Annotated in this window: 55 protein-coding genes, 2 pseudogenes, 1 riboswitch and 3 other annotated features (1 of these 61 running past the window's edge); of the genes and pseudogenes, 5 read left to right on the top strand and 52 right to left on the bottom strand. The window is 54.2% G+C overall.

The genetic code is table 11. The features are described 5' to 3' along the window. The 14 genes and pseudogenes from T260_RS134765 to zapA all read right to left on the bottom strand — a co-directional run. Positions 1–580 carry the 5' portion of a sulfonate ABC transporter substrate-binding protein gene (locus T260_RS134765; RefSeq protein ID WP_014196483.1) on the bottom strand. Its footprint begins 419 nt before the window's first position, so only the first 580 of its 999 coding nucleotides appear in the window; it begins with the start codon at positions 578–580; the stop codon falls past the left edge of the window. A gap of 247 nt (positions 581–827) precedes the next feature. Continuing rightward, a complete protein-coding gene (trxA, locus tag T260_RS134770; protein WP_014196485.1) occupies positions 828–1,142 on the bottom strand; it encodes a thioredoxin in 315 nt (104 codons plus the stop codon). Between the two features lie 151 nt (positions 1,143–1,293). Next, positions 1,294–2,271, bottom strand: coding sequence for an electron transfer flavoprotein subunit alpha/FixB family protein (locus T260_RS134775; RefSeq protein WP_011232160.1), 978 nt, complete (start codon positions 2,269–2,271; stop codon positions 1,294–1,296). A gap of 65 nt (positions 2,272–2,336) precedes the next feature. Continuing rightward, a complete protein-coding gene (locus T260_RS134780; RefSeq protein WP_013144555.1) occupies positions 2,337–3,113 on the bottom strand; it encodes an electron transfer flavoprotein subunit beta/FixA family protein in 777 nt (258 codons plus the stop codon). Between the two features lie 65 nt (positions 3,114–3,178). Next, positions 3,179–3,952 carry an enoyl-CoA hydratase gene (locus T260_RS134785; RefSeq protein ID WP_011232162.1) on the bottom strand — a complete coding sequence of 258 codons (774 nt, stop codon included), beginning with the start codon at positions 3,950–3,952 and terminating at the stop codon, positions 3,179–3,181. 25 nt (positions 3,953–3,977) lie between these two features. Further along, positions 3,978–4,175 (bottom strand): annotated as a pseudogene (locus T260_RS1000000140945) (TetR/AcrR family transcriptional regulator C-terminal domain-containing protein); the annotation flags it as partial. Positions 4,176–4,178: 3 nt separating this feature from the next. Continuing rightward, positions 4,179–4,730 (bottom strand): annotated as a pseudogene (gene fadR / locus T260_RS0119675) (fatty acid metabolism transcriptional regulator FadR); the annotation flags it as partial. A 59-nt stretch (positions 4,731–4,789) separates the two neighbouring features. Continuing rightward, positions 4,790–6,490 (bottom strand): long-chain-fatty-acid--CoA ligase, encoded by a 1,701-nt coding sequence (locus T260_RS134790; protein ID WP_011232164.1) that lies wholly within the window; start codon positions 6,488–6,490, stop codon positions 4,790–4,792. Between the two features lie 82 nt (positions 6,491–6,572). Continuing rightward, entirely contained in the window at positions 6,573–6,737 is a 165-nt protein-coding gene (locus T260_RS1000000139915; protein WP_023633482.1) for a hypothetical protein, read from the bottom strand. Positions 6,738–6,750: 13 nt separating this feature from the next. Then, entirely contained in the window at positions 6,751–7,158 is a 408-nt protein-coding gene (locus tag T260_RS134795; protein ID WP_015375560.1) for a DUF350 domain-containing protein, read from the bottom strand. Positions 7,159–7,172: 14 nt separating this feature from the next. Continuing rightward, positions 7,173–9,527 carry an endonuclease MutS2 gene (locus T260_RS134800; RefSeq protein ID WP_023633480.1) on the bottom strand — a complete coding sequence of 785 codons (2,355 nt, stop codon included), beginning with the start codon at positions 9,525–9,527 and terminating at the stop codon, positions 7,173–7,175. A 20-nt stretch (positions 9,528–9,547) separates the two neighbouring features. Then, positions 9,548–11,272 carry a DNA polymerase/3'-5' exonuclease PolX gene (gene polX, locus T260_RS134805; RefSeq protein ID WP_011232168.1) on the bottom strand — a complete coding sequence of 575 codons (1,725 nt, stop codon included), beginning with the start codon at positions 11,270–11,272 and terminating at the stop codon, positions 9,548–9,550. 90 nt (positions 11,273–11,362) lie between these two features. Then, positions 11,363–11,902, bottom strand: a complete 540-nt coding sequence (locus T260_RS134810; RefSeq protein WP_011232169.1) for a CvpA family protein — start codon at positions 11,900–11,902, stop codon at positions 11,363–11,365. Continuing rightward, positions 11,895–12,170, bottom strand: coding sequence for a cell division protein ZapA (gene zapA / locus T260_RS134815; protein ID WP_011232170.1), 276 nt, complete (start codon positions 12,168–12,170; stop codon positions 11,895–11,897). The genes T260_RS134810 and zapA overlap by 8 nt, the downstream gene beginning before the upstream one ends. 111 nt (positions 12,171–12,281) lie before the next feature. Here zapA and rnhC point away from each other — a divergent pair, with 111 nt between their 5' ends. Beyond that, positions 12,282–13,217 carry a ribonuclease HIII gene (rnhC, locus tag T260_RS134820; protein WP_023633478.1) on the top strand — a complete coding sequence of 312 codons (936 nt, stop codon included), beginning with the start codon at positions 12,282–12,284 and terminating at the stop codon, positions 13,215–13,217. Between the two features lie 619 nt (positions 13,218–13,836). Here rnhC and T260_RS134825 read toward each other — a convergent pair. The 3 genes from T260_RS134825 to T260_RS134835 all read right to left on the bottom strand — a co-directional run bounded on the left by T260_RS134825 (position 13,837) and on the right by T260_RS134835 (position 18,361). Beyond that, positions 13,837–14,502: a type 1 glutamine amidotransferase domain-containing protein gene (locus T260_RS134825; RefSeq protein WP_023633477.1), complete on the bottom strand. Its 666-nt coding sequence runs from the start codon at positions 14,500–14,502 to the stop codon at positions 13,837–13,839. Positions 14,503–14,747: 245 nt separating this feature from the next. Beyond that, positions 14,748–17,912 (bottom strand): MMPL family transporter, encoded by a 3,165-nt coding sequence (locus tag T260_RS134830; RefSeq protein ID WP_023633476.1) that lies wholly within the window; start codon positions 17,910–17,912, stop codon positions 14,748–14,750. Beyond that, on the bottom strand, positions 17,909–18,361 hold the full coding sequence (locus T260_RS134835; protein WP_011232174.1) for a MarR family winged helix-turn-helix transcriptional regulator: 453 nt from the start codon (positions 18,359–18,361) through the stop codon (positions 17,909–17,911). The genes T260_RS134830 and T260_RS134835 overlap by 4 nt, the downstream gene beginning before the upstream one ends. Before the next feature lie 277 nt (positions 18,362–18,638). On the opposite strand from T260_RS134835, the gene T260_RS134840 reads away from it, so the two are divergent. Beyond that, positions 18,639–19,919, top strand: a complete 1,281-nt coding sequence (locus tag T260_RS134840; protein WP_014196496.1) for an alkaline phosphatase — start codon at positions 18,639–18,641, stop codon at positions 19,917–19,919. Positions 19,920–20,230: 311 nt separating this feature from the next. Here the strand turns inward: T260_RS134840 and crcB are convergent, their stop codons facing one another. From crcB to modA, 3 genes are all read right to left on the bottom strand, one after another. Beyond that, entirely contained in the window at positions 20,231–20,581 is a 351-nt protein-coding gene (crcB, locus tag T260_RS134845; protein WP_011232176.1) for a fluoride efflux transporter CrcB, read from the bottom strand. Then, a complete protein-coding gene (locus T260_RS134850) occupies positions 20,581–20,970 on the bottom strand; it encodes a fluoride efflux transporter FluC (RefSeq protein WP_014196497.1) in 390 nt (129 codons plus the stop codon). Before T260_RS134850 ends, crcB begins: the two co-directional genes overlap by 1 nt. A gap of 45 nt (positions 20,971–21,015) precedes the next feature. Further along, positions 21,016–21,078, bottom strand: a riboswitch (Fluoride riboswitch). Positions 21,079–21,126: 48 nt separating this feature from the next. Further along, a complete protein-coding gene (modA, locus tag T260_RS134855) occupies positions 21,127–21,918 on the bottom strand; it encodes a molybdate ABC transporter substrate-binding protein (RefSeq protein ID WP_023633475.1) in 792 nt (263 codons plus the stop codon). A gap of 136 nt (positions 21,919–22,054) precedes the next feature. On the opposite strand from modA, the gene T260_RS134860 reads away from it, so the two are divergent. Then, positions 22,055–22,978, top strand: coding sequence for a substrate-binding domain-containing protein (locus T260_RS134860; RefSeq protein ID WP_023633474.1), 924 nt, complete (start codon positions 22,055–22,057; stop codon positions 22,976–22,978). Between the two features lie 303 nt (positions 22,979–23,281). On the opposite strand, the gene pheT is transcribed toward T260_RS134860, so the two are convergent. From pheT to T260_RS134890, 6 genes are all read right to left on the bottom strand, one after another. After that, complete coding sequence (gene pheT, locus T260_RS134865) at positions 23,282–25,696, bottom strand: phenylalanine--tRNA ligase subunit beta (RefSeq protein ID WP_021322144.1); 2,415 nt, start codon at positions 25,694–25,696, stop codon at positions 23,282–23,284. Positions 25,697–25,717: 21 nt separating this feature from the next. After that, positions 25,718–26,752: a phenylalanine--tRNA ligase subunit alpha gene (pheS, locus tag T260_RS134870; RefSeq protein WP_011232181.1), complete on the bottom strand. Its 1,035-nt coding sequence runs from the start codon at positions 26,750–26,752 to the stop codon at positions 25,718–25,720. Between the two features lie 99 nt (positions 26,753–26,851). Next, positions 26,852–27,087, bottom strand: a binding site (T-box leader). Between the two features lie 55 nt (positions 27,088–27,142). Continuing rightward, entirely contained in the window at positions 27,143–27,514 is a 372-nt protein-coding gene (locus tag T260_RS134875; RefSeq protein WP_011232182.1) for a hypothetical protein, read from the bottom strand. 40 nt (positions 27,515–27,554) lie between these two features. After that, positions 27,555–28,310, bottom strand: a complete 756-nt coding sequence (locus T260_RS134880; RefSeq protein WP_021322141.1) for a TrmH family RNA methyltransferase — start codon at positions 28,308–28,310, stop codon at positions 27,555–27,557. After that, positions 28,307–28,831: a peptide-methionine (S)-S-oxide reductase MsrA gene (gene msrA, locus T260_RS134885; protein WP_013144533.1), complete on the bottom strand. Its 525-nt coding sequence runs from the start codon at positions 28,829–28,831 to the stop codon at positions 28,307–28,309. Before msrA ends, T260_RS134880 begins: the two co-directional genes overlap by 4 nt. 128 nt (positions 28,832–28,959) lie before the next feature. Next, positions 28,960–29,703, bottom strand: a complete 744-nt coding sequence (locus T260_RS134890) for an HI0074 family nucleotidyltransferase substrate-binding subunit (protein ID WP_031212285.1) — start codon at positions 29,701–29,703, stop codon at positions 28,960–28,962. 127 nt (positions 29,704–29,830) lie between these two features. On the opposite strand from T260_RS134890, the gene sspI reads away from it, so the two are divergent. After that, complete coding sequence (gene sspI, locus T260_RS134895) at positions 29,831–30,040, top strand: small acid-soluble spore protein SspI (protein WP_013524294.1); 210 nt, start codon at positions 29,831–29,833, stop codon at positions 30,038–30,040. A 28-nt stretch (positions 30,041–30,068) separates the two neighbouring features. Here the strand turns inward: sspI and T260_RS134900 are convergent, their stop codons facing one another. The 25 genes from T260_RS134900 to T260_RS135015 all read right to left on the bottom strand — a co-directional run bounded on the left by T260_RS134900 (position 30,069) and on the right by T260_RS135015 (position 54,652). Continuing rightward, positions 30,069–31,157, bottom strand: coding sequence for a M42 family metallopeptidase (locus T260_RS134900; RefSeq protein WP_011232187.1), 1,089 nt, complete (start codon positions 31,155–31,157; stop codon positions 30,069–30,071). 93 nt (positions 31,158–31,250) lie between these two features. After that, positions 31,251–31,736, bottom strand: coding sequence for a dUTP diphosphatase (locus T260_RS134905; RefSeq protein WP_011232188.1), 486 nt, complete (start codon positions 31,734–31,736; stop codon positions 31,251–31,253). Positions 31,737–31,751: 15 nt separating this feature from the next. Further along, positions 31,752–32,003 (bottom strand): DUF1294 domain-containing protein, encoded by a 252-nt coding sequence (locus tag T260_RS134910; protein WP_023633472.1) that lies wholly within the window; start codon positions 32,001–32,003, stop codon positions 31,752–31,754. 57 nt (positions 32,004–32,060) lie between these two features. After that, positions 32,061–32,420, bottom strand: coding sequence for a 50S ribosomal protein L20 (rplT, locus tag T260_RS134915; RefSeq protein ID WP_011232190.1), 360 nt, complete (start codon positions 32,418–32,420; stop codon positions 32,061–32,063). 25 nt (positions 32,421–32,445) lie between these two features. After that, positions 32,446–32,646 (bottom strand): 50S ribosomal protein L35, encoded by a 201-nt coding sequence (gene rpmI, locus T260_RS134920; RefSeq protein ID WP_011232191.1) that lies wholly within the window; start codon positions 32,644–32,646, stop codon positions 32,446–32,448. 13 nt (positions 32,647–32,659) lie between these two features. Next, positions 32,660–33,244, bottom strand: coding sequence for a translation initiation factor IF-3 (gene infC, locus T260_RS0119670; protein ID WP_075261478.1), 585 nt, complete (start codon positions 33,242–33,244; stop codon positions 32,660–32,662). Continuing rightward, positions 33,239–33,372 (bottom strand) — a sequence feature (ribosomal protein L20 leader region). (Overlaps the previous gene by 6 nt.) Positions 33,373–33,598: 226 nt before the next feature. Further along, positions 33,599–35,539, bottom strand: coding sequence for a threonine--tRNA ligase (gene thrS / locus T260_RS134925; RefSeq protein ID WP_023633471.1), 1,941 nt, complete (start codon positions 35,537–35,539; stop codon positions 33,599–33,601). A gap of 59 nt (positions 35,540–35,598) precedes the next feature. Then, positions 35,599–35,829: a binding site (T-box leader), on the bottom strand. 45 nt (positions 35,830–35,874) lie between these two features. Next, complete coding sequence (ytxC, locus tag T260_RS134930; RefSeq protein ID WP_014196512.1) at positions 35,875–36,750, bottom strand: putative sporulation protein YtxC; 876 nt, start codon at positions 36,748–36,750, stop codon at positions 35,875–35,877. Between the two features lie 333 nt (positions 36,751–37,083). Further along, positions 37,084–38,025 (bottom strand): primosomal protein DnaI, encoded by a 942-nt coding sequence (gene dnaI, locus T260_RS134935; RefSeq protein WP_013144524.1) that lies wholly within the window; start codon positions 38,023–38,025, stop codon positions 37,084–37,086. An 11-nt stretch (positions 38,026–38,036) separates the two neighbouring features. Continuing rightward, positions 38,037–39,422 carry a replication initiation and membrane attachment family protein gene (locus T260_RS134940; protein WP_025039135.1) on the bottom strand — a complete coding sequence of 462 codons (1,386 nt, stop codon included), beginning with the start codon at positions 39,420–39,422 and terminating at the stop codon, positions 38,037–38,039. A gap of 104 nt (positions 39,423–39,526) precedes the next feature. After that, positions 39,527–39,988, bottom strand: coding sequence for a transcriptional regulator NrdR (gene nrdR / locus T260_RS134945; protein ID WP_013144522.1), 462 nt, complete (start codon positions 39,986–39,988; stop codon positions 39,527–39,529). Positions 39,989–40,055: 67 nt separating this feature from the next. Then, on the bottom strand, positions 40,056–40,454 hold the full coding sequence (locus T260_RS134950) for an aminotransferase class IV (protein ID WP_014196515.1): 399 nt from the start codon (positions 40,452–40,454) through the stop codon (positions 40,056–40,058). A 123-nt stretch (positions 40,455–40,577) separates the two neighbouring features. Beyond that, positions 40,578–40,952 carry an adenosylmethionine decarboxylase gene (speD, locus tag T260_RS134955; protein ID WP_011232199.1) on the bottom strand — a complete coding sequence of 125 codons (375 nt, stop codon included), beginning with the start codon at positions 40,950–40,952 and terminating at the stop codon, positions 40,578–40,580. A gap of 314 nt (positions 40,953–41,266) precedes the next feature. Beyond that, complete coding sequence (locus T260_RS134960; RefSeq protein ID WP_021322135.1) at positions 41,267–42,295, bottom strand: glyceraldehyde-3-phosphate dehydrogenase; 1,029 nt, start codon at positions 42,293–42,295, stop codon at positions 41,267–41,269. A gap of 116 nt (positions 42,296–42,411) precedes the next feature. Continuing rightward, a complete protein-coding gene (gene coaE, locus T260_RS134965; RefSeq protein ID WP_014196518.1) occupies positions 42,412–43,017 on the bottom strand; it encodes a dephospho-CoA kinase in 606 nt (201 codons plus the stop codon). A 27-nt stretch (positions 43,018–43,044) separates the two neighbouring features. Next, positions 43,045–43,869 carry a DNA-formamidopyrimidine glycosylase gene (gene mutM, locus T260_RS134970; protein WP_031212282.1) on the bottom strand — a complete coding sequence of 275 codons (825 nt, stop codon included), beginning with the start codon at positions 43,867–43,869 and terminating at the stop codon, positions 43,045–43,047. Between the two features lie 465 nt (positions 43,870–44,334). Further along, positions 44,335–46,974, bottom strand: a complete 2,640-nt coding sequence (gene polA, locus T260_RS13750; RefSeq protein ID WP_023633469.1) for a DNA polymerase I — start codon at positions 46,972–46,974, stop codon at positions 44,335–44,337. Next, positions 46,889–47,113, bottom strand: a complete 225-nt coding sequence (locus tag T260_RS134975; protein ID WP_081712590.1) for a DNA polymerase I family protein — start codon at positions 47,111–47,113, stop codon at positions 46,889–46,891. The genes polA and T260_RS134975 overlap by 86 nt, the downstream gene beginning before the upstream one ends. Before the next feature lie 153 nt (positions 47,114–47,266). Beyond that, on the bottom strand, positions 47,267–49,015 hold the full coding sequence (gene pnpS, locus T260_RS134980) for a two-component system histidine kinase PnpS (RefSeq protein WP_014196522.1): 1,749 nt from the start codon (positions 49,013–49,015) through the stop codon (positions 47,267–47,269). After that, entirely contained in the window at positions 49,008–49,715 is a 708-nt protein-coding gene (locus T260_RS134985; RefSeq protein WP_014196523.1) for a response regulator transcription factor, read from the bottom strand. The genes pnpS and T260_RS134985 overlap by 8 nt, the downstream gene beginning before the upstream one ends. Before the next feature lie 208 nt (positions 49,716–49,923). Beyond that, positions 49,924–50,391, bottom strand: a complete 468-nt coding sequence (locus tag T260_RS134995; RefSeq protein WP_011232207.1) for a MaoC/PaaZ C-terminal domain-containing protein — start codon at positions 50,389–50,391, stop codon at positions 49,924–49,926. 84 nt (positions 50,392–50,475) lie between these two features. After that, a complete protein-coding gene (gene mdh, locus T260_RS135000) occupies positions 50,476–51,414 on the bottom strand; it encodes a malate dehydrogenase (protein ID WP_013524302.1) in 939 nt (312 codons plus the stop codon). Positions 51,415–51,440: 26 nt separating this feature from the next. Then, a complete protein-coding gene (gene icd / locus T260_RS135005; protein ID WP_011232209.1) occupies positions 51,441–52,712 on the bottom strand; it encodes an NADP-dependent isocitrate dehydrogenase in 1,272 nt (423 codons plus the stop codon). 72 nt (positions 52,713–52,784) lie between these two features. Next, positions 52,785–53,903, bottom strand: a complete 1,119-nt coding sequence (citZ, locus tag T260_RS135010; protein ID WP_015375586.1) for a citrate synthase — start codon at positions 53,901–53,903, stop codon at positions 52,785–52,787. Positions 53,904–54,196: 293 nt separating this feature from the next. Next, complete coding sequence (locus T260_RS135015) at positions 54,197–54,652, bottom strand: DUF441 domain-containing protein (protein WP_011232211.1); 456 nt, start codon at positions 54,650–54,652, stop codon at positions 54,197–54,199. 93 nt (positions 54,653–54,745) lie between these two features. Here T260_RS135015 and ytvI point away from each other — a divergent pair, with 93 nt between their 5' ends. Next, positions 54,746–55,864 (top strand): sporulation integral membrane protein YtvI, encoded by a 1,119-nt coding sequence (ytvI, locus tag T260_RS135020; protein ID WP_023633466.1) that lies wholly within the window; start codon positions 54,746–54,748, stop codon positions 55,862–55,864. Positions 55,865–56,006: 142 nt separating this feature from the next. On the opposite strand, the gene pyk is transcribed toward ytvI, so the two are convergent. Beyond that, positions 56,007–57,671: pyruvate kinase (gene pyk, locus T260_RS135025; protein ID WP_023633465.1), on the bottom strand; the 1,665-nt coding region annotated here is incomplete at its 5' end.

Below are 57,671 nucleotides of genomic sequence, written 5' to 3'. Positions count from 1 at the left end.
GCTCAAATGCAGCGCGAGCATCGGCTGGTGGCAAATAGACCGGCTGAATGTCAGAAAGTGTCAATCCCGCTTTTTTGAGCACCTGCACAAGCAAATAATGGACATTCGATCCTTTGTTTAACGCCACCTTTTTCCCTTTCAAATCCGCCACTGTCTGAATGGACGAGTCCTTTTTGACTAAAATGGCCTCGGACACAGGATTGGGAGGTGACGTCGCTACATACAAGAGCGGTGTACCAGCCGCTTGAGCAAATACCGGCGGCGCTTCACCGGTATGGCCAAAATCGAGGCTTCCGGCATTCATCGCTTCCAACAGTTGAGGACCTCCCGGAAATAACGCCCATTGTACGGTGTAGCCTAATTTTTTCAGCCGTTTTTCCAAGTCACCACGCGCTTTTAACATGTTGAGTGTCCCGTATTTTTGATAGCCGATGCGGATGACTTTGCTAGATGGCGGAGAGGATGACGATGATTTGGCGTTCGCAGGCTCGTTATGTATTCCGCATCCAGATGCCATCGCCAGCCATAAAGTGACTGCTAACATTCCGCCCAATGTTTTCCAGAATACTTTGTTTTTCATGATCGCTTTTTCCTCCTTTGCTCATTTCTTGCAATGCTTTCACACACGTACGTGATCGTCATTCTTGATCTCCTTCTTAATTATGACTAAATAGACAGGAAAAGTATGAATAATAGGTGTAAAACAAACTTAACCACTAGGAATTGTTGGTTATAAATATAAAGAATTATCTGCCATCTGTCAACCATTTTTCAACAAAAAATAAAAATCCAGAGGAAGAGGCCTCTGGATTTTTCCTATGCCATCACTACACATGTTTGCCGACAAGCTGAGCAAGCGCCTCTTTCGGCTGATAGCCGATCGCTTTATCGACAAGTTCGCCGTTTTTGAACACGAGCAGCGTCGGGATGCTCATGACGCCGAACTTCGACGCTGTTTCCTGGTTTTCATCGACATTCACTTTGACGATTTTCACTTTGTCGCCCATTTCGCGGTCAAGCTCTTCCAGCACCGGAGCGATCATGCGGCACGGTCCGCACCATGGCGCCCAAAAGTCAACGAGCGTGAGGCCGTCTTTCGTTTCTGCGGCGAACGTTTGGTCAGTGGCGTTGACAATCGCCATATGGATTCCCTCCCATCTTCTTGAATGCTGCAAGCAAAGTATACCATGGAATGCATGTCGGCGCGAATGTTTTGCTTCGTTTCTACTATTCGCTTTTGCCGCGGAATTTATCCATCAAAAAACGGACGGCTGCAGCCGCCCGCGTTGTTCATTACGAATGCACTTTCAGTTTTTTGAACTCTTCGGTGAGGAGCGGAACGACTTCGAACAAATCGCCGACAATGCCGTAGTCCGCGACTTTAAAGATGTTGGCTTCCGGGTCTTTGTTAATGGCGACGATGACTTTCGAGTTGGACATCCCCGCTAAATGCTGGATGGCGCCTGAGATGCCGCAAGCGATGTAAAGGTCCGGCGTGACGACTTTCCCCGTTTGCCCGATTTGCAGCGAGTAGTCGCAATAGCCGGCATCGCACGCCCCGCGCGAAGCGCCGACCGCGCCGCCCAACACTTCGGCGAGCTCTTTGAGCGGCTTGAAGCCTTCGGCGCTTTTGACGCCGCGGCCGCCGGCGACGATCACTTTCGCCTCGGTCAAGTCGACGCCTTCCGCCGTTTTGCGGACGACTTCTTTGACAATCGCGCGCAAGTCTTTAATCTCGACGGCCAGCGCTTCCACGCTGCCTGTGCGCGACTCGTCGCGCTCAAGAGGCGCGATGTTGTTCGGACGCACCGTCGCAAAGATGATGCCGCTTGTCACGATTTTCTTTTCAAACGCTTTGCCGGAGTAGATCGGACGGGTAAAGACGATGTTGCCGCCTGCCTCTTCGACGGCGACGACGTCGGAAACGAGGCCGGCGTCGAGCTTGATGGCCAATTTCGGCGACAAGTCTTTGCCGAGCGCCGTATGGCCGAAGACGATGCCTTCCGGCTGCTCTTTGTCAATCACGGCTTTTAACGCTTGCGAATAGCCATCTGATGTATAAAATTTCAAATTCGGATGTTCGATGACGACGACGCGGTCCGCACCGCGGTAAATGAGTTCGTTCGCATGCGCCTGCACTTGGTCGCCGACGAGCACCGAGACGACTTCCCCGCCTTCGGCGATCGTTTTGGCCGCTGCAATGGCTTCAAACGAAACGTTCCGCAGCGATCCATCCCGCACTTCTGCTAAGGTCAATACTTTACGTGCCATGTTTCAGTCCCCCTATCCTTTGATTCCCCGTTGTGCTTCATCCGAACGCCGACAGCGGTTTCCGCTTATACCACTTTCGCTTCGGAGCGGAGCAGCTGAACGAGTTCCTTCACTTGATCGGCGATCTCGCCTTGCAAAATTTTGCCCGCTTCGCGCTTCGGCGGCAAGAACACTTCGATCGTTTTCGTTTTTGCTTCGACATCCTCTTCATCAAGATCCAGGTCGTCAAGCTCCAACTCGTCAAGCGGCTTTTTCTTCGCCTTCATAATGCCCGGCAGCGACGGATAGCGCGGTTCATTCAGCCCTTGTTGAGCGGTGACAAGGAGCGGCAGCGACGTTTCGATGATTTCCTCATCCCCCTCGACGTCGCGCACAACGGTCACTTTGCCGCCGTCGGCAATGTCGAGCTTCGTGATCGTCGTCACATACGGAATGCCGAGCAATTCCGCAACGCGCGGGCCGACTTGCCCGGAACCGCCGTCAATGGCGACGTTGCCGGCTAAAATCAAGTCCGGGTTTTTGTCTTTTAAGTATTCAGCGAGCACTTTCGCCGTCGTATATTGGTCTTGTTCTTCGACATCATCGTCAATGTTGATGAGCACCGCTTTATCGCAGCCCATGGCGAGCGCCGTGCGCAGCTCTTTTTCCGCTTCCTCGCTGCCGACGGTGACGACCGTCACTTCGCCGCCGTGTTTGTCGCGCACTTGAATCGCTTCTTCAATGGCGTATTCGTCGTACGGGTTGATGATGAATTCTGCACCTTCCTCGTTAATCTTGCCATTGACGATGGAGATTTTTTCTTCAGTGTCAAACGTCCGTTTCATCAACACAAAAATGTTCATGTCGTTCCCCTCCTCGGTTTGGTCGAACATTGTTTCATGTTCCAACATTCAGATATTTACAGGGATCATTTCCCTTTAAAGACAGGCGGCCGTTTTTCCAAAAACGCCTGCACGCCTTCTTTTGCATCCTCGGATACAAACACGCGGCCAAACCATTCCGCTTCCTCGCGCACTGCCTCGGCAAACGATTTTTCCTTCGCGGCGTTGAGCAGTTCAATCGTCGCACGGACGGAAAGCGGACTTTTGGCGGCAATCTTTTTCGCCAACGCTTTTGCTTCATCAAGAAGCCGCTCTTCCGGCACCGCCTTGTTGGCAAGCCCCCATTCAACCGCTTCGAGTCCGGTGATCGGCTCGCTCGTCCACATCATTTCCGCCGCTTTGCCAAAGCCGACGTAGCGCACAAGCCGCTGCGTGCCAGCAAATCCAGGGATGATGCCAAGCTGCAGCTCCGGAAGGCCGAGTTTGGCGTTTTCCGCCACCACACGAATGTGGCAGCTCATAGCCAGCTCCAACCCACCGCCTAATGCGGCGCCGTGAATCGCCGCAATGACTGGTTTGGAAAAGCGTTCGATCCGCTCCATCACGAGTTGGCCGTTGCGCGACAAGCCGGATGCCTCCTCGACGGAAGCGATGGACGTGAATTCTTTAATATCGGCGCCGGCTGAGAAAAACCGCCCCTCGCCATGAAGCAACACGACGCGCACGTCCGGGTCGGTCTCGAGCTCGTCCAACACGGTTGAAAGCTCTTTCAAAACCGCTGATGAAAGGGCGTTCGCCGGCGGCCGCGAAAACGTCACGACGGCGACGAACTCCTCTTTCGCCAAACGAAAAAAGTCCATGAAGCCTCTCCCCTTTCTGCCTTTCCTAACGTCCGGCGGCGCACCCTTTGACGAGCAGTTCGTACACCGGATCGGCGAGGGCGGCCAAGTCATACTTTTGCTCGTTCATCACCCACGTCGTCACCGTTTCATCCAGGGTGCCAAAGATCATTTGCCGAGTGAGCCGGACGTCTAAATCTTGGCGAAACTCCCCTTTTTCCATCCCCTCCATGATGATNTTTTCGGCGTACTTTTGATCGGCGAGGGCGGCCAAGTCATACTTTTGCTCGTTCATCACCCACGTCGTCACCGTTTCATCCAGGGTGCCAAAGATCATTTGCCGAGTGAGCCGGACGTCTAAATCTTGGCGAAACTCCCCTTTTTCCATCCCCTCCATGATGATGCGGTCGATGAGCCGCAAATATCCTTTCAGCACCTCATTGATGCGATGGCGCAGCTCTTTGTTCGACTGGCGCAGCTCAAGCTGCGTCACGACCGCCATATGCGGATCAGCGGCGAGGGCGGAAAAATGAGTTTTCACCAATACATACAATTTCTCTAGGGGGCTTGAAATTCCTTCTGTCTCTTGTTCAATTTTCTCGATGAACGCCCCCATCTTTTCCTGAAAAAGCGAAATTAAAATATCCTCTTTGTTTTTAAAATAAAGGTAGATCGTGCCGTCGGCGACACCGGCCTGCTTGGCGATTTTCGACACCTGTGCTTGATGGTAGCCGTGCTCGGCGATGACGACGACGGCAGCGTCAATGATTTGCTTAAATTTCGGCTTTTCCCTCCGCAATATGGATTCTCCTTTTCTCACTTTCCATCCGCCAAATGAATGAACCATCATTCATATTTTCATTTTACGGGCAATTCTGCCGATTTGTCAAGCTTCTTTTTCTCCTCTTCCACCAACACGCGGCGCAAAATTTTGCCGACCGCCGTCTTCGGCAATTCGCTGCGGAACTCGTAGATGCGCGGCACTTTGTAAGCAGCCAGGCGCTGGCGCATAAACGCGTCAAGCTCCTGTTCGCTGCACATCTCCCCCGGCTTTAACACGACGAACGCTTTCACCGTCTCGCCGCGGTACGGATCCGGAACGCCGATCACGGCCGCTTCCTGCACTTTCGGGTGCTCGTACAGCGCTTCTTCGACTTCGCGCGGGTAAATGTTGTAACCGCCGGCGATAATGACATCTTTCTTGCGGTCGACGATATAAAAATACCCACGCTCATCCATATATCCAATGTCACCTGTATACAGCCATCCGTCGCGCAGCACTTGCTCGGTCTCTTCCGGACGATTCCAGTAGCCTTTCATCACTTGCGGCCCGCGCACGACGAGTTCTCCACGCTCTCCCGGCTTTGCTTCCTCACCCGTTTCCAAGGAAATGATTTTCGCGTCCGTATCCGGCCACGGAACGCCGATGCTTCCTTTCACCCGCTCCCCGTCCCAAAGGAAGTTGCTGTGGGTGACAGGGGACGCCTCGGTTAACCCATAGCCTTCAATCAACTTTCCGCCCGTCGCCCGTTCAAACTGCTCCTGCACCTCGACCGGCAGCGGAGCGGAGCCGCTGATGCAGACGTTGATCGAGGATAAATCATATTTCGGCAAATCCGGATGGTTCAACAAAGCGATGTACATCGTCGGCGCGCCTGGGAACATCGTCGGCCGGGTGCGCTCGATTGCTTTTAATGTTTGCTTGACATCAAAGCGCGGGAGCAGCACCATTTTACTCGCCATCATCACGGACAAATTCATCACCGTCGTCATGCCGTACACGTGGAAAAACGGAAGCACACCGAGCACCGTTTCTTTTCCTTTTTCGCATTTATACACCCAATGGGCGCACATGAGCGTATTGGCGATCAAGTTGCGATGCGTCAACATGGCCGCTTTCGGATGTCCCGTCGTGCCGCCTGTATATTGCAGCAGCGCCACATCTTCCACCGGATCGATGTCCACCCCGATCGGAGCGGTTTCCTTCTGACTGACGATCGTGCGGAACATATGAACGGTTTCGCTTTCCTCGATGCGGACGATGGGCATGTTTTGCTTCCGCTGCACAAGCGGATACAGCCATTTCTTCACCGTGGGCAAATAATCTTGCATTCTCGTGACAATCCAATGTTTGACCGGCGTCCTCCCTTTCACCTTTTCCGCCTTTGGATACAGAAGATCCATCGTCACGAGCACCGAGGCGCCGCTGTCGTTCAGCTGGTATTCAAGCTCATACTCGGTGTAAAGCGGGTTCGTCTGCACGACGATGCCGCCGGCTAGGAGCGTCCCGTAGTAGCTGATGACCGCCTGCGGGCAGTTCGGCAGCATAATCGCCACCCGATCCCCTTTTTTCAATCCGATCGTCCGCAAATAATGCGCGAATGTCAATGCTTGCTCGTACAGCTCGCGAAACGTCATCGTCTTTCCGAAAAAGTCGATCGCCTCATGGTCTCCGAATTGTTCCGCCGTCTCCCGCAAATAGTCGGAAAGCGTTTTCTTTGGATAGTCGAGCGTGTGCGGAATCTCCGGCGGGTAGTGAGCAAGCCACGGTTTTTCCATATGCAATCCCCCCTTGCTTCTATTTTATTTTACTTTTTCTAATTTTTCATCAAAAAAAAGAACGCCGGGCTTGAACCGAGCGTTACCAAAACCAGTACACCAAACCAACGAAGAAAAAGCACGCGCAGATGACAAACAAGATTTTCGCCAGCACATCGACCGATCGGTTGCGCACGGCCATATAGACGATGCTGGCGATCAAAAACAGCCCGACCGCAATCAACAACCATTTCACTACTGCGTTCATTCGTTGTTCCCCTTTACTGAATGCCTTCGCCGATGACAAACGACAAGCCGACGGAAATCACCATGGAAATCAAGCCGACGGCCCGGTTGTCATTGGCAATTTCGTCATCAATATTGAATTTCGGCGTCAAAAATTCGTAAATAAAGTACGCGGCGAGCAGAAGCAAAAACCCGTACAGCCCCCAGCCAATCATCGACGGCAGCGACTCATGGCGGGCGAGCGCATAGCGAAAAATGTTGGCGATGCCGAAAATTTTCCCGCCGGTTGCCATCGCCACCGCCACATTGCCTTTGCGAATCTCTTCCCAGTTTTTGTACTTCGTCACCAATTCAAATACGGCTAAAAAGACGACGATGCACAACACGGCGACGCTGAAATTGGCCGCCGTTTTCACCATGTCGTGCTCCCAAAACGACGCCATTGCCATCGCCCCCATCATTTCAGTTCAACGATCGTCACCCCGGTGCCGCCTTCATTCGCCTCTCCGAACCGGAAGCTTTTCACCGCCCGGTGTTGTTTTAAAAACTGCTGCACTCCTTGGCGGAGCGCGCCCGTCCCTTTGCCGTGGATGATCGAAACGCGCGCATATCCGGCGAGCACGGCATCATCCAAGTATTTCTCAAGGCGAATGAGAGCATCTTCGTACCGTTCGCCGCGCAAGTCAAGCTCGAGGCTAACATGGGCGTCCTTGCCTTTCACCGTCGCAATCGGCGTCACATCTTTCGCCGGCGCGCTGCCGATATACTCCAAATCACGCTCATGAATTTTCATTTTCAAAATGCCGAGCTGCACTTGCCATTCGTCGTCCGACACTTTTTCGATCAAGTAGCCTTTTTGGTTGAGGCTCGTCACCTTCACTTCATCACCCGGCTGGAACACATGGCGTGAAGCAGCCTTTTTCGCCTTTTTCCGCTTCTCCACTTTCGGCATAGCGGCAGCGAGCCGCTGTTTCGCCTCGACGAGCTCATGCTCTTTCACTTCCGCCTGCTTTTCTTTTTGCAAGCGGCGCAGCTCGTGGATGATCCGCTCGGCTTCGCGTTCCGCGGCGCGGATGATGTCGGCTGCTTTTTGCGTTGCTTCCGCCAGCCGCTCCGCTTTTTCTTCTTCGAGCTCTTCCCATTTTTGTTCCCATTCGGCGCGCAGCCGCTCAGCCTCCTCCAGCGCCGCGCGCGCCCGCGCTTCATCTTCCTCCGCTTGCTTTTTGCTTCGTTCAAGCGACGCGATCATGTTTTCGACGTTATGGCTTTCGGCGCTCACTTGCGCTTTCGCCCGCTCGATGATGCGTTCATCAAGCCCAAGGCGGCGCGAAATATCAAAGGCGTTGCTGCGGCCGGGGATGCCGATCAACAGTTTATACGTCGGGCGGAGCGTTTCGGTGTCAAACTCGACGCTGGCATTCACGACGCCGGGGCGGTTGTAGCCGTACGCTTTCAATTCGGGATAATGCGTCGTCGCCACCGTTCGCGCCCCGCGCCCGTGCACTTCATCCAAGATGGCGATGGCGAGCGCCGCCCCTTCCTGCGGGTCGGTGCCAGCCCCAAGCTCGTCAAACAGCACAAGGCTTTCACCATCGACATGGCGCAAAATGTCAACGATATTGACCATATGGGACGAGAACGTGCTCAAGCTTTGTTCGATCGACTGCTCATCGCCGATATCGGCGAAAACGGAACGGAACACCGCCGCTTCCGATCCGTCGGCCGCCGGGATGAACAGCCCCGCTTGCGCCATGAGCGTCAACAAGCCGATCGTTTTTAACGTCACCGTTTTTCCGCCGGTGTTCGGCCCGGTGATGACGATCGTCGTATAGTCGCCGCCCAATTCAATATCATTGGGCACCGCCTTTTCTTGATCCAGCAGCGGATGGCGTGCCTGCAAAAAACGAAGATAGCCTCGGCTATTGACCGCTGGCTTCGCGGCTTGCAACCGGCGGGCGTATTTCGCCTTGGCGAACGCAAAATCAAGCGCCGCGAGCGCTTCGACCGTCCGCGCAAGCGGCTCGGCCTGCTCAGCGACTTTTGCCGAAAGCTCGCGCAAAATGCGTTCGATTTCTTGCTTTTCTTTCGCCCGCGCTTCGCGGAGCGCATTGTTCAACTCGACGACCGCCTGCGGTTCAATAAACAGCGTCGCCCCGGACGCCGACTGGTCGTGGACGATGCCGCCGTAGGCGCCGCGATACTCTTGTTTCACCGGGATGACATATCGGTCATTGCGGATCGTAATGATGGCGTCCGACAGCCGTTTTTGCGCCGACGGCGAGCGGATGATGCTCTCAAGTTTCTCGCGGATGCGCGCTTCCACTGACCGAATTTGCCCGCGCAGCGAGCGGAGGCGGTCGCTTGCGGCATCCAGCACTTCGCCATGGTCATCGATCGAGCGGCGAACGTCATGCTCGAGTTCCGGCGCTTCAGCCAATGTGTCCGCATAACGGAAAAGCCGCTCAAGTCCGCCATGCTCGTCATAGAGACCCGCGATCAGCCGCTTCATTTGCCGGCTTGCGGCCGAGGTGGCCGCCACTTCAAGCAGCTCTTGCGGGCTGAGCGTGCCGCCGATCGCCGCCCGCTTGAGATGCGGACGGATGTCGACTACTCCGTCAAGCGGCACATAGCCAGCAAGCCGCAAAACAGCGGCGGCTTCATCCGTTTCGTCAAGCCAGGCGGCCACCTCCTCCAAGTCAGAAGACGGCATGAGAGCGTCGATTTTTTCCAAACCGAGCGGCGAGGACGCATGCTCAGCCAACTGCTCTTTCACTTTATCAAACTCCAAGGTGTGAAGCACTTTTGGTTGCACGTATCTGACCCCCAGCTGATTCATTTCTTTCGTTTGTCGTGCAAAAACTGTTGCAGCTTTTCAAGCGGCCATGTGTTGATGACCGTTTCCTTATGGATCCAACCTTTTCTTGCCGTCGCTACGCCGATCGCCATATCCTCGAGCATGTCCAAATGGTGGGCGTCCGTGTTGATGGCAATGTACACCCCCGCTTCCTGGGCTTTTTTCACGTAGGCCGCCGACAAGTCGAGCCGGTTTGGGTTGGCGTTTAACTCAAGCACCGTGTTCGTCTCCGCCGCCAGCTCGATGAGCCGCTCGATATCGACGTCATAGCCGTCGCGCTGGCCGATCAGCCTTCCGGTCGGATGAGCAATGACATCGACGTACGGGTGGCGAAGCGCCGCCTCAAGCCGTTTCATGATCGTCTCGCGCGGCTGTTTGAACGCAGAGTGAATGGCGGCGATGACAAAATCAAGCTCCTTGAGCACGTCATCGTCGTAATCGAGCGTCCCGTCCGGCAAAATATCCATCTCAATGCCGGCCAAAATCGTAAAATCCGAATAGCGCGCGTTCAGCCGCTCAATTTCCTCGCGCTGGCGCCGCAACCGATCCGGGGTCAAGCCGTTGGCGACTTTCAAATAGTGCGAATGGTCGGTAATGGCGATATACCGATAGCCGCGGCGGCGGCACGCTTCGGCGAGCTCCTCGAGCGAACACGCGCCGTCGCTCCATGCCGAATGCATATGCAAGTCGCCTTGGATATCGTCAAAATGGACAAGTGGATCATCAGAAGAATATCGATCGACTTCCGTGCCATCTTCACGCAGCTCCGGCGGAATGTACGGCAGCCCGAAATGGGCGTAAAACGCCGATTCATCGGGGAACGTTTTCACCTTGCCTGTCGCTTGGTCTTCCACGCCATATTCGCTGATTTTCTCCCCGCGCTCTTTGGCGAGCTGGCGCATGCGCACATTATGGTCCTTCGATCCGGTAAAATGGTGAAGCGCGGTCGCAAACTCGTCCTCGCCGACGAGACGGAAATCAGCCGCAATTTCATCATCATACTGAAAAAGAAGCGACACTTTCGTCTCCCCAGCGGCGAGCACTTCGCGGATGCGCTCAAAGCCGAGCAGCCCGTCGCGCACCTCGGCCGGACGATCGGTAGCGATGACATAATCCAAATCTTTCACCGTTTCGTTCAAGCGCCGCAAGCTGCCGGCCCGCGAGAAGCGAATCACGCCATCAAGACAAGCGAGCTGGCGTTCAATGTCCGCCGCGATCGCGAGCACCCGGGCGAGCGGCAGCCGCTCGGGGCGTTTGCCTGCCTTTTCAATGGCCGCAAGCAGCTTTTCTTCCGTTTTCGCGCCAAAACCGGCAAGCGCGCGCACTTTTCCAGCCAAGCACGCTTCTTTCAATCCGTCCATATCGACAATGCCAAGCTCCTGATGCAGCTTGGCGATTTTTTTGCCGCCAAGCCCCGGCAGTTTGAGCAAGGCGAGCAGCGTCTCCGGAACATCGCGTTTTAGTTCATTCAGCACCGACGACGAGCCGCTCTTGATAAATTCGGTGATGATCGCCGCTGTGCTTTTGCCGATGCCAGGGATGGCGGTAAAGTCGCTAATTTCCGCGAGGCTCCTCTCATCCGCCTCCAACGCGCTTGCCGCCTTGCGGAATGCGTTCACTTTAAACGGATTCTCCCCTTTGATTTCCAAATATAACGCAATCGTTTCCAACAGGCGGATGACATCTTTTTTGTTTATGTCCATGCCGTCCCCTCTCTTTCCAACATCACGGCCACATTCCAGCAAACATAGTCATGAATCGGTGAAAGCGTTTGTCGTCCTTCAAGCAGGTCATCAGACGCGGCCATGAATCCACCAGTTGCCAAGCATCTCCGACAACACCGGCGTATGTTTCACAATCACGGTCGCCATGAGCGAATGCTGCAGCTGCTCCTGCACGCTGTCAATCGGCACGAGCGCCCCGATATACAAAAACAAAAAGACGAGCAAATACACTTCCGCAAATCCGAGCGCCGCCCCCGCCAGACGGTTGACGCTGCGCAACAGCGGCAGCTGGGCGACGAAATCGAGCATCGAGCCGACGATTTGAAGCACGATTTTCACCACAAAAAATAAAAGTGCAAAGGAAATCGCCCGATAATAGGCATCGTCTAAATGGGTGCTCTGAAACAGCAGCTTCATCGTCTCCGGATCGCCGAACGTCGGATATGGAATCCAAAGGCGCAATGTCGGTACAAACCGCTCATAATACTGATAAGCAACGAAAAAGGCAATGAAAAACCCGGCCATATGAATGAATTGGAGAATAAAGCCGCGCTTCAGCCCGATCATCGCCCCCAGCAACAGGACAAACAGCAGCACGACATCAATCATCGCGTTCCCCATCCTTCTCCTTCTTCAGCTGTTCACGAAGCCGGTTGTATTCTTCCTTTAACTTCAAATACTCACTGGCAATATTGACGGCCGTCAAAACGGCCAGTTTCGGCACATCGAGCATCGGATTTTTCTCACTGAATTCATGCATTTTATCGTCAACGAACGCCGCCACGAGCCGGATATGGGCTGGGCTTTCCGCGCCGACGATCGTGTAGTCTTGACCATAGATGCGGACGCTCACCCGCGTTTTTGGCTGTCCTGTCAAACTTTCTCCCCCATTTCGCAAAATCCTACTGTTTATCATATCATGAACGCTGGTATAATGGAAAGATGCGACACACAGCGACGATAGAGAAGATAAAGGAGCGATCGAACATTGTCAAACTATGTGATTCAAGCCGATCAACAGCTGCTTGACGCCTTGCGCGCCCACTACCAAGACGCCTTATCCGACCGGCTTCCGGCCGGAGCGTTGTTTGCCGTCAAGCGCCCGGATGTCGTCATCACCGCCTACCGCTCAGGCAAAGTGCTGTTTCAAGGGAAAGCGGCGGAGCAAGAAGCAGGGAAATGGATGGTGAAGAGGGGGGCTGATCCAGGCAAACGACAGGAGAGAGAGACCGCCTCGCCCCCATTGGAACATAGGCTCGAGAAGCTTTCTGCCATCGGTTCGGATGAAGTCGGCACCGGGGACTATTTCGGCCCGATCGTCGTCGCCGCCGCCTACGTTGATCGGTCGCATATCGCCAAAATCGCGGCGCTTGGCGTGAAAGATTCAAAGCAACTAACGGACGAGGCGATCCACAAAATCGCCCCCGCCATCATGGAAACGGCGCCGTATGCCGTCACTGTGCTTGATAACGCCGAATACAACCGCTGGCAGCGAAGCGGAATGCCGCAGACGAAAATGAAGGCGCTGCTTCACAACCGGACGCTCGCGAAACTTGTTGACGCCATCGCGCCCATCGAACCAGAAGCGATCATCATCGATCAGTTTTTAGAACGCGGCTCGTATTTCCGCTGCCTCGCTGATGAAACGCGCATCGTAAGCGATCGGGTGCATTGCCTGCCAAAAGCAGAAAGCGTGCACGTGGCTGTCGCCGCCGCCTCGATCATCGCCCGCTATGTGTTTTTAGAAGAGATGGAGCGATTATCCCGCACCGTCGGCCTTTTGCTCCCGAAAGGCGCCGGCGCCATCGTTGACGAAGCCGCGGCCCGGATCATCCGCGAGCGAGGGGAAGAGATGCTCGAGACGTGCGCCAAGCTTCATTTTGCCAATACGAAAAAGGCGCTTGACATCGCCAAGCACCGGTAATTGTTTCAATCACATCCATGGGAAACGGCAGCGTTGGCTCCGTTGCACAGGTCGACCCGTAGTAACTGAACGACACCGTTTCCCATCCTTTCCACATGTTTCGTTTTACGTATGAAGAAAATGGCTTTTCATCCGCAAACAACCAAAAGGCTGTCCCCACCCAGCCTAGTGAGCCGGGATCATTAGACGGCCTATTCTGCCGCGCCATCGATGGCCTTCGATTTTTCCGTTGCTCGTACAAAATAATCCATTCCAGCAGAACGTGAATGAATTGTAATCCCGATACGGTACGTCAAAATATCCCTTATCTTCATCAGTCGTCCGGGATGCCGCCCCATTAAGCACTGTCAGTTCTTCGGAATTTTGTTTTGGTGTAAAAAATCGATTGCAGCTTCACTACCTTACCATGACAGATGAAAGTCCAAAAACGCTTACGATATCAATACATAAAAATGGTTTGCTAACTGGTGGTCGACAACATACGTGGTGAACCGAAAAGAGTTCTCCACAAACTCTTGACTGACCGGGATTCATTTCCGGACAACGGCCAGAAAATCGTGCCAAAAAAACAAGACGCGCCAAAAAAGCAGCGTCTTGTCACAAGTTCAGCCGATATCGCTCACGCCAGTTCTTCCAGCGCGGCGACGACTTTCTCCGCCGTGCTTCGGCTTGATTGCGGGTTTTGCCCAGTGATCAAGTTGCCGTCGCGCACCGAGAAATCGGTCCACTTCTCGCCGCGGACGAAATTCGCCCCGCGCAGGCGCAAGGTGGACTCCAACAAAAACGGCATATGGACGTCAAGCCCGACTTCGCGTTCTTCTTCGTCTGTAAACGACGTGACCGTTTTTCCTTTCACAATCGGCGTACCGTCTTTGTATGTGGCGTTCACCAGCCCTGACGGACCGTGGCAGACAGCGGCGATGATCCGGCCGTCTTCGGCAAACTGCTGCAAGACGTATTGCAGCGTTTCATTGTCGGGAAAATCGAACATCGTCCCGTGTCCACCGGGAAGGAAAATGGCGTCAAACCCGTGTGCATCGTCTTTGCTTAAGCGCGCTGTATGTTTCAGCGCTGCTTCCGCCTCGGCCCAAGACGGGTCTTTTTCATTGATGCTGCGCGGGTCAAGCGGCACATCACCGCCTTGAATGCTCGCCACTTTCACGTCATACCCTTTTTCTTTAAACACCAAATACGGCACGGCAAACTCTTCAAGCCAAAGCCCGGTTTTATGGTCGTCGGTGATCGTCGTATGGTTCGTCACCACCATGAGCACTCGTTTCGTCATGGCGTCATTCCTCCTTTAGGTTCTGGAATGTTCTCTATCACTCATCATACCTTTACATTGGGCAAAAACGGAAAAAATATGCTCGTGAAATAGAATCATGATTGAGGGGAATGAATCACTGGAAGATGATCAAGCAACACGAACAGAACGTACATTCTCTTGATTAGAAGGTCGGCATCCTTTCCGTTCTCCCTAAAAAAGAACGCCGCTTCCTAGATCTTGGGAAGCAGCGATGGCCCGCCTTCTTAACTAATTTTTTGTTGTTCCAGTCCGGTTGTCTCGCTTGCCAGCTGCCGAAACGGCCACCAGTTCGCGCGGCCGAACGTGCGGACCATGACCGGCACGAAAAGCGGCAGGACGACGAGGGCGTAAAGCAGGAGCCCTGTCAGCACAATCGTCGCAATTTGCAAAAGCGACAAGACGCCGGACGGATACATCGCGGCGAACGTTCCGCCCAAAATGACGGCGGCCGAGATGATGACCGTCCCCATATGGCCCATCGCCGACAGCATCGCTTCCTTCACCGGCCGGCCGCGGTATTCGTTGAACCGATCCATGAGGAAGATGCTGTAGTCGATGCCGAGCGCCAAAAGCAGCACAAAGGCGAAGAACGACACCGCCCAGTTCAAGCCGGCATAGCCAAGGCCGTTGACGAAAATGAGCTCGGTGACGGCCATCGACGTGTAATACGTCAACACGAGCGACAAGATCAAATAAAGCGGCATGATCAGCGAACGGAGCAGCACCGCCAACACGATGGCGATGCCAATGAGCATAAGCACCGCGGTATGCCGATAGTCAGCGTTCGAAATCGCCTGCAAATCGGCGTACGTGCTGGTGACGCCGCCGACAGCGATCGTCGCGTCTTCCCACTTCGTTCCTTTCACTGCCCGTTCGGCCGCGGCGCGAATGTCATCGATGCGGCCGAGCGCCGATGTTGAATACGGATTTTCTTTTAAAACGACGTCGAACGTCACGATGTGGCGGTCTTTCGACATATACGCGTCTTTCGCCTGCGCAAAGTCTTTGCTTTCGCGCGCCTCTTTCGGCATGTGCCAGCCGGCCATTTCTTTCTCCGGGGCCGATGACAAATCGGCTAAATACGTTTCCGCCGTTCCGAGGCCGTTCGCCACTTTTTGAAGGCCGGACGCGCTTTGGTCCAAGCCATTTACAAGCTGGCCGAGCTGGCCGCCAAGCGCGGAGAAATGCTCAAGCAATTGGCGCTGGCCGCCGTTCACTTGCTCAAGCCCTCGGGAGAATTGCGGCAATTTATCAACCGCCTGTTTCTGACCGTCGGCCGCTTTCGTCAATCCGGCTTCGAGCTCACTAAGCCCGGCAATGACTTGATCCAAGCCGCCGTTGACCGCCGCTTGACCAGCCGCGAGTTGGGCGAACGATTCGTTCGCTTTCGCCAAACCGGCGCGCGCCTGCTCAAGCGCCCCGTTCAATTGCGTGAGGCCGTCCGCCATTTGTTTCGTCTGGCCGGACAAGGCGGCAACCGTCATTTTTGCTTGTTGGTATTGCCCATCTTGACGGAGTTCCGGATGCGACTGTTCGACTTGCCCGAGCATCGTCTGCACGGCGGCAAGCTGAGCGGCGACAGCTTTTAATCCCGCTTCGATTTGCCGGTACTGGCCGCTTAGCGCCGACAGTCCTTGTTCCGCCTGCTTGTAGCCGTCAAGCAGCTGCGTGGCGCCTTCCTGCAGCTTTTTTGCATTGTCGCGAAGCGTCACTAAGCCGTTTTTCAGCTCACCGGCGCCCATTGCTCCCCGGCGCACCCCTTGTTCAATTTGACTGAGACCGGTTTGCAGCTGGCGCAGGCCGTCTTCAAGCCGCTCCGTTCCGGAGACGAGCTGGCCGACGCCGGATGACGCCTGCTTCAGCTGCGGAGCGGACGAGGACAACTTTTGGCTTGCCGCCTCAAGGCCGGAGCCGATTTTCTCAATGCCCTCTTTGCCGGCGCCAAGGCCGCTTTTCAGCTGTTTCGCCTGTTCGGTGACATACAGCTCCTGAATCGGCTCTCCCGTCGGACGCGTCGCCGAGCGGACGCTCGCCACGCCATCAACTTTTTCGATCTCACGGCTCATTTTCTCAATCAACGCCAGCCCTTCTTCCGAATCAAGCGGCTCTTTGCTTTTCAATACCACCTGCGTCGGCATGGCATCTCCCGGATTGAAATGATCGGCAATGATGTCAAACGCTTTGACGGAACGATAATGATCGCCGATCTCTTCCATGGAATCAAACGACAGTTTGCCATCATACGTCGCCAACACCGGCACGGTCACGACAGCGACAATCGCCAGCGCCAAAAGCGGACGGGCGAACGCAAATCGGCCAGCCGCGAGCCAAAGCCGGCTTTGCCCATGCTCGAGCTTCCCCCGCACCGGCCAAAACAGCTTCTCGCCAAGCACGGCCATGAAAAACGGCACAAGCGTCACGAGCGCCAAAAGCAGCACCGCTACCCCAACGGCGACGGCCGCCGCCGATTGGTACAGCTTAAACGTCGACAAACCGATCGCCGCAAAGCCGATCATGACGGCAATGCCGCTTGCGGCCACCGTTTTCCCAGCCGTCCGGTACGTGGCGACGATCGCTTCCACCCGATCGCCGCGTTTCGCCAGTTCTTCTTTAAACCGGCTCAGCAACAAAATGCAATAGTCGGTCCCAATGCCAAACAACACCGCGACTAAAAACGTTTGCGTGAACGTCGACAGCGGGAAATTCACTTTATCTACTAAAAACGCAACGACCGACTGCGAGACGACATACGTCGCCCCGACCGCGAGCAGCGGAATGAGCGGCGCCACCGGCGAGCGGAACACGGCGAGCAACACAATTAAAATAAAGACGACCGTGATCCCTTCCGTTTTCTTCACGCCTTCCTGCGAGCTCGTCACGACATCTTCATCGATCATCCAGCCGCCGGTGAAATAATGCTCGACCTTGACGCCATCGACCGCTTTATACAGGGCGTCGGTCAATTGCTTCGCCGTCCGCCCGGCCGGGTCGATGCTGACGGAAATGAGCATCGTCGTTCCATCTTTGGAGATGAGTTCTTTTTCCAACTCCCGGCTGGCAAACGGCGAGACGATGTTCGTGACATGAAGTTCCTCTTTTTTCTTTTCGAGCGCGTTTACCGCCCGTTCAATCTCTTTTTTATCGTCCGCCGTCAGCCCGCCTTTTTGGTAAAAGACAAGCACCGCGGATCGTTCATTTTGTTTGTTTTCCTGGCCGTTTGCCTCTTTGATCAATTTTGCCGCCAATGACGATGAGTAGCCGTCCGGCACGCTCAGCTGCCCTTTTTCCCTGACAAGCTCGCCCATGTTCGGCGCGGTCATCACAAGCACCGCCGCCATGATGATCCACGCCGCAAGCACAAACCATCTTCCTTTGATCATCGCCCTCATTTCGCTTCTTCCACCTCCTGCAGCACGCGGGCCAACCGTTCATACGTACGGATGAACGTTTCGATCTCCTCCTCTGGAAAGCGGGCGATCACTTCTTCGACGAGCCGATAGACGCTGCGGTCCATTTCCTCTACCCATGCTTCCCCCTGCTCCGTCAGCGATAAGACGATGACGCGCCGGTCGTTCTCGTCACGGTCGCGGCGCAGCCAGCCTTTGTCGACGAGGCGATTTGTCATCGCCGTCACCGCGCTTTTGTTCACGCCAAACATCGCAGCGAGCTCCGTTGACGTGCACGCCCCCCGCCTGCGGATGTAGCGAAGCAAATAATATTGATCGTGCGTCATCTCTTCGCAAAGACTGCCTTTGACAAGCGCCGCTCCGCGTTTCATCACGAGAAACGACACGGACAAATAGCGGTCAATCCACTCATCGATGTTTCGTCCCGGCATTGATTCACCTCCGTTTGTTTCATGATTGCACAATCAACCAGATGCTCTCTTGCACGGCGGCATTTGTCCATTTAGTTCAACTGTTGAACTATTAGTAACGATACCAAGGAAAAAAGAAAAAGTCAACGAGGAATGTTGGCAAAAGAGAACCCATTCTGTCGCCCCATTCGAATAATAAGGAAATGTTTTCAAAACGATTACATGGCATTCACGAACACTTAACATCCAGCTTGTACGATAAAGATGACAAAATCATCTGAAAAGGGAGAGGAGAACGATGTTCCAATCGAAACGCCGCACGGCTTTGCTCATCGCCGTGCTGAGCGCCGGACTGGCGCTGCATCAAGCCGGACAAGATGCATGGGCCGCCCCAGCGAAACAATCGAAGCCGTCTGAGGTGAAAAATGTCGTCCTTTTTGTCGGCGACGGCATGGGCACAGCGCATCGCAACGCCATTCGCCTTGCCACAAAAGGGATCGCTGGAGAATTGGAGATGGACGATATGCCATACAGCGGGCTTGTCCATACGAACTCCGCCGACTCGAAGTCATTCATCACCGACTCCGCTGCGGCGGCGACCGCGATCGCCTCAGGCGTGAAAACGTACAACGGCGCCATCTCTGTTGATCTGCAAGGAAAACCAGTGGAAACGATTTTGGAACAAGCAAAAAAAGCCGGCAAGGCAACAGGGCTTGTCACGACCGCCCAAGTGACGGACGCCACGCCGGCTGCGTTTGCCGCCCACACCGCCAATCGCTCTGCCCAAAGCGACATCGCCAAGCAATACATCGAACAAACGAAAGTGGATGTCATTTTGGGCGGCGGGGAAGATTACTGGTATCCTGCTGGAAATCCTGGCTATTACCCCGACCATCCAGCCGAAGATCCGGAAGAAGCAAGCAAAGGCACGCAAGGAAACTTGGTTGAACGCGCCAAGCAGCTCGGCTACACGTACGTCCGCACCGCCGATGAGCTGAAACAAGCGTCCGGCCGCAAGCTGCTTGGACTGTTTGCCAACGAAGAAATGTTCCAGCAGCGCCCCGAAGGAGAAGGAGATGTGTACAATCCCGTTGTGCCGCTGCCCGATATGACAAAAAAAGCGCTTGACGTGCTGTCGCAAAATAAAAAGGGCTTTTTCCTCGTTGTCGAAGAAGAAGCCATTGATGAAATGAGCCATGAAAACAACGGATCGCTCATGATCAAAGCGGGCCAGCAGCTTGACGAAGCGGTCGCCGTAGCGAAACAGTACGCCAAGCGCCATCGGGATACGCTCGTCCTCGTGCTCGCTGACCATGAATGCGGCGGCTTGACGATCGAAACGCCGGGCGGCACGGATGAGTCGGGAGACGGCAAAACGATCTCCGGCGAAGACGGTCCGTTTCCAATTGCCCGCTCTACGCAAACGTTCGCCCTCGACTGGACGACAACAGGCCACACCGCCGCCGATGTGCCGCTGACTGCCATGGGCCCGGGAGCGGAGCGATTCACCGGCATTTATGAAAATACGCGCATTCATGACATTCTCGAACAATTATTGTTTGGAAAAAGCAGAAGATAACGCCATCCGTGTTTCGAACGTTGTCCTTCATCGATCTCCGTTTCCCCGCGAACGAATCGTTTGCGGGGAAGATTTTTCTATCCATTCATCCATACTGATTGCCTAGAAGGGCGATGAAAAAACAATCATTCCTGCAAATCGGTCATTTTTGATCAAAGAGAAAAACAGATTTTACAAGGCTTATCAAATTGAAAAACACTGTTGTTGATTCACATTTTTCATTCAATCACCAGCCCTCTAAAAGCAAGCCAAGAACGTTCTTTTTCACAATCAACTAATTAAGAAACAATGCTTGTTTTTCGGCGCTGCGGTCACCGCCCCACGTGATAGCCAAGCCACGCGAGCCAAACGCCACACAAATACGTAGCCGCCAAATAAACGACAACCTTCGCCCATTGGCGTTGCTGCATCATTTGCACGCTTTCCCATTTTAAGGTCGAAAACGTGGTGAACGCGCCCATAAAGCCCGTGCCAACAAGCAGTTTTGCGGCATCGGCGGCGCCGCTTCCGGCGAGCCAGCCGAGCAAGAAGGACCCAAGCAAGTTGACAATGAGCGTCCCGAGCGGAAAACGCGGCGAACGCCGAGCCGCCCAGCGGCTGACGAGATAGCGGGCCATGGCGCCGAAAAAACCGCCGATCGCCACAAACAGCGGTGCGTACATTATCCAATCCCTTCCTTCCGTTCCGGTTGAGCGGCGGCATATCCAGCCCATGAGGCGAGCAACCCGCCAAACAGGCTGGCAGCGATATAAACGGCCGCCATGCCAAAGCGCCCTTGTTCCATCAATTCCACACATTCAACGCTAAGCGTCGAAAACGTCGTATACGAACCGACGAACCCGGTCGTTACGGCTGTTTTCAGCCATGGCGGCCACGCGGGGCGGCGGGTGAACATCACGGTGAACCAGCTGAGCAAAAACGAGCCTGTCCAGTTGATGAAAAGCGTCCCGAGCGGAAAGCCGCCGACGGCGGCGGCGGGAACAACCAAACCGAGGCCATAGCGGACAAGCGTGCCGATCATGCCGGCGATGCCGACAGCGAGATAGACCAATAAGGACCCCTCCTTCCAAAAATGAACAGACTCCTGCCGCTTCAATTTGCAGCAGGAGTCATCAGCCGGAAGCCGGCGGTTATGGCGAACTCCATCGCCTATTCGATTGGCATCGCCTTTATTTTACCATATATCCCCTCCCAATGGGAAGCAGATTCAACGGCTTGGTCGGAACCCGTGTTGTTCGAATATTTGGAGCGCTTGTTCGCTCGTCAAATAATCATACAACTCCCGCGCCTCCTTGAGATGTTTGCTCGTCTTGACAACACCAAGCGGATAGACGATCGGGTCGTGCATGCCGCTTGGCACGGAGGCGGCGATCTTGATTTTGTCCGACACGAGCGCGTCCGTCCGGTACACAAACCCGGCGTCGACGTTTCCGGTTTCCACGTACGTCAGCACTTGACGAACGTCTTTCGCGTAAACAAGCTTCGCTTTCACCTGCTCCCACAGCCCCGCCTTCTCCAACGTTTGTTTGGCGTACATGCCGGCCGGCACCGACTCGGGGATGCCGATCGCCACTCGTTTGGCGCGGGTGATGTCATCGAGCGACTGAATCGCCTCTTCTCCTTGTTTCGGAACGATGAGCACCAGCTCGTTGGCGAGCACGGTTTTTTCGTGTTTGGAATCGATCAGCCCTTCCTTTTTCAGTTCCTCAAATGGCTCGGCAGCCGCGGAGAAAAAGAGATCGACCGGCGCCCCTTCGGAAATTTGTTTTTGCAAGGCGCCCGACGCGCCAAAATTATATTGGATGCGGATGTTCGGGTGCTTTCGTTCAAACGCCGTTTTCGCTTCTTCCAGCGCTTCTTGCAGACTGGCCGCGGCGGAGATAGTGAGCTCCACTTTGTCCGCCGATTTCGTTTGCCCAGCCCCCTCTTTCGAACCGCTGTCGCAGCCATACAAGCCGAACAACAAGACCACCGCGACAAGCCATGCCATTTTTCGCATCTACATCCCCCTTATCTCCATTTAGATTTTTATATGTAATGATATCTAATTATAAATAATGATAAATAGTTATGAAAGAAAAAATTTTTTCACCTCCCTTTCTTTGCGCTACAATGGAAGAAAGGAGGATTGCATGATGCCGGAGCCGCAGTCATACACGATTGAAGAAATCGCTTCCTTATTAAAGGTGTCAAAACTAACGGTGTATGATTTAGTGAAAAAAGGGAAGCTGCCCGCCTTTCGCGTTGGGCGGCAAATGCGGATCACCGCGGATGATCTCAAGCGGTACATCGCCGGGCAAAAAGGGGAGGCAAGCACCGTTTCCCCCGCCGTTTCACGGCCGACCGAAACCGCTTTTCGCCCCATCATCATCAGCGGTCAAGATATGGCGCTCGATTTGCTTGGCGTCCATCTCGAGAAAGGCGGCCCTTATCAATCGCTTCGCACCTATACGAGCAGCCTCAACGGATTGATCGCTCTATACAAAGGGCAATGTGACATCGTCAGCGTGCATTTGTTTGACGGGCAAACGGGTGAGTACAACCGTCCCTATGTTGAAAAGCTGTTGACAGGCCATGCGTACATCATGGTGAACTTGATGCGCAGGCCGATCGGGTTTTACGTGCAAAAAGGCAATCCGCGCGGCATTCAAACGTGGAGCGACTTAGGAAGGAGCGACGTCGTGATCGTCAACCGGGAAAAAGGAGCGGGGGTGCGTGTGCTCTTGGATGAACAGCTGCGCCTGCATGGGCTGTCACCGTCCGCTATTCGCGGCTATGAGCGTGAGGAGACAAGCCATTTGAGCGTCGCCTCCGCGGTGGCGGCGGGTCTCGCTGATGTCGGCATCGGCACGGAAAAAGTGGCGCGAATGGCCGGCGTCGAGTTCATTCCGCTGATGAAAGAGCAGTATGATGTCGTCATGCTGCGGACGCGGGAGAACGAACCGCTCATCGCCGCCGTCTTGAACGTGCTTCGCTCCGATTCGTTCCGCACCGAACTCGAAGCGCTTGGCGGATACGATGTGTCGCAAACCGGGCAAATCATCGCCGAACGCGGCTGACAGGGCAGCACAACCGCATCTGTATCGACGCAACGAAAACGTTTACCATCTCCTTAACGGAAAAGCCGCTTGTCCATTTTTTCGACTGCCAAGGCTTGCCTCCATCACGTCTTGGCAGTCGATCCAATGCTTAGGAAAAGCGACGAATCTTAAAGCTTCAAATGGCATCTATATGCATGTTTTGGACATCAGGCGATGATTCAGCGGAACCTTCCAAATCCTATTTCCTTGCTCCGATTCTATGCCATCCATCCAAAAAAAGCTGTTCCAAAAGCGAGTCGCTTTTTGGAACAGCTTTTCGTTTTACCCGCGCAGCACCGCGCCAAATTGTTTCTCGACCGCGGCGAGCACCCGCTCGTGGACGGCGGCGACTTCTTCATCCGTGAGCGTCCGCTCCGGATCGTAGTAGCGGAGCGAGAAGGCGAGCGATTTTTTCCCGTCCGGCAGGCGGTCGCCTTTGTAGACGTCAAAGAGGGAGACGTCTTTGACAAGCGGTTTCCCGGCTTCTTCGATCGCTTGCTTGAGGGCGCCAGCTTCGACGTTTTCGTCGACGACCAAGGCAATGTCGCGCACGACGGACGGGAATCGCGGAATCGGCTCGTAGCGGATCGCTTCACTTTCGGCGTTCAACAGCTCGGCCAAGGCGAGCTCGAAGACGTACGTTTCTTTTAAATCGTACTCTTTTTGCACGGCCGGATGGAGCTGGCCGACAAAGCCGATGACCCGGCCGTCAAGCACAATGTCCGCCGTCCGTCCGGGATGCAAATCGGCGCGTTTCGCCGGGCGGTACGCGATGCGCTTGGACAGCCCAAGCAAGTCGAACAACCCGTCAAGAACGCCTTTGGCGACGTAAAAATCAGCCGCTTTTTTCTCGCCTTGCCACAAATGGGCGTGCCATAAGCCGGTGAGAACGCCGGCAAGCCGCTCGTTTTCCGCCGGTTGGACGTGTTCTCCTTTGGACAAGTAGACAGAGCCGATTTCGTACAAGGCGACGTTCTCGACTTGGCGGGCGCGGTTGTAGCTCGCCGCTTCGAGCAGATGCGGAATCAAGCTTTGTCGAAGAACGCTCCGCTCTTCGCTCATCGGCAGCGCCAAGCGGATCGGTTCGGCCGTCTCAAGCGCAAAGCGCGTCGCTTTGTCCGGGCTCGTCAACGAATACGTGATCGCTTGGAACAAGCCGGCTCCTTCCAAATAGCGGCGGACGCGGCGGCGCTTCGCCTGGTACGGCGTGAGTCCGCCCGGTTTCGCCTCGGCCACCGGCAGCGTCGCCGGCAGGCGGTCGTAGCCGTACAAACGGGCGACTTCTTCAATGATATCTTCTTCAATTGCAATGTCGCGCCGACGCGACGGGACGTGGATCGTGAACGTTCCGTTGTCTTCCGTAAACGGAAATTGCAAGTTCGAAAGAATCGCGGCCACTTCCTCTTTCGACATTGCCGTGCCGAGGACGCCGTTGATGCGTTCGAGCGTGACCGTCACCACCACTGAGTCTTGGCGCCACACGCTCGCTTCGACGATGCCGCCGACGACCTCGCCGCCGGCGTATTCCGACATCAACGCCGCGGCGCGCTCGAGCGCTTCTTTCGTCCGCGCTGGATCGATCCCTTTTTCAAATCGGGTGCTCGCCTCGCTGCGCAGCCCGTGGTCTTTCACCGCTTGGCGGATGACCGGGCTTGTAAAGTACGCCGCTTCAATGAACACGGTCGTCGTGTCGTCGCGCACTTCCGAATTCGCCCCGCCCATCACGCCGGCTAAGGCGACCGGCTCGCGGCCGTTGGTGATGACGAGATGTTCTTCCGTCAGCTTCCGCTCGACATCATCAAGGGTGATGATCGTTTCGCCCGCTTTTGCACGGCGGACGACAATCTCCTTCGAACCGAGGCGGTCGTAGTCAAACGCATGAAGCGGCTGGCCGTACTCAAGCAAAATGTAGTTCGTAATGTCGACGACGTTGTTGTGCGGGCGAATGCCGGCCGCCATCAAACGCGCTTGCATCCAAAGAGGCGACGGGCCGATCCGGACGTTTTTCACAATCCGCCCGGCGTACAGCGGATTGTCTTCCGGCGCCTCAACGCGCACGGAAATGTATTCATGGACATGTTCGCTGTTTTCCTTGACCGCCGCTTCCGGCAGTTTTACATCGCGGCCGAGAATGGCGGCGACTTCATAGGCGACGCCGATCATGCTTAAACAATCGGCGCGGTTGGGCGTCAAGGACAGTTCAAGCACTTCGTCATGCAAGCCGAGCCACTCGATGGCATCGGCGCCGATCGGCGCGTCGCTTGGAAAGACGAAAATGCCGTCCGCGTATTCTTTCGGCACGACTTTCGTTTCGACGCCAAGCTCTTGGAGCGAACAAATCATACCGTTCGATTCTTCCCCGCGCAGCTTCGCCCGTTTGATTTTGAAATTGCCCGGCAGCACCGCCCCGACTTTGGCGACGGCGACTTTTTGCCCTTTGGCGACGTTCGGGGCGCCGCAAATGATTTGCACGGGTTCGTCCTCTCCCAAGTCGACAAGGCATTTCCGCAGTTTATCCGCGTTCGGGTGCGGCTCGCACTCGAGCACATGACCGATGACGACTCCTTTCATTCCCCGGTCAAGCGCTTCGACCCGCTCGACTTCAATGCCGCTTTTCGTAATCCGCTCCGCGAGCTCTTTGGCGGTGATGCCCGTCAAATCGACGTATTCCCCTAGCCAACGGTAAGAAACGAGCATTCCCAACTCCTCCTTTTTCTGTTACACACGCAAAAATTGCCGCAAGAAACGTAGATCGTTTTGATAGAAATGGCGGATGTCATCAATGCCATACTTCAGCATCGCGATCCGCTCCGGCCCCATGCCGAACGCAAAGCCGGTGTACGTTTTCGAATCAAAACCGGCCATCTCAAGCACGTTCGGATGCACCATGCCGGCTCCTAAAATTTCGATCCAACCGGTGCCTTTGCAGACGCCGCAGCCCCGCCCTTCGCAGCGGAAGCAGGACACATCGACTTCGACCGATGGTTCCGTGAACGGGAAAAAGCTCGGCCGGAAGCGAATGTCGCGCCCTTCCCCGAACAGCTTGCGGGCAAATTCGCGCAGCGTCCCTTTCAAATCGCTCATCCGGATGTTCCGGTCAACAACCAATCCTTCAATTTGCGTAAACTGGTGCGAATGCGTCGCATCATCGGTGTCGCGGCGATACACTTTGCCCGGGCAAATGATTTTCACTGGGCCGCGCCCGCGGTGCTTTTCCATCGTCCGCGCCTGCATCGGCGACGTATGGGTGCGAAGCAAAATCTCTTCCGTGATGTAAAACGAATCTTGCATATCGCGGGCCGGATGTCCTTTCGGCAAGTTGAGCGCCTCAAAGTTGTAATAGTCGGTCTCCACTTCCGGCCCTTCGGCGACCGTATAGCCCATGCCGATAAACAAGTCTTCAATTTCTTCAATGACACGCGTCAGCGGATGCGGGTTGCCAAGACTCACAGGCCGGCCCGGCAGCGTCACATCAATCGCCTCGGCAGCCAGCTTCCGCTCCACTTCCTCCTGTTCCAGTTTCGCTTGTTTCGCTTCCAGCGCCTGTTGGATTGCCTCTCTTACTTCATTGGCAAGCGCGCCGATTTTCGGGCGCTCTTCCGGCGGCAATGCCCCCATGCCGCGCAGCACTTCGGTGATCGGCCCTTTTTTGCCTAAATAGGCGACGCGCACGTCGTTCAGCGCTTTTAAGTCGCGGGCTTGGCCGATTTGTTCGAGCGCCTGGCGTTTCAGCTCGTACAGCCGTTCTTTCACATCAATCCCTCCTCATTTCAGTTGAACGCCCTCCCACTTACGCTCACGCGTAGAAGCGGGGGGCTTCTCGGTTTAAGATGATAAAAAAAACCCGCCCCGGTAAGGGACGAGTTGTTGCTCGCGGTACCACCCTTGTTAACAGCATAAGCGTGCTGTTCACTTCATTGCGATAACGGCCGAAAGCCGGAACACCTTTACATCCCTCGTCGGGATGGTCCCGGTGTCAACTCAGGAGGTGAACTTCACTTGCGCCGGCCATAAAAACGCTCCCAGTCTATGGCGTTTTCTCCCTGGATGGCGAACAGCAAGCTACTTTTCTCCGTCATCGTTGTTGTCCGTATGGGAAATTGTCGCTATTCATTATACGCAAATGAGTGGGCAAAGGCAAGGTCAGGCCGAAATTTCTTTGCGCAGCTCATCGATTTCCGCTTCCTGTTCAATCGAGCGGATGGCAAGGCGCTCCATAATTTTTTCCTGCCGCACTTGCCCTTCCTTGAGCGCGGCGACATCTTTTTTGACCCCCAACATGTCCTTTTTCATGGCATCCATGTCTTTTTTCATGGCATCCATGTCTTTTTTCATGGCGTCCATGTCTTTTTTCATGGCGTCCACATCACTTTGAAGGCGATCGACTTTGTCTTCGAGTTGTTTCACGCTTCCTTGCAGCTTGACGATATCCATGCGCATTTGTTCGATGTAGGCCCCTTGAACATCAAGACGCTCGAGCACAGCGTTCAATAACGCCCGCAGTTCGCCATCCATCTGTCTCCGCTCCCTTGTCCTATTGATTTTCGATTCTATTTTACCGCACCGCCTGCAAGGAATAAAGCAAAATTCCGGCCGCAACGGCGACGTTCAGCGACTCGGCGCGGCCGTAAATCGGGATGTACACGTTCTCTGTCGTTAGGCGCAGCAGGTCGGGTCGGACGCCGCTTCCTTCATTGCCGACGAGCAAGGCGAACGAAGACGATTGTGGAACGGTGCGGTAATCGACGGCGTTCTCCAAGGCGGTGCCGTACACCGGAATGCCCTGCTCCTTGAAACGCGCGATCCATTGTGCCAGATCGCCTTTGACAACCGGAAGGTGAAACAGCGACCCTTGCGTCGCCCGCACCACTTTCGGATTGTACAAGTCGGCGCATCCCTCACCGAGGATGACGGCATCGATCCCAGCGGCATCGGCGGTGCGGATCATCGTCCCAAGATTGCCCGGATCTTGCACGGCGTCAATAAGCAAGGCGGTCTTCACGCCTTCAAGCTCGGTCGACAGCTGCCGGCACACCGCGGCGATGCCTTGCGGCGTCTCCGTGCTGCTGATCGCCCTCATCACCGCTTCGGTCACGATCGTAACCGGGACACCTGTGACGTTCCAGCCGGGCGGGACGGCCGTCCGCTCATCAACGATCAGCTCGACAAGGGGCGCGTTGCTTTTTATGGCCTCTTCGACAAGATGAAACCCTTCAAGCAAAAACAATCCGGTCTCATCGCGCCCTTTTTTTGTCAGCAGCTTTTTCCATTGTTTGACGCGCGCATTTTTCGGCGATTCGATCCGCTTCACCGCTTCGTCCCCCAATGTTTGGCGATAAATTCGTCACGCCCCGAGGCGGCTCGATCTTGCTTGTAATGTTCCGGATTTTTCTTATGATAGTTTTGATGGTACTCTTCCGCCGGATAAAACGTGGTGGCCGGCAAAATTTTCGTCACGATCGGCTTGGAGAAGCGCCCGCTTTCCTCGAGCGCCCGCTTTGACTGCTCGGCGAGCTGGCGCTGTTTTTCGTTATGGTAAAAAATCGCCGTCCGGTATTGCGGCCCGCGGTCGTGAAACTGGCCGCCGTCATCGGTCGGGTCGATTTGGCACCAATACAGCTCCAAGAGCCGCTCATACGGAAAGACGTCCGGGTCGAAGGTGATTTGCACCGCTTCGTAGTGGCCGGTCGTGCCGGTTTTCACTTGCTCGTATGTTGGATTTTCCACATGTCCCCCTGTATAGCCGGAGACGATGCCGTAAATGCCATCGAGCTCCTCAAACGGCGTCACCATGCACCAAAAGCAGCCGCCGGCGAATGTCGCTTTCTCCATTGTGTCGTCACCTCATGCATCAAGTTTCTTCCTTTGATTATAGCAAAATGTGTGCCGTTGTCATCTTTCACGACCAAAGTCAAGTTCCTTCACAAAGCCAAGCGCGTTCCGTTCCGCACGCCGGCCGCTCATGTCGCCGAGTCAAGCCGTTGTTTCATTTCGTCAAGCAAGCGGTCAAACAGCGGGATATAGGGGGTGCGAATGCGTTCATACATGTCCATGGCAGTTTCTTCATCATACGTATGGGACGTCCGGTTGCGGTCTTCGAGCATGCGAAGCCATGTCTCTCCGTCTTGAATCAACCCTTCCCGAAACTCCTCGCGAATCGTTTTCCTCGGACTCGTCACTTCAGCGTATCCCTGATGCTCCAAATAAAGTTTCATCCATTTCCATGCTAGTTCGTACGTGAATTCAAAGCGTTGAATGGTCGCATCAACAACAAGGTCATCCGTTTGGGCGTCTCTTGCGGCACTTTGCCGGAGTTTGGAGAGCGCCCGTTCGAAATCGTAAAATCGATCCATCAGCCGGCTCATTGTGACCATCACCTTCCCGTGCTCGTTCGTTTGAAAAATCGTCTTTCCTTCTTGGTCAATATTCATTTTTAGCTGTTCGTTGTGAATTTGATTGTAATCAACAACATCGATCGGATAAATGATCGGAAGTTCATCCAAGTCCGATTGCAGGAGGTACAGCGGGCCTCCCGGTTTTCGAAATTGGATCGCCAAATCGATATCCGATCCTTCCTTGTAATCGCCTCGTGCTCTTGAGCCGAACAAAATGACTTTTTCAATGACATCAGCATAACGGGAAAATAGATGGAGCAGTTGGCGAAATACCGTTCGTTCCAATCCATAGAGCGGTTTCTCGTCCATCGTCGCCATCACTCATTTCGGTCTAGTTTTTCCTCTATTATACCATATACGAGAGCCGCTCCATGTATAAATCCGCCGCCATTGGCAAACGATAACGGTGTACAATACGGCCAACGAGGTGAGACAAATGGATTTGAACTTGCGGGAAGCCATTATGCACAACGTAGCCAACAACTCGAAAGAGCAGCTGGAACATACGATCGAAGATGCGATCCAACGAGGCGAGGAAAAATATTTGCCCGGCCTCGGTGTCCTCTTTGAAGCCATTTGGACGCATGCCAATGAGCAACAAAAAGACATGATGCTCACAACACTCGAGCAGGCGGTTAAACAATGACGAACACCGGCCGAATCGGCCGGTGTTTTTATTCGTCAAACGTCAGTTGTTTCACTTTGTCGGCGTCAAGCCGTTTGATCACCTCAACAAGCAGCTTGACCGTGTTTTCGTAGTCGTCGCGGTGCAAAATGGCGGCGTGCGAGTGGATGTAGCGCGTCGGGATGGCAATCGTGAGCGACGGAACGCCGATGCCGGTTAAGTGAATCGCTCCCGCGTCCGTACCGCCGCCTGGCATGGCATCAAAATGGTACGGAATGTTGAGCTCTTCCGCCACTTCGATGACAAATTCGCGCAAGCCGCGGTGCGACACCATCGTTGCGTCGTACAAGACGATGTGCGGGCCGGCGCCGAGTTTGCCCATCGCTTCTTTTTCCGACACCCCCGGCGTGTCGCCGGCAATGCCGACGTCAACAGCAAACGCGATATCTGGCTGAATGAATTGGGCGGCCGTGCGCGCGCCGCGCAAGCCGACTTCTTCCTGCACCGTGCCGACGCCGTATACCGTGTTTGGATGGTCGACGCCTTTCAGCTGCTTGAGCACATCGATGGCGACCGCACAGCCGATCCGGTTGTCCCATGCTTTCGCGAGCAGCATTTTTTCATTGTTCAATACCGTAAATTCAAAATACGGCACGATCATATCGCCCGGGCGGACGCCCCACTCCATCGCTTCCTCGCGGCTTGTCGCGCCGATGTCGATGAACATATCTTTGATTTCCACCGGTTTTTTGCGCGCCTCCGGCGGCAGAATGTGCGGCGGCTTCGAACCGATGACGCCGGTGATGTCGCCTTTTTTCGTCACGATCGTCACGCGCTGGGCGAGCATCACTTGGCTCCACCATCCGCCAAGCGTTTGGAAGCGGATGAATCCTTTGTCGTCGATTTGCGTCACCATAAAGCCGACTTCATCCAAATGGCCGGCGATCATCACTTTCGGCCCGCCCGATTTCCCTTCTTTTTTGGCAATCAAGCTGCCGAGGCCATCCGTTGTCACTTCATCCGCATACGGAGCTATGTATGTCTTCATCACATCGCGCGCTTCCCGCTCATTGCCCGGGACGCCTTTCGCATCGGTCAGCGCTTTCAGCATCGTCAACGTTTCGTCCAACTTCGCCATCTTGGCACCCCTTTCCGGTTTTGTCCACTTTTTTATTATACTTGAAAAGGCTGACGATTGGCAAAATGAATCATTCGCCACCCGAAAAAAAGATCAATAGCGCTCGTTTTGCCGCTTGTGGTTCACTTCATTTTTCCGCCGATACGCCGCCTCGATGTCGTCGGAAGAAAAACCGAGCGCCACGCCAAGCCGCCAATACTCCGCAAACAGCGCATCATATTCCCCTCGCGCTCTCGTCTCCCCGAACCGCTCGGCGGCGCGAAACACGGCAAGAAACTGCTCGACAAGCGGCCGTCCCGCCGACGGAGCTTCGTTTTCTTCATAAAACAAGCCGCACTCCAGCCCGAGCGACAATAAAAAATGCAAGCCGTCAACATATTCCTCAAGCACTCGCTCGGCTGGCGCGGGCGGTTTGATGCTCCAAAATTTAAAGCAACGCGTCTCATTCGCGAGTTCACCCAGCTCCACAAGAAAGGCGAGCTGCTTGCGGGCAAACAAATCTTCCTCCATCAAGCCATGCTCCGTTTCAATGCGCCGATCCAACATGCGCTGCATATCGTAAAGCAAAGGCCAATTCATTCTCTCCTCCCCTTTCTACCTCATCCATCGCCAATAGAGAAACAGCTCCACCGTTGCCAACAGCGGCAAACCATAGCGAAACGTCCGATGGCGCGTTTTATGACGAAACGTGTACATGCCCGCCATTGCCCCCAGAGCTCCACCCAACCACGCCAGCAGCCAAAGCGTCCGCTCGGCGGTGCGAAAGCGGCGGCGCTTCGCCTTGTATTTGTCGACCCCCATCACGAAAAAAGCGAGAAGGTTGATCGCTATCCCGTATTGTACCATATCGATCCCTTTCCTTGATAAGAAAATGGCCACCCTGATCAAGGATGGCCATCGTTGTTATTTATTCAAATTCGCTTTCGCCAAGTCGGCGAGTTGGGCGAACGCGGCTTGATCGTTCACCGCCAAGTCGGCGAGCATTTTCCGGTTCACTTCCACGCCGGCCAGCTTCAAGCCGTGCATCAAACGGCTGTAGGACAAGCCATTTTGGCGAGCCGCCGCGTTGATGCGGACAATCCACAGTTTGCGGAAGTCGCGCTTCCGTTGACGGCGGTCGCGATACGCATACATGAGCGATTTCATCACTTGTTGGTTCGCGACTCTATATAATGCGTGTTTCGCGCCGAAATAGCCTTTTGCGAGTTTTAACACTTTTTTGCGACGTCTGCGCGTCACTGGTCCACCTTTTACGCGTGGCATAATCGTTCCCTCCTATAGTCGGTCGTTATTTCAAGTTGTCAAGCATTTGGCGGATGCGTTTGAAATCGCCAGGCGAGACAAGCGTCGCTTTGCGGAGATGACGCTTTTGTTTTTTCGTTTTATTGGCAAACAAGTGGCTCGTATAGGCATGACCGCGTTTTAATTTGCCGCTGGCCGTTTTTTTGAACCGTTTCGCCGAGCCGCGGTGAGTTTTCATTTTTGGCATCGCAGGTTCCTCCTTACTTGTTGTCGTTTTTCGGTGCGAGCACTAAAAACATGTTGCGCCCGTCCATTTTCGGCGCCGTTTCGACAACGGCAATGTCGGCGCACGCTTCCGAGAAGCGGTCAAGGACGCGCTGCCCAATTTCTTTATGGGTGATCGCCCGACCTTTAAAGCGGATCGTCGCCTTCACTTTATCGCCTTTTTCCAAAAACTTGCGCGCATTGCGCAGCTTCGTGTTGAAGTCATGCTCCTCGATCGTCGGGCTGAGGCGCACCTCTTTGACGTTGATCACTTTTTGTTTTTTGCGCGCTTCTTTCTCTTTCTTCTGCTGCTCGAAGCGGAATTTGCCGTAGTCCATGATGCGGCAAACGGGCGGTTTGGCGTTCGGCGCGACAAGCACAAGATCCAAGTTGCGTCTTGCCGCAATCTCAAGCGCCTCCTGCTTCGACTTGATGCCAAGCTGTTCGCCGTTTTGGTCGATCAAGCGCACTTCACGGGCACGAATTTGTTCGTTGATAATAAAATCTTTGCTAATAATGAGCCACCTCCAAGGTTTTTTCCGACTGGCTTGTTTGCCAGCAGAGCCCCACTTCCAGCCCAAAAAAAAGCGCAGATGCACAAAGCACCCGCGCAGTACGTCCTTACACTCGCATTGACGAACCGTAACAACCTGCCAACAGCCGTCTTGGCGTCGGTCAGGTGAGAAGCGGGGTGCTTCTGCTTTTGTTACAAACAAGCAATCATTCCACTTTATACACTATACCACCTTGGCGATGGCATGTCAAGGAGCGGATCTTGATAAACACAACGTCCTTTATTATAGCGGATCAACATTCAATTGGCAAGAGAAAATCTTGTTCACGCCGCCATTTCTTTGAAAAACCGCCCATGACATGGGCCATCGCCACCGTTGCTTCCTTGTAGCGCTTGAACGTTTATGTCGCCTGTCAACGGTTTATTGCGCTTTCCCTAATCTTGTCCGTTTTTCCCGCACATCGTCAGCGAGCAAGGCCATAAACTCGTCAAGCCCCATCGTCCGGCTTTCTTTTTCTCCATAGCGGCGGACGTTGACCGCTCGCTCAGACACTTCTTTATCGCCGACAACGAGCATGTACGGGATTTTTTGCATTTGCGCTTCGCGGATTTTATAGCCGATTTTTTCGTCGCGCTCGTCGACTTCGACGCGGAAGCCGCGTTCTTTCAGCGTCCGTTGCACGTCATACGCGTAATCGAGATGCGCCTCCGGCGACACGGGGATCACTTTGACTTGAACCGGGGCGAGCCATGTCGGAAACGCGCCTTTATACTCCTCGATGAGGAACGCGACAAACCGCTCCATCGTCGAGACGACGCCGCGATGGATGACGACCGGACGATGCGGCTTCCCATCCTCGCCAATGTATGTCAAATCAAAGCGCTCGGGCAACAGGAAGTCAAGCTGCACCGTCGAGAGCGTCTCGTCTTTGCCAAGCGCCGTGCGCACTTGCACATCGAGCTTCGGCCCGTAAAACGCCGCTTCCCCTTCCGCTTCGTAGTAATCGAGGCCGAGCTCGTCCATGGCTTCCCGCAGCATGCGTTGCGCTTTTTCCCACATTTCATCGTCATCATAATATTTTTCTTTGTCATGCGGATCGCGGTAAGACAAGCGGAACGAGTATTCCTCAATGCCGAAATCCTTATAGACTTCCAAAATCAAGTTGACGACGCGCTTGAACTCGTCTTTGATTTGGTCCGGGCGCACGAAAATGTGGGCGTCGTTGAGCGTCATGCCGCGGACGCGCTGCAGGCCGGTAAGCGCTCCAGACATTTCATAGCGGTGCATCGTGCCGAGCTCGGCGATGCGGATCGGCAGCTCGCGGTAGCTGTGCAGCTTGCTTTTGTAAATCATCATATGGTGCGGGCAGTTCATCGGACGAAGCACAAGTTCTTCGTTGTCCATCTCCATCGGCGGGAACATGTTTTCTTTGTAATTTTCGGCCTCATTTTCGCCGTCAAAATNTTTTCGGCAGACTTTTTCGTATCCGAGCGCCACTTCTTTGTCGACGATGTACCGTTCGATAATGCGGCGGATCGTCGCTCCTTTCGGCAGCCATAGCGGCAAGCCTTGTCCGACTTGTTGCGATGTCGTAAACAGCTCAAGCTCTTTGCCGAGCTTCCGGTGGTCGCGCTCTTTCGCTTCTTCAAGCAGGCGCAAATAACGATCCAAGTCTTCCTTTTTGAAAAAGGCCGTGCCGTAGATGCGCTGCAGCATTTTGTTGTTGCTGTCGCCGCGCCAGTAGGCCCCCGAGATGCTGAGCAGCTTGAACTCTTTGATTTTTCCAGTCGACGGCACGTGCACACCGCGGCAAAGGTCGAAAAACTCGCCTTGCTCATAAATCGAAATCGGCTCGCCTTCCGGAATATCGGCGATCAACTCGAGCTTCAACTCATCGCCGATTTCTTCATACAGCCGGATGGCTTCTTCGCGGCTCACTTCTTTGCGGACGATGTCCAAATTTTCTTTGACAATCTTGCGCATTTCCGCTTCGATTTTCGGGAGGTCGTCTGGCGTCAGCTTATGCTCCATGTCGATATCATAGTAAAAGCCGTTTTCAATGACCGGACCGACGCCGAGCTTGACGTTGCCATACATCCGCTTGATCGCCTGCGCCATTAAGTGGGCGGTGCTATGGCGCAAAATGTCAAGCGCCTCCGGCATGTCTTGGGTAATGATGACAAGCTCGCCATCTTCGTGAAGCGGCGTGCGCAAATCAACGAACCGGCCGTTCAGTTTGCCGGCGATCGCTTTTTTCTTCAGCCCCGGGCTGATCGAGGCAGCGATGTCTTCCGTCGTCGTCCCCTTCGGAAACTCCTTTTCCGCCCCATCTGGGAACGTGATGCGAATGACGTCTGGCATCGGCAATCACTCCTTTGTCATGATGATGAAAATGGAAAAATAAAAAAACTCCTCCCTCCTAAAGGGACGAGTTTTCATCGTGGTTCCACCCTTCTTCCCATGGCAGCGCCTCGCCATGCCATGGCTCAACAAGAATAACGGTCGTCCACCGGCGGCAACTACTGGGCGTTGCGTTCGCTGCCGCAGCTCTGAGGGGGTAAGCGCATTTTTCGTGTTAGGAAGGTTCCAGCCGCTGCCTTCCCTCTCTGGAAACCGTAAAAATGCACCCATGTCCTCGTCATCGCTTGTATTCATCCATATTCATGACGACATTATAGCGAAAACAGCAGGAAAAATCAAGCTTCTCCCCCATTTCCAGCGTTGGCGGCAAACAAGCGGGAAAAATCGGCGCGGCGGCAGACGATCAGCCGTTCTTGAAACACGTTTTGCAGTGTCTGCACCATGCCGTCATCCGGATGATCGGTGTACAGCTCAATTTCCGCCGGAGCGAGCGAGACAAGCGGAGCGAGCACCGATGCATCAATATACATCGGCTGGCTGAAGACGAGATGGCGGTCGATCAACTGTCTCACTTCCGCCGCCGACAGCTCCCGCCGCTCGCTGTCGTAAAATACGAAGTGCGGCGGATCGTGCACCAAATACAGGCGCGGCCATTGCGGCGTCCGGCCAGCCAGGCAGTCGCGCAGCATTTGCACAAAATTTTGATACTCCTGCTCCAGCTTGTATTCATCAATCGCCAGCTCGACATAATGTTGGAGGCGCTCCATATACGGCTTTAACCGGAACGTAACGAACGAAGAAAACGAAAATGACAAGCCGTCGCGCAAAAAGGAGGCAAAAGCGTCGCGCAACATCACGGTGCGCGAGGCGGCAAACGCCGCGCTTTTCCGGTAATCGCTCCGCTCGCCGTCCAAAAACGAATGAGCGAGGGCCAAAATTTGCTGCTGTTCTTCGACGTCGCGGAAATAAAAAACATTGGCAATGATGGATAGCAGCAGCCGGTCTTCCATCACCTCCTGCATAAACGCCGTCATCGCTGGGATGATATGCTCCTCAAGCACACGCTTCTCCTCGCCCTGTATGTAAACCGCCACGGTTTTGTTCCCGTCATAAGCGGCATGAAACAGCGGACCGTCATCCGGTTGCCGGTGATCTAGCAGCCCAACCAATTTTTCCGCCTCGCTTGCCTCGTCAAAATGGATTTCGATCACCCGCTGTCCCCCCTTTAGCCCGAAAGGAATGCTTGGTTTATATATATGGGGACAACGGGCTGTTTAGACTAAAAAACCACAAAGCTTAGCGGCGTTCATTGTTCGAGGAGAGGGTGCCCCAAAAGGATCGGGACACCCTTTCTTATTACCGTATACAGGCATAAAACAAATATGTTGTGTTTTGTTTAAGGGAAATTACCCTTTTGGGTCAGCCCCAGTCGGCAAACGAACCGCTTGCCGACTACGGCAGAAAAGCTAGAAACAGAACCTGCTCAACTAGTTTTTATGGGTTAATCAACATGCCTGTGCAAACGGCAACGTTTCAAATCGCCTTTATATATTTTGCTCACGGCGGTTCGGTCCAGTGATTTCAATCGGATAGGCCAAATAGCGGATTCGCTCCATAATGCGCGCCGCCTTCACCTTCTCTTCTTCGCCGCGCTGCGAATACGTCAAATGATGGGCGAGCTGCTGCATATCAAAGTTCGACGTGAAAAACGTCGGCAAGTTTTCAAACATCCGGTATTGCAAGATCGGGCCAAATACATCATCGCGCACCCAGCTTGACATCGCCTCCGCCCCAAGGTCATCGAGCATCAGCACCGGCACTTTTTTGATATAATCAAGCTTTTCGTTCATCGTCTGGTCTTGAAGCGAATGTTTCATCTCACGAAACAGCTCGGGCACGTAGACGATCAGCGACGAAACGTTTCGCTTCGCCAGCTCGTTGGCGATCGCGGCGAGCAAATACGTTTTGCCCACCCCAAACGATCCGTGCAAATACAAGCCTTTCATTTTTTTCCCTGGCTCGTATTCCGCCACAAACCGCTCGGCAAATCGGATCGCTTTGATCCGCCCATCGTCATTGAGATCGACGTCAGAGAGCGAAGCACGCAAGATTTCGCGCGGCATGAACATGCTTTGAATGAGCGACTCTTGCCGTTTTCGCTCGTCATGCTGCACTTTTTTGGGGCAGCGGTCGTACTCAACGTCGATCCTTCCACCGTTGACCACCAAATTTGGATGGTACCCCGGCAGCATGTTGTTGCATCGCTCAAGGCCCGGACATTGGCGGCAATTCCCGTGCTGCTCGATGAACTCATACAGCTTCATCAAGCTGCGGTCAACCGCATCGGCCGACAATTGCCGTTCGTGCGCCCGCAAAAACGGCTGCACGTCCGGATGCTCCAAAATGTAGCGTTTCATTTGTTCGTAGCGTTGTTTAAACCGTTGATTGCCAAGCAACCGCTGCAACAGGTGGTTTACTCGTTCCATGGCTTTTCCCTCTATGATTCATCACGGTATTTTTTCAGCCGTTCCTCAAGCTCTTTGCGCGCCTGTTCGACGTCAAAATCATCATCATCCGGCTGGCTGTAATCCATGTTCAGCCAGTCCGGGACGATTTCCGTGCGCACGACTTTGCGCACCGTCCGCGTCCCTTTTTCCTTTTCGTTCGCCCAGTTTTGGTATGTTTTCGCCTCTTCTTTCGCCAGTTCCATTGCTTCCTTCACGGTTTTCACCTTTTTGCGCGCCCAATGGCTGGCGATTTTTTCTACGTATTTTTTCGACAGCTTCATATTCGTCCGGAGCATGACATAATAAATGAGCACGTTGACAACTCCGGGGAGCAGCTGCTGCTGGAACATAATGTCTTCGATCAACTGCAAATCAGCAAGCGACGGCTCAGCGCCGCCTGAAATCTCTTTCAGCAGCTGGCGCGGGGAAATTGTTTCCAGCTGTTTCATTAGTTGCTCCTCTTTTGTGCGCGGTTCGATGTTTTCCATCGTCCGGTAGGCGAGCGGCTGCACTCGTTCGACGAGGCGCGGCTCGACACCGCCATGTTCGAGCTCATACCATTCGCGCGCCGCCCGGCGCAACGCGTCAATATCGATATGATAGGCCGGATCGATGACGCCAAGGACCAGTTTTTGCATCTCAAGCGGCGGAATGCCGTATAAAAACGCCAGCTTTTTAATCGCTTCCTTCACTTTCGCTGTCACAGCCCGGCGCGGCACAAGCTGCTTGGACAGGCCGGCAAAAAACAGCTCAAAGTCGAATACATCATCATCGAGCACATACGACGCCTCATCCCGCCTGATGTGATCCTTCCCTTCAAGCAGCTCGGGCCCGGCTTCTTCGCTGAGGCCGGCGACGATTTGTTCAGCGGGCACGGCCGAAAACACGTCGGAAAACGACCGCGTCACCTGGGTGAATTTCGTTTCATCAATGGACGGACGGGCAAAAAAGTTGCTCAGCTGGATAAACAAGTGGCGGCCGACTTGCCGGTGCAAAAAAACGCTCAACATCTCGTCGCGGAAAAACTGGTCTGGCGCCAGCGGCGGACGCAGCTCATAAAGAAACAGCTTCGGTTCATCCGCCTCTGGAGCGTGGACGTATGTGTCGAGCAGCCCGATTCCTTCGAGTTTCAACCGTTCGCTGTAAATGTCCGGCAGTCCGCACTGCATGAGCGCCATAAGCCGATGATGGGTCGCTTCCTGGCCGTCAAGCAGCTCAAGCTCCCCCCAAAGCGTCATATAAAGCGCCAACGCCCGGCAGCCGATGAGCGGCTGGTAAAGCAGCGTCAGCACTTTACGGTCCACCTCTTGCAACACCCCACGGCTTTGCACGGTATAACGGTCGACAGCAATCAGCTCTTTCCAATGGTGCTGCATCGCTCCGACCTTCCATTCCGCCGTATTCGTTTCAAACCGGCTCTCCCCTTTCCTGCCGAAAAGACGTTGAAAAAAGGGCTTGCCGCCTAACGCCAAAGCCCTTTTTACCGTTGCCCTTTTTTGATCAGCTCTTTCAGTTCTTCAATGAACACATTAATATCTTTAAACTGCCGATAGACGGAAGCGAAGCGGACATAGGCGACCTCATCGATGTGTGACAGGCGCTCCATCACCATTTCGCCGATCGTTTCGCTTTTCACTTCCGAGACGCCTTGATTGCGCAGTTCGCGCTCAATTTCCTGCGTCACTTTTTCAAGCTCCTCGAGCGCCACCGGCCGCTTCTCGCACGCTTTGATCAAGCCGCGCAAAATTTTCTCCCGGCTGAATTCTTCGCGCGTTCCCTCTTTTTTCACAACAATCAGCGGCGGCTCCTCGATCCGCTCAAACGTCGTAAACCGATAATGGCACTGTTCGCACTCCCGCCGGCGGCGGATCGAACGACCCTCTTCAACCGGGCGCGAGTCAAGCACGCGCGTGCCTTGATGATGGCATGAAGGACATCGCATAACATCCACTCCGTTGATCTTCTTATTTTCTATCATACCGGAATGGACGAAAGCAGACAAGATATAGTTAGCTGTTCAGTCCGGAACCGATATAGGGCAGGCGGGCGTCGAGCTTCCGATACAAATCGAGAATGACCGCCCGGCTATGCCCAAAATCAAACGGCAATAGCTTCGTCTCCGTCGTCGCGGAAAAGTCGACCGCCGTTTCAAACGGCCGCACGGAAATGACGGTAGCGACGATGAACAACTTTTTGCCGCGCTTTGTTTGCGCACAAATTTCGCCGCGCTCTTCGGAAACAGAAACGAGCTCGGCGCCGGGCAGCGACGAGAGCAGCTCCTTGACCGCATCGATGACGGCGCGGTTCGTCGCTTTGTAATAATGGCTTCTTAGCTCTTCATCTTCATGATTTTCCCGCGTTTCACAATGGTTTGTGAAGGCGTATTTGAGTGTTTTCCACATGCTCATTGCCACGTCTCCCTAGTCATTCTTTTTCTTCCATCATACCATGATTTTCGCCGCTGTTGTACCGCCGAGGGCGCAAAAAAAGGAGCGTTTCGCTTACGCTCCTTTCGGTTTATCATTATCCAATTACAGCGCCTGCGCCTTTTTCACTTCGATCGGGCGCATGCCGCGCGGAAGTTCAATCGTTTCCCGCGTTTGCGCGCCCAGCATTTCGGCAATGTAATCGGCGGCAATCGTCGGGTCTAAATGGCCGCATGTATACACATCAATGCTCGCATAGCCGTGTTCGGGAAACGTGTGAATCGTCAAATGCGATTCCGAAATAATGACGACCCCGCTTACGCCTTGCGGAGCGAATTTATGGAACGCCACTTCGCGAATCTCCGCTCCCGACTTTAACGCGGCGTCAACGAACGTTTTTTCAATAAAATCAATATCATTCAGTTTGTCAAAGTCGCATCCCCAAAGTTCCGAGATAACGTGACGACCCATCGTGTCCATGAAAAGAATCCCCCTTTAACCAATTTTCTCAAACAAATAAAAAAACAGAAGGTGAGTTGCAAAATGGCATGTATAACTACCACGGGGGAAAGTTAGTCCTAAGAGGTCCTAACCCTTTAAGTAGTCACATTACCCTTGCCGTTAAGAAGTTCACGAGACATAGTATACTTTGTTTAGGGGGTTTTTGCAACAGGCTTTTTTAATTTTTTTGCATAAAAAAGAGAAAAAGCGCCCACTCCCGCACCGTGGCCCGATCCGTTTGTGCGGATCGCAAAAGCCATAGCGCAGGCGGCGCGCTTCACATCGAACCGCTGTTACGCATTGACGCTGAGACGCTCATTCATTTTGGCCGCGACAAGATGGGCTAAATCAACGACGCGGCACGAATAGCCCCATTCATTGTCATACCAAGCGAGCACTTTCACTTTTCGCCCTTCCATCACCATCGTCGACAGGCCGTCGATAATCGCAGAATGCGGATTCGTATTGAAATCGATCGAGACAAGCGGCTCCATCGTGAAATCCAAGATGCCTTTCAATGGGCCGTTGGCAGCGCGGATCAGCGCCTCGTTCACCTCATCAACCGTCACATCGCGCTTCAAGTCGACGACCAAGTCGACGAGCGAGACGTTCGGCGTCGGGACGCGGAGCGCCATGCCATGAAGCTTCCCTTTTAAATGCGGCAGCACTAGGCCAAGCGCTTTCGCCGCTCCCGTTGTCGTCGGGATGATCGACTGCGCGCATGAGCGGGCGCGGCGCAAATCTTTATGCGGGTTGTCGATGTTTTTTTGGTCGTTCGTATACGCGTGAACCGTCGTCATCAGGCCGTTTTCAATCCCAAACGCTTCATCGAGCACTTTGACGACCGGAGCCAAACAGTTTGTCGTACACGAGGCGTTCGAAATGATGAAATGGCGGTCGATGTCAAGCATATGCTCGTTGACGCCAACAACGATCGTCACATCTTCATTTTTGCCTGGGGCGGTTAAAATGACGCGCTTCGCCCCTGCCTCAAGGTGAAGGCTCGCCTTTTCGCGGTCGTTGAATTTTCCGGTCGCTTCAATCACAATATCGATATCAAGCTCTTTCCACGGCAGCTGTTTCGGGTCGCGCGAGTTTAACAGCCTCACTTTTTTGCCGTTGACGAGCAGGCCGTCTTCCAAGGCGATGACCTCACCGTCAAATTTACCGTGGTTTGAGTCATATTTTACTAAATGGGCTAACGTTTCCGGCGGATAGCTGGCGTTCACCGCCACAATGTCGAGGTCAGAGGAATTGATGGCGCGCCGGAACACCATCCGTCCGATTCGTCCGAAACCGTTAATCGCCACTTTCGCCTTCATTCACTTTGTTCTCCTCTCATATATGTTATACTATTTTCTTATATTTGTATAAATAGTATATCATATTTTTAGGAAATGTGGAGAACAAAATGACTGAAAGCGAACAAAAAAGACGCCTATTTTTCCAAGGCGTCCCATTGTTTCAAAATAGCCAACAGCTGACGGCGTGTCTCTTCCCTCGTTCCGTTATTGTTGATGACCGCGTCGGCCCGCTTCATTTTTTCCGCCAGCGGCCATTGAGCGCGAATGCGGGCGCGCGCTTCTTCCTCAGTGAACCCGTTCCGCTCCATCAGCCGGCGAAGCTGGATGTCATCGTCAACATACACGACAAGTACTTTATCGACCCAGGATGTCAATCCGCTTTCAAATAAAAGCGGAATGTCCAATACGACCGTTTTCGCCCCGGAACGGACGAGCGCTTCTTTCTCCGCGAGCATTTTCTGACGCACCGCCGGGTGAACGATGGCGTTTAGCTTTTTCCGTTCTTCTTCGTCGTTGAACACGATCGCCCCGAGTTTCGCCCGATCGATCTCTCCATTTGTCTGCAAAATGCCCGGACCGAAGGCGGCGACAATCTGACGGTAGGCGTCTTCCCCCGGTCGGACGACGGCGCGCGCCGCTTCGTCAGCATCAATGACCGGAAGGCCGAGCTCGCGCATCATCGCGCTCACCGTGCTTTTGCCGCTGGCGATCCCGCCGGTCAATCCGATCGTCAACGTCATGGAACCTCTCTCCTTTTTACACGCCGCCTAGCGCTGGCAACGCGGGCAATAATGCGTGCCGCGGCCGGCGACGACCGTTTTTTCAATCGGCGTGCCGCATCGTTTGCACGGATTGCCTTGGCGGCCATACACGTACAAATGATGTTGAAACGTGCCGGCCTCGCCTTGCGTGTTCACATACGTGCGCACCGTGCTTCCCCCTTTCATGACCGCCTCGCCGATCGTCGCCACCATTTCCTCATGCAGGCGCTCGATCTCTTTGCTGGAGAGAGAGGCGGCCGGCCGGCCGGGAAGAATGCCGGCGCGAAACAGCGATTCGTCGACATAAATATTGCCAAACCCAGCCACGACCGTCTGATCAAGGAGCAACGCTTTGACCGACCGTTTCGTTTTCACCGCCCGCTCCGCCAATACAGCTGGGGAAAACACCGGGGAAAGCGGCTCCGGCCCAAGCTCAGCAAGCGGCGGCCGACGGTCAGCTTCTTCTTTGGCATAAACGTGCATCGTTCCGAACTTGCGCACGTCGCGGTAACGGAGTTCGCTGCCGTCCGTGAAGCAAAACACGACGTGCGTATGCGGTTCGAGCGGCTCGAGGGCAGAAGCAACGGCGTAGCGCCCTTCCATGCGCAAATGGGAAATGAGTGCATCGCGGTCGAGCAGGAATTTCAAAAACTTCCCTCTCCGTTCCAAACCACGCACCGTCTGTCCGATCATTCTTGCCGCAAACTCCTCGGGGTCTCGCGGATGGCGGATGATGTTCGGCCAAAAGATGCGCACATCCTCAATCGTTTTTCCGACAATAAGCGGCAAAAGCGTACGACGGATCGTTTCCACCTCCGGCAATTCTGGCATGGCGATCCCCCCTTTCCTCCGTTTTCCTGCATCGTTCCCGCCGACGCTTTCGCATTGACGCCGGTTCATCCGCCGAGAGAAAGATTCTCCATGGGGCGGCAGCTGTTTCGCTCCAATTCATCGAGTTGCAGCCGAGAATCGTCGCACCGAAAGATTCTGCCTAGAAGGCCGGTGAGAAACGCTGATTTTCGCAAAATCGGTCATGTTGGTTGAGAAGGACGACTCGATGTTCCAAGGCTTCTCAACTGGAGAAGAGTCGTTGTGAAACTGCTTTTTCATTCCATCACAGGCCTTCTTAGAAGGCTGATGAAAAACAATGGATTCGCTTGATTTATGAGAAATCACAAGGAATGAAGTGATGGTGTTGCAAGGTTTTTCAATTTGAGAAACACTGTTGGAGAGCAGTATTTCCCCTTAAATCACCGGCCTTTTAGGGGTGCCGGCGATCCACACCAAGACTCCTTTTTATTTCGCGTCATACCACGTCGAGCCATAATGGTAATCGACTTTGAGCGGCACGCGAAGTGTGACCGCTTGCTCCATCACTTCCGGAACGAGCCGGCACAGCCGCTCCATCTCTTCTTTCGGCGCCTCCAAAATGAGCTCGTCATGCACCTGTAGCAAAAGGCGCGCTTGCAGCCGCTCTTCCTTCAGTCTAGCGTTCAGATCGATCATCGCCTTTTTAATAATGTCAGCGGCGCTCCCTTGAATCGGCGTGTTCATCGCCATCCGTTCAGCAAAGCTGCGGACGTTGAAGTTGCGGCTCGTGATATCCGGCAAATAGCGGCGCCGATGCAACAGCGTCGTCACATACCCTTTCTGTTTTGCTTCTTGCACAATGTTTTCCATATACCGCTTCACGCCAGGGAAGCTTTCGAAGTAGCGCTCGATGAATTCAGCGGCCTCTTTGCGTGAAATATTTAAGTTTTGCGCCAAGCCGTAATCACTGATCCCGTAAACGATCCCAAAGTTGACCGCCTTCGCCTGACGGCGCATGTTGGGCGTCACTTCGTCCTCGCTCACTTGGAAAATGTCCATCGCTGTTTTCGTATGGATATCCAAATCGCGGCGGAACGCTTCCATTAAATTGTCATCTTCCGCAATATGGGCGAGGACGCGCAACTCAATTTGTGAGTAGTCGGCGGCGAAAATGAGCCAATCAGACTCCGACGGCACGAACGCTTGGCGGATTTTCCGTCCTTCCTCAAGCCGAATCGGAATGTTTTGCAAGTTCGGCTCCGTCGAGCTGAGCCGTCCGGTTTGCGTCAACGCCTGATTGAAAATCGTATGCACCTTCTTTGTATCGGGTCGCACGACTTTCAGCAATCCTTCAATATACGTCGACTGCAACTTGCCAAGCTGGCGGTAATGCAAAATGTTTTCCACGATCTCGTGATAAGGCGCAAGTTTTTCAAGCACATCCGCCGAAGTGGAGTAGCCGGTTTTCGTTTTTTTCAAGACGGGCAGCTGCAGTTTTTCAAATAAAATGACGCCGAGCTGTTTCGGTGAATTGATGTTGAATTCTTGGCCGGCGAGCTCATAAATGCGCTGCTCGACCGTGCCGAGCTGCTCGGCGAGCTCTTTGCCCATCTGTTCGAGCCGCTTCGTATCCACTTTCACTCCGGCAAATTCCATTTCCGCCAAAATCGAAGACAACGGCTGCTCGAGCTCGACGAGCAACCGATCTTGTTCGTTGCGGCGCAGCTCATCCAAAAACGGCCGTTCGAGCTCCCAAATCGCCGCCGCCTTGCGGACGAGATGCTCGGCTAGCACTGGCTCATCCGGCACGGCCCGCTTCGCCCCTTTGCCATACACCGCTTCATCCGGGCGCACCGCTTCGTATTGCTTCATTTTGGCTGCGGCAGCTACATCATCAACACCTTGCGCCGGATCAAGCAAATAGGCGGCCAGCAATAAATCAAAGGAAACGCCGCATAGCTCAATTCCTTTCCATTTCAAGGCGACTGCCGCGCGCTTTGAGTCAAACATGCTTTTTTTCTTCGTTTCATCACCAAGCCAGGCGACAAACTGCGGATCGGCAAGCGCCGTCTCCGGGCGCAGGAAAAACCGTCCATGTTCGTTGACCACAGCGATGCCGACGATCGGCGCATCATGATAATTTTCCTCGACCACTTCAACGACAAGCGCCGCCTTGTCGGCAAGCATCTCCTCCGTCACGCGGTCAGCAAGCGTAAATGCCATCTTGGCAAGCGGTTTTTCCTCTTCTGATGACGGCGATTCCATTTTCTCTAAAAACGATTGAAACCCAAGCTCTTTAAATAAAGCGACCACTTTCTCCCGGTCTTCCCCTTGATAGACGATGTCATCAAGCGAGAGCTCGACCGGGGCGTCGCGGCGAATGGCGGCGAGCTTTTTGCTTAACAGCGCCATCTCCCGGTGTTGGCGCAGCGTTTCTTTCAACTTTTCGCCTTTGATCTCGTCAATGGAGGCAAGCACGTTTTCGACCGTGCCGAATTGCTTGAGCAGCTTGACCGCCGTCTTTTCCCCGATGCCCGGCACTCCGGGAATGTTGTCCGATTTGTCGCCCATCAATCCTTTCAAATCAACGATTTGTTCCGGAGTTAAGCCGTATTTTTCGCGGACCGTCTCCGGCGTGTACGGTTCGATATCGGTAATCCCTTTTTTCGTAATGTCCACCGTCACATGGGGGGAGGCGAGCTGGGTCAGATCGCGGTCGCCGGAAATGACTTTCACCTCAAACCCTTCCTGCTCAGCGCGGGCGGCAAGCGTTCCGATAATATCGTCCGCTTCGTAGTTCTCGAGTTCATAGGCGGGGATGCGATACGCCCTCAGCAGCTCGCGCAACAGCGGAAACTGCTCCGACAGCTCCGGTGGCGTCTGCTGGCGCCCACCTTTATACTCTTGAAACGCTTCATGCCGGAACGTCGTTTTCCCGGCGTCAAACGCGACAAGCATATGAGTTGGCTCTTCTTCCGCCAAAATTTTATTCAACATCATCGTAAACCCGTAGACGGCGTTCGTATGGATGCCTTTGTCGTTATGCAAAAGCGGCAAGGCGAAAAAGGCGCGGTACGCCACGCTGCTGCCGTCGATTAAAACAAGCTTTTTTTTCNTTTTCGGCAATTTTTTTCAACATCATCGTAAACCCGTAGACGGCGTTCGTATGGATGCCTTTGTCGTTATGCAAAAGCGGCAAGGCGAAAAAGGCGCGGTACGCCACGCTGCTGCCGTCGATTAAAACAAGCTTTTTTTTCAATCTCATCCCTCCTCGGATGCTTCCTTGTCCTATTGTACCATGCCTGCGGCTTGCCTTGAACGCTCTCCCACCATGATGGGAGGCGCCGATTCATCCCGTGCTCACGCTCACGCTGAAAAATGGCAGGCTTCTCAGTTGGAGATGATAAAAAGAAGCCGGCTACCGCCCCGGCTTTGGAAAATGGATCGTGAACACGGTGCCGCGCCCCACTTTGCTCGCTACGGTAATATATCCATGGTGAGCCTCAACCAAATGTTTCACAATCGCCAGGCCCAACCCCGTTCCGCCGGAATCGCGGCTGCGCGCCTTGTCGACGCGGTAAAAACGCTCAAAAATGCGCGGGATTTCTTTTTCCTCAATGCCGATTCCGGTGTCTTTCACATGGATCAGCACTTCTTTCTTCGTCTCTTCCGCCTCGACAGCGACCCGTCCGTGCTCCGGCGTATACGTGATGGCGTTGGCGAGCAAGTTCAGCAAAATTTGCTTCATCCGATTTCTGTCACCGCGGATGACAAGCCCGGATGGCGATTCGATATGCAAATCAATTTGTTTTTCCGCCGCTTTTTGGCGAAACACAGCAGCCGCTTCGGCGATGACTTGAGCGATATCCACGTCTTCGAGTTGCAGCTGAAATCCGTGCTGCTCGATTTTCGACAAGTCCAACAGTTCCTCAACGAGCGTTTGCAGCCGTTCGCTTTCTTTTAAGATGATGGTCAAAAAATGTTCGAGCGCCGCTTCATCCTTCATAGCGCCATCCAATAGCGTTTCGGCGAATCCTTTGATGGACGTCACCGGCGTTTTCAACTCGTGCGAAACGTTGGCGACAAAGTCTTTGCGGATTTGCTCAAGGCGCTTCAGCTCCGTAATGTCATGAAACACGACGACAATCCCTTTCCATTCGGCGTTCGTGCCAATGATGGGAGCCCCGTATACATCGAAATGTTTCCGCTCGATGCCAATCGTCAGCCGCATATGCCGGCGCATCGTCGTCTCGGTGATGAAAATATCATCGATAAACCGGACGATGTCGCGGTGCGGCAGCACATCGGCGTACGGACGGTACAAACAATCCGACGGATCGAGATGAAACTGAGTCTGGAACGCCCGATTGATGAGAGAAATATGTCCGCGGTGGTCAATAAACAACAGGCCGCTGCCGACGTTTTCAATGAGCGTGTGAAGCCGATCGGTCTGAATTTCCCGCGCCCTGCTCATCTCCTGCAAATGGCGGGCCAGCCGGTTGATCGAGCGCACAAGCATCCCGGCCTCGTTATATTCACCATCGGGCACACGGGCGGCGTAATTGCCTTTTTCCAGCTCAAACGCCACTTTCGTCGCTTCTTCAATCGGCTTCATATATTGATTGGCGATTTTCCAGACGAGGGCGATGATGACAACGAGCGCCATCCCGAGGCTGCTCGTGAGCACGCCCCAAATTTGCTCGTTTACTTTTTGGAGTGAGCTCGTCGGTGTGCTTAAAACGACGTACCCGCTCCGTTCACCGCGCTCGTACGGGACGATGTAGTAATAGACATCGTTTGTTTTTTCAATCACGGAAAAGCGGGGAAACTGCTTTTTGCGCAAAATCGCGCGGACGATGCGCTCATGGTCTTTGTCGCTGATCGCTGCGACGCGACCGCTGTCAAACCGCACCCGTTCTTCTTTATCGAGCACGGTGATGCGGGACGACAGTTCATTCCCCATTTCCTGCAAATCGGCGCGGATTTGCTCGAGCGGTTCATTTTCAAGCAAAATCGCAAGCGCTTGGGCCTCTTTTTCCATCCGTTTGTTCATCGTCTCGGCGTAAAAATCTTTCAGCAATTGCCCGAGCAAAAGCCCGAGGGCGATCAACACCGTGGCGATGAGCGTCACGAGCCAAAACAAAAGGCGGGTGCGGAAGCTATTCATGCCGCTTCGGTTCCTCCAACTTGTAGCCAAGGCCGCGCACCGTTTTAATGTACATCGGTTTTTTCGTATCGGTTTCGATCTTCTCGCGCAAGTGGCTGATATGGACGTCGACAATGCGTGTATCGCCGGCAAACTCGTAGTTCCACACGGCGCTGAGCAGCTGGTCGCGCGTCAACACCCGCCCTTTATGGCGAGCCAAATAAAGGAGCAACTCAAACTCTTTCGGCGTCAGCTCAAGCGGCTTGCCGTCGATCGTTGCTTCATAGCGTTCCGGAAAAATTTCCAGATCGCCAACAACAAGCCGCTCGCTCGATTCAGCCGCCGGCTGAACGATCTCCGTGCGGCGCAAAATCGCCTTGACGCGGGCAATGACTTCGCGCGGGCTGAACGGCTTTGTCATATAGTCGTCGGCGCCAAGCTCAAGACCAAGCACTTTGTCAAATTCATCATCGCGAGCCGTCAACATTAAAATCGGCGTCATGATTTGCTGCTGGCGAAGCCGCTTGCACACATCAACGCCGTCAAGCTTCGGCAGCATCAAGTCCAAAATAATGAGCGCCGGCTGCTCGGACGCTACTTTCACGAGCGCCTCTTCGCCATCGTGAGCGGTCACGACGTGAAATCCGGCTTTCTCCAAATTGTACGACAACAGAGTCACAATCGGCTGTTCGTCATCGACAACTAAAATTTTTCGTCCCATGCCGCTCCTCCATCCCGTCCAATGGTTTCTGCCTTTATGATACCACAATTGACGCCATGATTCGGACAAAAAAAGAAAAAAGGGCGGTTTTCCTGCGGACAGGTTGCCCGCGGAAAACTGCCTCTCGCGTTTGGTTGGCTTCCTTTGGCGGAAAGCGGCATAAAACTCCCCCTTTGTTTCGAAGTGGGGGACTGCTTTCAACATGAGGTCAAAAGTTCTCGAGCACCCGCCCGTCTAGGCGCGGCAACGTATGCGGCGGGCAGACAGACAGCGTTCCGTCAAGCACCGTTTCCGCACCGCGCGTCGCCATGACGGACAACGTCACGCAATGGCCCGCCTCATCGACATCGGCGACTTCGAGCAAAAATTCGAGCGTTTCATAATGATAAACGGGGCGGAGAAAGCGAAGATCCTGCCGCGTAATGTAGCTGCCCGGGCCTGGCAAATATTTGGAGACCGCGGACGTGATCATCCCCGTCAACATGACCGGCGGCACGACCGGTTTTCCAAACGGCGTCTGTGAAGCATAATCATGCTGGATATAGAGCGGATTGGCATCATCCGTCAGCCCAAGATAAAGAAGCAAGTCTTTGTCTTCGATGGCGGCTTGGAACACGAGCTTTTCCCCCGCTTGAATTTCCCCGATCCGTCTCCCGAGCTTTCGTTTTTTCAACATGTTCCCACCCCTTCGTTGTCTAGAAAGCGCTTTCATTGACTGTGGGCAAAAATCCGGGGCAATGCCCGAATTTTTGCCTCGCCGCTATTCCAGCATGCGCATGACATTTTTAACGGATTCGACGGATTTGGCGAGCGCCGCTTTTTCCTCTTCGGTCAGCTCGAGCTCGATCACTTTCTCGATGCCGTTGCCGCCGAGGATCGTCGGCACGCCCAAATAAATGCCTTCATAGCCGTATTCGCCTTCAAGGTAGGCGATCGCCGGCAAAATGCGGCGCTGGTCTTTCAAAATCGCTTCGACCATTTCGACAAGCGAGGCGGCCGGTGCGTAGTAGGCGCTGCCGTTGCCGAGCAGGTTGACGATTTCACCGCCGCCTTTGCGCGTCCGCTCAACGATGGCGTCCAAACGATCTTTCGGAATGAGTTTTTCGAGCGGAATGCCGCCGGCGTACGAGTAGCGGACGAGCGGCACCATGTCATCGCCATGGCCGCCTAAAACAAACCCAGTGACATCTTTTACCGAAATGTTCAGCTCCTCGGCGACGAACGTGCGGAAGCGCGCCGTATCCAAGACGCCCGACTGGCCGATGACGCGGTTTTTCGGGAATCCGGATTCCTTAAAGACCGTATACGTCATCGCATCGACCGGGTTCGTCAAGACGATGATGTAGCAGTTCGGCGAGTATTTGACGACTTCCTTCGTCACTTGCTTCATAATTTTTTGGTTCGTCGTCACCAAATCGTCGCGGCTCATGCCCGGCTTGCGGGCGATGCCTGCTGTGATGACGACGATGTCGGAATCGGCTGTGTCAGCGTAATCCGATGTGCCGATGATATTCGCGTCAAAGCCGAGCACCGGGCTTGCCTCGAGCATATCGAGCGCCTTCCCTTTCGTTGGGTTCTCAAGCTGCGGAATATCGACCAACACGACGTCGCCGAGCTCTTTTTGCGCCAAAAGGAACGCCGTCGTCGCCCCCGTGAATCCGGCGCCGATCACCGAGATTTTTTTCCGTTTCATCGCCATCGTTTGCCATCCCTTTCCTTCAAAGGTTAGTCCATATTGCGGATGAGCGCATCAGCAAATTCGGAGCATTTCACTTCCGTCGCCCCTTCCATCAGGCGGGCGAAGTCATACGTGACGATTTTCGCAGCGATCGTTTTCTCCATCGCTTTGATGATCAATTTCGCTGCTTCGTTCCAACCAAGATGCTCAAACATCATGACGCCCGAGAGAATGACGGACGATGGGTTGACTTTGTCAAGCCCTGCGTATTTCGGCGCCGTGCCGTGCGTCGCTTCGAAAATCGCGTGGCCGGTTTCGTAGTTGATGTTTGCCCCCGGCGCGATGCCGATGCCGCCGACTTGAGCGGCCAGCGCGTCGGAAATGTAGTCGCCGTTTAAGTTCATCGTCGCGATGACGTCAAATTCGCGCGGACGCGTCAAAATTTGTTGCAGGAAGATGTCGGCGATGACATCTTTGATAATGATTTTGCCGGACGCTTCCGCATCAGCAAGCGCTTTGTTCGCCGCTTCCTTGCCTTCCGTTTCAACGATTCGGTCGTATTGCGCCCACGTGAACACTTTGTCGGCGAATTCTTCCTCCGCCAGTTCATAACCCCAGTTTTTAAACGCGCCTTCGGTGAATTTCATAATGTTTCCTTTATGAACGAGCGTCACCGACTTGCGGCCGTGTTCGATCGCGTAGTTGATCGCCGCGCGCACAAGCCGTTTCGTCCCTTGTTCGGAAATCGGTTTAATGCCGATGCCGGACGTTTCCGGGAAGCGGATTTTGCGCACGCCCATTTCGTTTTGCAAAAAGTCGATGACTTTTTTCACTTCCGGCGTGCCTTTGGCATATTCAATGCCAGCGTAGATGTCTTCCGTGTTTTCCCGGAAAATGACCATATCGGTGTCTTCCGGGCGTTTCACCGGCGACGGAACGCCTGGGAAGTAGCGAACCGGGCGCAAGCAGACAAACAGGTCGAGCTCTTGGCGGAGCGCGACGTTCAGCGAGCGGATGCCGCCGCCGACCGGCGTCGTCAACGGCCCTTTAATGGCGATTATGTATTCGCGGATCGTCTCAAGCGTTTCATCCGGAAGCCAGCTGCCCGTCAGCTTGTACGCTTTTTCACCAGCGAGCACTTCCTTCCAAACGATTTTTTTCTCACCTTTGTACGCTTTTTCCACCGCTGCTTCGAGCACGCGCGAAGCGGCCGCCCAAATGTCCGGGCCGGTTCCATCCCCCTCGATGAACGGAATGATCGGGTTGTTCGGAACGTTGAGCACACCATTTTGGACTGTAATTTTTTCTCCTTGCGTCACGAGCAAAACCCCCAATGCAGTTTTTTTATAAAAAGGCGTGAAGGCGCGCCTTCACCGCCTTGTCCACTTGTTTTAGCCGCGCTCGTCGATCGGCACGTACGCCCGCTTGCCTGGGCCGGTGTACTCAGCGCGCGGACGGATGAGACGGTTGTTGTCGTATTGTTCCAAGATGTGAGCCAACCATCCCGAGGTGCGGCTGACGGCAAAAATCGGCGTAAACAAATCATGATCGATTCCTAAACAATGGTAAACCGAGGCGGAATAAAAGTCAACGTTTGGCGGCAGCGCTTTTTCCGATGTGACGATTTCTTCAATCTTCGTCGACATTTCATACCAATGCGGCTCGCCGACGAGCTTCGTCAGTTTTTCCGACATTTTTTTCAAATGTTTGGCGCGCGGGTCGCCTTTTCGGTAAACGCGATGGCCAAAGCCCATAATTTTTTCTTTGTTGGCGAGCTTTCTGCGGATGTATGGCTCGACGTTGTCGACCGTGCCGATTTCCGTCAACATTTTCATCACCGCTTCGTTCGCCCCGCCGTGAAGCGGCCCTTTCAAGGCTCCGATCGCCGCCGTGATGCCGGAATACATATCGGACAGCGTGGCTACGCAGACGCGCGCCGTGAACGTCGACGCGTTCAACTCGTGGTCGGCATGCAGCACGAGCGCCTTGTTGAACGCTTCCGTGGCGATGTCGTCTGGTTCTTTGCCGGTCAGCATGTACAAGAAATTGGCGGCAAAGCTCAAATCTTTGCGCGGCGCAACCGGTTCCAACCCTTTGCGCACGCGGGCGAAGGCGGTGACAATCGTCGGGATTTTCGCCTGCAGGCGAATGGCTTTCCGATAATTCGCCTCTTTCGTCATCACATCCGCCTCTTCGTCATACAAGCCGAGAAGCGATACCGCGGTGCGCAAAGCCGCCATCGGATGCACCTTGTCAATCGGATACAGCTTGAAGTGTTCAATGATTTCATTTGGAATTTCAGCGTTTTCCGCCAACTGTTTCTTTAATTCCTCAAGCTGCTCTTTCGTCGGCAGTTCGCGATGCCAAAGCAAATAAACGACTTCTTCGAAGGAAGCGTTTTCGGCTAAATCGTCAATGTCATAACCGACATACGTCAACGTGTCATCGATGATCGAACTGATGCTTGAAGTTGTGGCCACAACTCCCTCTAACCCACGGGTTACTGTCATGTTCAATCTCCCCTTCTCTTCATAAGTTCCGGCCATAACGACCGATGGCCGATGAGCGCTTGCTCGAAATGGAGGCAAAAACAAACGCGCGCGCGAAAGTGCTTACATGACGCCGGCGACAACCGCCCCGTCGCAACAGCTGCACAATGCTTGGCCGAAAACTCACTCACGTTTATTATTATAAACAATTATCAGACTTTTGTCAGCTGTCACACGTCAAAAGAAATGATGATCAGGAATAAAATGGAAATCGATTCATCTCAAAACGGAGGATCCCACACACCGCCTGATGATCAAAAATATTCTACCATTTTGATGACCGTATAGGCAATGCCAGCGCCGATCAATGGACCAACCGCCACCCCATGAAACAGCGAAACCGCGAGGATGGTGCCGAATGCAAGCGCGGCGGTCATATGCGGGTCATTGGCAAGGAGCGTTACTCCATTTTTGGCGATCAAGGCGACAAAAATGCCAGATGCGAGCGCCACCCAGGCCGACAACGACTGCAGAGAGCCGACAAGCTGCCGAAAGCCGATCTCCCCAGAAGCGATGGGAGCGAGCACGGCGATCGTAATGACCGTCACTCCCCAGTTGATCCCTTTGGACTGAATGATCGGCAGAACTTTTTGATCCAAGCCGACAAGTTTGATGGCCAACAGCACAACGATGGCGACAATAAGCGACTTGTTTTTCGCAAGAAAGCCGAGCGCAAGCAACAACAATAAAAACAACACCGGTTCGTTCACGGTCGTCCGTCCTTTCCTATGAAACTTGTCTTTTTGCTTCCCCGTAAGAAAACGTGTAATATATCAATATGGAACGTCGTTGGAGGTGAAACATTGTCCCGAGTTTATGTTGATCGCTTTTTGCGCTTTTTTCTTGTCATCGCCGCTGTCGCGCTCGGCGCCATCGCTATGTACTACATCGCGACGGTGACGTATCCGTTCATCATCGCCTTTTTCATCGCGATGATCATCAACCCGCTCGTCGATGCTTTGGAGCGGAAAGCGAAAATGCCGCGCTGGCTCGCGGTCAGCGTCACGCTCATCATGTTGTTTGCCGCGGTCGCCGGCTTGGTCACGCTTCTTGTTGCCGAAATCGTTTCGGGAACGCAATATTTAGCCCGCGTCGTGCCGGAAAAATTTCAAGCATTGATCACGTACATGGAGACGTTCGTCGCCGACCAAATCATCCCGATTTACAAAGATTTGGCCGGGATGTTTAAAAGTTTAAGCGCCGCCCAACAGGATACGATTATGCAAAACATTCAAGCCGTCGGAAAAAAAATTGGGACGACGGTTGGTGAATTTGTCCAGAGCATCCTGCAAAACATTCCGCAGCTTCTCGCCTGGCTGCCGAATGCCGCGACCGTGTTTATTTTTTCGCTGTTGGCGACGTTTTTCATCAGCAAAGACTGGCACCGTCTGATGCGCATGGCGCAGCAATGGCTGCCGACGAAAGCCCGCACAAGCGGAAAAACGGTGTTTCTTGATTTAAAGCGGGCGCTGTTTGGCTTTATCAAAGCGCAGGCGACGCTCATTTCGATTACGACGGTCATCGTGTTGATCGGCTTGCTTATTTTGCGCGTCGATTACGCCATTACGATCGCATTGATCATCGGGTTCGTCGATCTTTTGCCATATTTGGGAACGGGGATTGTATTTGTTCCTTGGATCATTTACACCATGGCTAGCGGCGACATTCCGTTTGCCATCGGATTGGGCGTGCTGTATGTCGTCGTCCTCGTCCAACGGCAAATCATGGAGCCGAAAGTGCTTTCTTCAACGATCGGCCTCGATCCGCTCGCGACGCTCATCGCCTTGTTCGTCGGCTTCAAACTGCTCGGCTTTCTCGGCTTGATTGCCGGCCCCGTCGCGCTTGTCATCATCCGCACGCTCCATAGCGCCAATGTTTTTCGTGATCTTTGGCGCTTTATTATCGGCAAGCCGGCCACGTAATCGAAGGGAGCTGTCTCAAAAGCTCGGCTTTCTATAATAGGAATACAATCTTTCGTTTCACAAAGATGTTTAATGGGTATATAGGACGATGCGAAAGGGTGTCCCGCTGCTTTTGGGACACCCTGTTTTGCTGCAACGTCCGTTACAACACGCTCGCATGGCCGCGGTAGACGGCGCCAAAGCCGCCATCGACCGTGATCTCTTGCCCATCTTTAAACAAGCTTGTGGCATTTTCCACCCCGACGACGACCGGAATGCCAAGGCTTAAGCCGACGACCGCCGCATGGCTCGTCAACCCGCCTTCCTCGGTGATGATCGCCGCCGCTTTTTCGATCGCCGGCATCATATCGGCATCGGTGCTGATGGTGACTAAAATGCCGCCCTCTACCATTTTTCGGCACGCCTCTTCTGCCGTTTTGGCGACGACCGCCTTGCCGAATGCCGACTTGCGGCCGATGCCTTGCCCTTTGGCAAGCAAGTCGCTGATGACGTGCACTTTCATTAAGTTCGTCGATCCCGTTTCGCCGACCGGCACGCCGGCCGTGATGACGACCAAGTCGCCGTGCTTCACCAAGCCGGAGCGCACTGCCGCGTCGACCGCCACATCGAGCATTTCATCGGTTGTATTGACATGCGGTGCTTCTTTCGTATACACGCCCCAAATGAGCGCCAGCCGCCGCGAGACCGCTTCGTTTGATGTCACCGCGATGATCGGGGCTTTCGGGCGGTATTTCGCCACCATCTGCGGCGTTTTTCCGCTCACCGTCGGCGTCACGATCGCCGCGACATCCAAATTGAGCGCTGTGTGGGCGACCGATTGGCCGATGGCATCGGTGATCGTCGTTCGGCTCTCTTTCGTGCGCTGGGACAAAATGTCGCGATGCTCCAACGCCTGCTCGGTGCGGAGCGCGATTTGGTGCATCGTCCTTACCGCTTCGACCGGATACTGGCCGGCTGCGGTTTCTCCGGAAAGCATGACGGCGTCGGTGCCGTCAAAAATGGCGTTGGCGACATCGCTCGCCTCAGCCCGCGTCGGCCGCGGATTGCGCTGCATCGAGTCGAGCATTTGCGTCGCCGTGATGACCGGTTTGCCAAGCATGTTGCACTTTTTAATGAGCATTTTTTGAATGAGAGGCACTTCCTCAGCCGGAATCTCAACGCCAAGGTCGCCGCGCGCCACCATGAGGCCATCGGCGGCTTCCAAAATTTCATCGATGTTGGCGACGCCTTCTTCATTTTCAATTTTCGCGATAATTTGGATATGTAAGGCGTCATTCGCCTCGAGCAGCTCGCGGATTTCGAGCACATCAGACGCCCGTCGCACAAACGAGGCGGCGATGAAGTCGATGCCTTGGCGGATGCCAAATAAAATATCGGCTCGGTCCTTCTCGGTGATGCCCGGCAAATTGACACGCACGCCGGGGACATTGACCCCTTTTTTGTTTTTGAGCACACCGGTGTTTAGGACGGTCGTGACAATTTCTCCAGCTTGCTTGTCGACCGCGTTGACTTCAAGGCCGATCAACCCGTCGTCCAGCAAAATTTTCGAACCAACGGACACATCATCGATCAGCCCCGGATAGGTGACGGAAATTTTTTCCGGCGTGCCGAGCACTTCGCTCATCGAAATGATGAGCTTTGCCCCTTCCTTCAGTTCGACGGCGCCGTTCTCCATATTGTGCGTGCGGATTTCCGGGCCTTTCGTATCGAGCAAAATGGCGACCGTTTGGCCCGTCCGCCTCGCCGCCTCGCGAATGTTGGCGATGCGCCGCCCGTGTTCCTCATGATCTCCGTGCGAAAAGTTGAG

This window comes from Geobacillus thermopakistaniensis (genome assembly GCF_000498995.1).
Lineage (GTDB): Bacteria > Bacillota > Bacilli > Bacillales > Anoxybacillaceae > Geobacillus > Geobacillus thermoleovorans.
Note: the sequence above shows the minus strand (reverse complement) of the source record. Positions and strands in the feature narration are given on the sequence as shown.

What these genes read in the sequence shown, in the direction of transcription:
- trxA (WP_014196485.1), bottom strand. Translation starts at nt 1,142, where the DNA reads ATGGCGATTGTCAACGCCACTGACCAAACGTTCGCCGCAGAAACGAAA.
- T260_RS134775 (WP_011232160.1), bottom strand. Translation starts at nt 2,271, where the DNA reads ATGGCACGTAAAGTATTGACCTTAGCAGAAGTGCGGGATGGATCGCTG.
- T260_RS134780 (WP_013144555.1), bottom strand. Translation starts at nt 3,113, where the DNA reads ATGAACATTTTTGTGTTGATGAAACGGACGTTTGACACTGAAGAAAAA.
- T260_RS134785 (WP_011232162.1), bottom strand. Translation starts at nt 3,952, where the DNA reads ATGGACTTTTTTCGTTTGGCGAAAGAGGAGTTCGTCGCCGTCGTGACG.
- T260_RS134790 (WP_011232164.1), bottom strand. Translation starts at nt 6,490, where the DNA reads ATGGAAAAACCGTGGCTTGCTCACTACCCGCCGGAGATTCCGCACACG.
- T260_RS1000000139915 (WP_023633482.1), bottom strand. Translation starts at nt 6,737, where the DNA reads ATGAACGCAGTAGTGAAATGGTTGTTGATTGCGGTCGGGCTGTTTTTG.
- T260_RS134795 (WP_015375560.1), bottom strand. Translation starts at nt 7,158, where the DNA reads ATGGCGTCGTTTTGGGAGCACGACATGGTGAAAACGGCGGCCAATTTC.
- polX (WP_011232168.1), bottom strand. Translation starts at nt 11,272, where the DNA reads ATGGACATAAACAAAAAAGATGTCATCCGCCTGTTGGAAACGATTGCG.
- T260_RS134810 (WP_011232169.1), bottom strand. Translation starts at nt 11,902, where the DNA reads ATGATTGATGTCGTGCTGCTGTTTGTCCTGTTGCTGGGGGCGATGATC.
- T260_RS134825 (WP_023633477.1), bottom strand. Translation starts at nt 14,502, where the DNA reads ATGACGAAACGAGTGCTCATGGTGGTGACGAACCATACGACGATCACC.
- T260_RS134830 (WP_023633476.1), bottom strand. Translation starts at nt 17,912, where the DNA reads ATGAGGGCGATGATCAAAGGAAGATGGTTTGTGCTTGCGGCGTGGATC.
- T260_RS134835 (WP_011232174.1), bottom strand. Translation starts at nt 18,361, where the DNA reads ATGCCGGGACGAAACATCGATGAGTGGATTGACCGCTATTTGTCCGTG.
- T260_RS134840 (WP_014196496.1), top strand. Translation starts at nt 18,639, where the DNA reads ATGTTCCAATCGAAACGCCGCACGGCTTTGCTCATCGCCGTGCTGAGC.
- crcB (WP_011232176.1), bottom strand. Translation starts at nt 20,581, where the DNA reads ATGTACGCACCGCTGTTTGTGGCGATCGGCGGTTTTTTCGGCGCCATG.
- modA (WP_023633475.1), bottom strand. Translation starts at nt 21,918, where the DNA reads ATGCGAAAAATGGCATGGCTTGTCGCGGTGGTCTTGTTGTTCGGCTTG.
- T260_RS134860 (WP_023633474.1), top strand. Translation starts at nt 22,055, where the DNA reads ATGCCGGAGCCGCAGTCATACACGATTGAAGAAATCGCTTCCTTATTA.
- pheT (WP_021322144.1), bottom strand. Translation starts at nt 25,696, where the DNA reads ATGCTCGTTTCTTACCGTTGGCTAGGGGAATACGTCGATTTGACGGGC.
- T260_RS134875 (WP_011232182.1), bottom strand. Translation starts at nt 27,514, where the DNA reads ATGGATGGCGAACTGCGGGCGTTATTGAACGCTGTGCTCGAGCGTCTT.
- msrA (WP_013144533.1), bottom strand. Translation starts at nt 28,831, where the DNA reads ATGGAGAAAGCGACATTCGCCGGCGGCTGCTTTTGGTGCATGGTGACG.
- T260_RS134890 (WP_031212285.1), bottom strand. Translation starts at nt 29,703, where the DNA reads ATGGACGAGAAACCGCTCTATGGATTGGAACGAACGGTATTTCGCCAA.
- sspI (WP_013524294.1), top strand. Translation starts at nt 29,831, where the DNA reads ATGGATTTGAACTTGCGGGAAGCCATTATGCACAACGTAGCCAACAAC.
- T260_RS134900 (WP_011232187.1), bottom strand. Translation starts at nt 31,157, where the DNA reads ATGGCGAAGTTGGACGAAACGTTGACGATGCTGAAAGCGCTGACCGAT.
- T260_RS134905 (WP_011232188.1), bottom strand. Translation starts at nt 31,736, where the DNA reads ATGAATTGGCCTTTGCTTTACGATATGCAGCGCATGTTGGATCGGCGC.
- T260_RS134910 (WP_023633472.1), bottom strand. Translation starts at nt 32,003, where the DNA reads ATGGTACAATACGGGATAGCGATCAACCTTCTCGCTTTTTTCGTGATG.
- rplT (WP_011232190.1), bottom strand. Translation starts at nt 32,420, where the DNA reads ATGCCACGCGTAAAAGGTGGACCAGTGACGCGCAGACGTCGCAAAAAA.
- rpmI (WP_011232191.1), bottom strand. Translation starts at nt 32,646, where the DNA reads ATGCCAAAAATGAAAACTCACCGCGGCTCGGCGAAACGGTTCAAAAAA.
- dnaI (WP_013144524.1), bottom strand. Translation starts at nt 38,025, where the DNA reads ATGGAACGAGTAAACCACCTGTTGCAGCGGTTGCTTGGCAATCAACGG.
- T260_RS134940 (WP_025039135.1), bottom strand. Translation starts at nt 39,422, where the DNA reads ATGCAGCACCATTGGAAAGAGCTGATTGCTGTCGACCGTTATACCGTG.
- nrdR (WP_013144522.1), bottom strand. Translation starts at nt 39,988, where the DNA reads ATGCGATGTCCTTCATGCCATCATCAAGGCACGCGCGTGCTTGACTCG.
- T260_RS134950 (WP_014196515.1), bottom strand. Translation starts at nt 40,454, where the DNA reads ATGAGCATGTGGAAAACACTCAAATACGCCTTCACAAACCATTGTGAA.
- speD (WP_011232199.1), bottom strand. Translation starts at nt 40,952, where the DNA reads ATGGACACGATGGGTCGTCACGTTATCTCGGAACTTTGGGGATGCGAC.
- T260_RS134960 (WP_021322135.1), bottom strand. Translation starts at nt 42,295, where the DNA reads ATGAAGGCGAAAGTGGCGATTAACGGTTTCGGACGAATCGGACGGATG.
- coaE (WP_014196518.1), bottom strand. Translation starts at nt 43,017, where the DNA reads ATGACGTTGACGATCGGATTGACCGGCGGGATCGCCAGCGGCAAAAGC.
- mutM (WP_031212282.1), bottom strand. Translation starts at nt 43,869, where the DNA reads ATGCCAGAATTGCCGGAGGTGGAAACGATCCGTCGTACGCTTTTGCCG.
- pnpS (WP_014196522.1), bottom strand. Translation starts at nt 49,015, where the DNA reads ATGAATAGCTTCCGCACCCGCCTTTTGTTTTGGCTCGTGACGCTCATC.
- T260_RS134985 (WP_014196523.1), bottom strand. Translation starts at nt 49,715, where the DNA reads ATGGGACGAAAAATTTTAGTTGTCGATGACGAACAGCCGATTGTGACT.
- T260_RS134995 (WP_011232207.1), bottom strand. Translation starts at nt 50,391, where the DNA reads ATGTTGAAAAAACGAAAGCTCGGGAGACGGATCGGGGAAATTCAAGCG.
- mdh (WP_013524302.1), bottom strand. Translation starts at nt 51,414, where the DNA reads ATGGCGATGAAACGGAAAAAAATCTCGGTGATCGGCGCCGGATTCACG.
- citZ (WP_015375586.1), bottom strand. Translation starts at nt 53,903, where the DNA reads ATGACAGTAACCCGTGGGTTAGAGGGAGTTGTGGCCACAACTTCAAGC.